Origin of the sequence: Embleya sp. NPDC050493, from assembly GCF_044458105.1 — a bacterium.
Classification (GTDB): Bacteria; Actinomycetota; Actinomycetes; order Streptomycetales; family Streptomycetaceae; genus Embleya.
Map to the genome: position 1 here is coordinate 1,912 of NZ_JBITHP010000004.1, position 57,671 is coordinate 59,582.

General features: G+C 71.4%; 48 protein-coding genes (1 of these 48 running past the window's edge). 34 read left to right on the forward strand and 14 right to left on the reverse strand.

Annotated features, from left to right (window positions below; genetic code table 11):
• Window positions 1-1,225 precede the first annotated feature (1,225 nt).
• Window positions 1,226-2,896 (forward strand): MFS transporter, encoded by a 1,671-nt coding sequence (locus ACIBM5_RS10120; RefSeq protein WP_396006393.1) that lies wholly within the window; start codon window positions 1,226-1,228, stop codon window positions 2,894-2,896.
• A 381-nt stretch (window positions 2,897-3,277) separates the two neighbouring features.
• On the opposite strand, the gene cysC is transcribed toward ACIBM5_RS10120, so the two are convergent.
• On the reverse strand, window positions 3,278-3,868 hold the full coding sequence (cysC, locus tag ACIBM5_RS10125; RefSeq protein ID WP_391584845.1) for an adenylyl-sulfate kinase: 591 nt from the start codon (window positions 3,866-3,868) through the stop codon (window positions 3,278-3,280).
• A gap of 308 nt (window positions 3,869-4,176) precedes the next feature.
• Here cysC and ACIBM5_RS10130 point away from each other — a divergent pair, with 308 nt between their 5' ends.
• Both ACIBM5_RS10130 and ACIBM5_RS10135 read left to right on the forward strand, forming a co-directional pair.
• A complete protein-coding gene (locus tag ACIBM5_RS10130; RefSeq protein WP_396006394.1) occupies window positions 4,177-5,460 on the forward strand; it encodes a sulfotransferase family protein in 1,284 nt (427 codons plus the stop codon).
• 1 nt (window position 5,461) lies between these two features.
• Entirely contained in the window at window positions 5,462-6,748 is a 1,287-nt protein-coding gene (locus ACIBM5_RS10135) for a DUF1214 domain-containing protein (RefSeq protein ID WP_396006395.1), read from the forward strand.
• Between the two features lie 348 nt (window positions 6,749-7,096).
• Here ACIBM5_RS10135 and ACIBM5_RS10140 read toward each other — a convergent pair whose 3' ends face one another.
• The 4 genes from ACIBM5_RS10140 to ACIBM5_RS10155 form a co-directional block, all read right to left on the reverse strand.
• Complete coding sequence (locus ACIBM5_RS10140) at window positions 7,097-8,563, reverse strand: MDR family MFS transporter (RefSeq protein ID WP_396006397.1); 1,467 nt, start codon at window positions 8,561-8,563, stop codon at window positions 7,097-7,099.
• A 362-nt stretch (window positions 8,564-8,925) separates the two neighbouring features.
• Entirely contained in the window at window positions 8,926-9,249 is a 324-nt protein-coding gene (locus ACIBM5_RS10145; protein WP_391584849.1) for a DUF2470 domain-containing protein, read from the reverse strand.
• Between the two features lie 34 nt (window positions 9,250-9,283).
• Complete coding sequence (locus ACIBM5_RS10150) at window positions 9,284-9,901, reverse strand: neocarzinostatin apoprotein domain-containing protein (protein WP_396006398.1); 618 nt, start codon at window positions 9,899-9,901, stop codon at window positions 9,284-9,286.
• Between the two features lie 80 nt (window positions 9,902-9,981).
• The gene (locus ACIBM5_RS10155) at window positions 9,982-10,698 is read right to left on the reverse strand and encodes a neocarzinostatin apoprotein domain-containing protein (RefSeq protein ID WP_396006399.1); all 717 of its coding nucleotides are present in this window, start codon (window positions 10,696-10,698) and stop codon (window positions 9,982-9,984) included.
• Between the two features lie 440 nt (window positions 10,699-11,138).
• Here ACIBM5_RS10155 and ACIBM5_RS10160 point away from each other — a divergent pair, with 440 nt between their 5' ends.
• From ACIBM5_RS10160 to ACIBM5_RS10235, 16 genes are all read left to right on the forward strand, one after another.
• Window positions 11,139-11,828: a heme oxygenase (biliverdin-producing) gene (locus ACIBM5_RS10160; protein WP_396006401.1), complete on the forward strand. Its 690-nt coding sequence runs from the start codon at window positions 11,139-11,141 to the stop codon at window positions 11,826-11,828.
• A 123-nt stretch (window positions 11,829-11,951) separates the two neighbouring features.
• Window positions 11,952-12,935 (forward strand): ABC transporter permease, encoded by a 984-nt coding sequence (locus tag ACIBM5_RS10165; RefSeq protein WP_391584853.1) that lies wholly within the window; start codon window positions 11,952-11,954, stop codon window positions 12,933-12,935.
• Window positions 12,932-13,849, forward strand: coding sequence for an ABC transporter permease (locus ACIBM5_RS10170; protein ID WP_396006402.1), 918 nt, complete (start codon window positions 12,932-12,934; stop codon window positions 13,847-13,849). The genes ACIBM5_RS10165 and ACIBM5_RS10170 overlap by 4 nt, the downstream gene beginning before the upstream one ends.
• Window positions 13,846-15,429 carry an ABC transporter substrate-binding protein gene (locus tag ACIBM5_RS10175; protein WP_396006404.1) on the forward strand — a complete coding sequence of 528 codons (1,584 nt, stop codon included), beginning with the start codon at window positions 13,846-13,848 and terminating at the stop codon, window positions 15,427-15,429. The genes ACIBM5_RS10170 and ACIBM5_RS10175 overlap by 4 nt, the downstream gene beginning before the upstream one ends.
• Window positions 15,429-16,403: an ABC transporter ATP-binding protein gene (locus ACIBM5_RS10180; protein ID WP_396006405.1), complete on the forward strand. Its 975-nt coding sequence runs from the start codon at window positions 15,429-15,431 to the stop codon at window positions 16,401-16,403. The genes ACIBM5_RS10175 and ACIBM5_RS10180 overlap by 1 nt, the downstream gene beginning before the upstream one ends.
• Window positions 16,400-17,380: an oligopeptide/dipeptide ABC transporter ATP-binding protein gene (locus ACIBM5_RS10185; protein ID WP_396006406.1), complete on the forward strand. Its 981-nt coding sequence runs from the start codon at window positions 16,400-16,402 to the stop codon at window positions 17,378-17,380. Before ACIBM5_RS10180 ends, ACIBM5_RS10185 begins: the two co-directional genes overlap by 4 nt.
• Window positions 17,381-17,964: 584 nt before the next feature.
• Window positions 17,965-18,864: a squalene synthase HpnC gene (hpnC, locus tag ACIBM5_RS10190; RefSeq protein ID WP_396006407.1), complete on the forward strand. Its 900-nt coding sequence runs from the start codon at window positions 17,965-17,967 to the stop codon at window positions 18,862-18,864.
• Between the two features lie 10 nt (window positions 18,865-18,874).
• The gene (gene hpnD / locus ACIBM5_RS10195) at window positions 18,875-19,756 is read left to right on the forward strand and encodes a presqualene diphosphate synthase HpnD (RefSeq protein ID WP_391584859.1); all 882 of its coding nucleotides are present in this window, start codon (window positions 18,875-18,877) and stop codon (window positions 19,754-19,756) included.
• A gap of 89 nt (window positions 19,757-19,845) precedes the next feature.
• Window positions 19,846-21,219, forward strand: coding sequence for a hydroxysqualene dehydroxylase HpnE (gene hpnE / locus ACIBM5_RS10200; RefSeq protein ID WP_391584860.1), 1,374 nt, complete (start codon window positions 19,846-19,848; stop codon window positions 21,217-21,219).
• The gene (locus ACIBM5_RS10205; protein WP_391584861.1) at window positions 21,216-22,244 is read left to right on the forward strand and encodes a polyprenyl synthetase family protein; all 1,029 of its coding nucleotides are present in this window, start codon (window positions 21,216-21,218) and stop codon (window positions 22,242-22,244) included. Before hpnE ends, ACIBM5_RS10205 begins: the two co-directional genes overlap by 4 nt.
• Before the next feature lie 4 nt (window positions 22,245-22,248).
• Window positions 22,249-24,192, forward strand: a complete 1,944-nt coding sequence (gene shc, locus ACIBM5_RS10210) for a squalene--hopene cyclase (RefSeq protein WP_396006408.1) — start codon at window positions 22,249-22,251, stop codon at window positions 24,190-24,192.
• 12 nt (window positions 24,193-24,204) lie between these two features.
• The gene (locus ACIBM5_RS10215) at window positions 24,205-24,834 is read left to right on the forward strand and encodes a 1-hydroxy-2-methyl-2-butenyl 4-diphosphate reductase (RefSeq protein ID WP_396006409.1); all 630 of its coding nucleotides are present in this window, start codon (window positions 24,205-24,207) and stop codon (window positions 24,832-24,834) included.
• Window positions 24,815-26,194, forward strand: coding sequence for an aspartate aminotransferase family protein (locus tag ACIBM5_RS10220; RefSeq protein WP_396006410.1), 1,380 nt, complete (start codon window positions 24,815-24,817; stop codon window positions 26,192-26,194). The genes ACIBM5_RS10215 and ACIBM5_RS10220 overlap by 20 nt, the downstream gene beginning before the upstream one ends.
• A 130-nt stretch (window positions 26,195-26,324) precedes the next feature.
• Window positions 26,325-27,203, forward strand: a complete 879-nt coding sequence (locus tag ACIBM5_RS10225; protein WP_396006411.1) for an amidohydrolase family protein — start codon at window positions 26,325-26,327, stop codon at window positions 27,201-27,203.
• Between the two features lie 5 nt (window positions 27,204-27,208).
• Window positions 27,209-28,402, forward strand: a complete 1,194-nt coding sequence (locus tag ACIBM5_RS10230; protein ID WP_396006412.1) for an amidohydrolase family protein — start codon at window positions 27,209-27,211, stop codon at window positions 28,400-28,402.
• Between the two features lie 450 nt (window positions 28,403-28,852).
• Window positions 28,853-29,338: a nitroreductase/quinone reductase family protein gene (locus ACIBM5_RS10235; RefSeq protein WP_396006413.1), complete on the forward strand. Its 486-nt coding sequence runs from the start codon at window positions 28,853-28,855 to the stop codon at window positions 29,336-29,338.
• Between the two features lie 100 nt (window positions 29,339-29,438).
• On the opposite strand, the gene ACIBM5_RS10240 is transcribed toward ACIBM5_RS10235, so the two are convergent.
• Window positions 29,439-30,836 (reverse strand): acyl-CoA synthetase, encoded by a 1,398-nt coding sequence (locus tag ACIBM5_RS10240; RefSeq protein WP_396006414.1) that lies wholly within the window; start codon window positions 30,834-30,836, stop codon window positions 29,439-29,441.
• Between the two features lie 293 nt (window positions 30,837-31,129).
• On the opposite strand from ACIBM5_RS10240, the gene ACIBM5_RS10245 reads away from it, so the two are divergent.
• A complete protein-coding gene (locus ACIBM5_RS10245) occupies window positions 31,130-31,972 on the forward strand; it encodes a hypothetical protein (RefSeq protein ID WP_396006415.1) in 843 nt (280 codons plus the stop codon).
• A gap of 157 nt (window positions 31,973-32,129) precedes the next feature.
• A complete protein-coding gene (locus ACIBM5_RS10250) occupies window positions 32,130-32,714 on the forward strand; it encodes a TerD family protein (protein ID WP_396006417.1) in 585 nt (194 codons plus the stop codon).
• A 120-nt stretch (window positions 32,715-32,834) separates the two neighbouring features.
• Here the strand turns inward: ACIBM5_RS10250 and ACIBM5_RS10255 are convergent, their stop codons facing one another.
• Window positions 32,835-33,419: a sigma-70 family RNA polymerase sigma factor gene (locus ACIBM5_RS10255; protein WP_391584872.1), complete on the reverse strand. Its 585-nt coding sequence runs from the start codon at window positions 33,417-33,419 to the stop codon at window positions 32,835-32,837.
• Window positions 33,420-33,703: 284 nt separating this feature from the next.
• Entirely contained in the window at window positions 33,704-34,264 is a 561-nt protein-coding gene (locus tag ACIBM5_RS10260) for a DUF3558 family protein (protein WP_396006418.1), read from the reverse strand.
• Between the two features lie 388 nt (window positions 34,265-34,652).
• Between ACIBM5_RS10260 and ACIBM5_RS10265 the strand changes: the two genes are divergently transcribed.
• Together ACIBM5_RS10265 and ACIBM5_RS10270 are read left to right on the forward strand one after the other, a co-directional pair.
• Entirely contained in the window at window positions 34,653-38,027 is a 3,375-nt protein-coding gene (locus ACIBM5_RS10265; RefSeq protein WP_396006419.1) for a pyruvate carboxylase, read from the forward strand.
• Window positions 38,028-38,391: 364 nt separating this feature from the next.
• Window positions 38,392-39,276: an RNA polymerase sigma factor SigF gene (locus ACIBM5_RS10270; protein WP_396006420.1), complete on the forward strand. Its 885-nt coding sequence runs from the start codon at window positions 38,392-38,394 to the stop codon at window positions 39,274-39,276.
• 159 nt (window positions 39,277-39,435) lie between these two features.
• On the opposite strand, the gene ACIBM5_RS10275 is transcribed toward ACIBM5_RS10270, so the two are convergent.
• The gene (locus ACIBM5_RS10275; protein ID WP_396006421.1) at window positions 39,436-40,227 is read right to left on the reverse strand and encodes a PIG-L deacetylase family protein; all 792 of its coding nucleotides are present in this window, start codon (window positions 40,225-40,227) and stop codon (window positions 39,436-39,438) included.
• 132 nt (window positions 40,228-40,359) lie between these two features.
• Entirely contained in the window at window positions 40,360-41,799 is a 1,440-nt protein-coding gene (locus ACIBM5_RS10280; protein ID WP_396006761.1) for an MFS transporter, read from the reverse strand.
• Window positions 41,800-42,030: 231 nt separating this feature from the next.
• On the opposite strand from ACIBM5_RS10280, the gene ACIBM5_RS10285 reads away from it, so the two are divergent.
• Window positions 42,031-42,495: a MarR family winged helix-turn-helix transcriptional regulator gene (locus ACIBM5_RS10285; RefSeq protein WP_396006763.1), complete on the forward strand. Its 465-nt coding sequence runs from the start codon at window positions 42,031-42,033 to the stop codon at window positions 42,493-42,495.
• Window positions 42,496-42,804: 309 nt separating this feature from the next.
• On the opposite strand, the gene ACIBM5_RS10290 is transcribed toward ACIBM5_RS10285, so the two are convergent.
• Window positions 42,805-43,608, reverse strand: a complete 804-nt coding sequence (locus ACIBM5_RS10290) for a hypothetical protein (RefSeq protein ID WP_396006422.1) — start codon at window positions 43,606-43,608, stop codon at window positions 42,805-42,807.
• A 152-nt stretch (window positions 43,609-43,760) separates the two neighbouring features.
• Here ACIBM5_RS10290 and ACIBM5_RS10295 point away from each other — a divergent pair, with 152 nt between their 5' ends.
• The 5 genes from ACIBM5_RS10295 (at window position 43,761) to ACIBM5_RS10315 (ending at window position 48,204) form a co-directional block, all read left to right on the forward strand.
• Window positions 43,761-44,774, forward strand: a complete 1,014-nt coding sequence (locus tag ACIBM5_RS10295; protein ID WP_396006423.1) for a WD40 repeat domain-containing protein — start codon at window positions 43,761-43,763, stop codon at window positions 44,772-44,774.
• 115 nt (window positions 44,775-44,889) lie between these two features.
• On the forward strand, window positions 44,890-45,756 hold the full coding sequence (locus ACIBM5_RS10300; protein ID WP_396006424.1) for an ABC transporter ATP-binding protein: 867 nt from the start codon (window positions 44,890-44,892) through the stop codon (window positions 45,754-45,756).
• An 85-nt stretch (window positions 45,757-45,841) separates the two neighbouring features.
• A complete protein-coding gene (locus ACIBM5_RS10305; RefSeq protein WP_391584879.1) occupies window positions 45,842-46,399 on the forward strand; it encodes a DoxX family protein in 558 nt (185 codons plus the stop codon).
• A gap of 219 nt (window positions 46,400-46,618) precedes the next feature.
• Window positions 46,619-47,296 carry a uracil-DNA glycosylase gene (locus ACIBM5_RS10310; RefSeq protein ID WP_391584880.1) on the forward strand — a complete coding sequence of 226 codons (678 nt, stop codon included), beginning with the start codon at window positions 46,619-46,621 and terminating at the stop codon, window positions 47,294-47,296.
• Between the two features lie 254 nt (window positions 47,297-47,550).
• Window positions 47,551-48,204 carry a hemerythrin domain-containing protein gene (locus ACIBM5_RS10315; RefSeq protein WP_396006425.1) on the forward strand — a complete coding sequence of 218 codons (654 nt, stop codon included), beginning with the start codon at window positions 47,551-47,553 and terminating at the stop codon, window positions 48,202-48,204.
• A gap of 24 nt (window positions 48,205-48,228) precedes the next feature.
• On the opposite strand, the gene ACIBM5_RS10320 is transcribed toward ACIBM5_RS10315, so the two are convergent.
• From ACIBM5_RS10320 to ACIBM5_RS10330, 3 genes are all read right to left on the reverse strand, one after another.
• On the reverse strand, window positions 48,229-49,122 hold the full coding sequence (locus tag ACIBM5_RS10320; protein ID WP_396006426.1) for a TIR domain-containing protein: 894 nt from the start codon (window positions 49,120-49,122) through the stop codon (window positions 48,229-48,231).
• Between the two features lie 70 nt (window positions 49,123-49,192).
• The gene (locus tag ACIBM5_RS10325) at window positions 49,193-50,158 is read right to left on the reverse strand and encodes a hypothetical protein (protein WP_391584883.1); all 966 of its coding nucleotides are present in this window, start codon (window positions 50,156-50,158) and stop codon (window positions 49,193-49,195) included.
• 122 nt (window positions 50,159-50,280) lie between these two features.
• The gene (locus tag ACIBM5_RS10330; RefSeq protein WP_396006427.1) at window positions 50,281-51,360 is read right to left on the reverse strand and encodes a TIR domain-containing protein; all 1,080 of its coding nucleotides are present in this window, start codon (window positions 51,358-51,360) and stop codon (window positions 50,281-50,283) included.
• Window positions 51,361-51,659: 299 nt separating this feature from the next.
• On the opposite strand from ACIBM5_RS10330, the gene fxsA reads away from it, so the two are divergent.
• The 5 genes from fxsA to fxsT form a co-directional block, all read left to right on the forward strand.
• Window positions 51,660-51,902, forward strand: a complete 243-nt coding sequence (gene fxsA, locus ACIBM5_RS10335; RefSeq protein WP_391584885.1) for an FxSxx-COOH cyclophane-containing RiPP peptide — start codon at window positions 51,660-51,662, stop codon at window positions 51,900-51,902.
• Between the two features lie 14 nt (window positions 51,903-51,916).
• Window positions 51,917-53,071: an FxsB family cyclophane-forming radical SAM/SPASM peptide maturase gene (locus ACIBM5_RS10340; protein WP_396006429.1), complete on the forward strand. Its 1,155-nt coding sequence runs from the start codon at window positions 51,917-51,919 to the stop codon at window positions 53,069-53,071.
• The gene (locus ACIBM5_RS10345; protein WP_396006430.1) at window positions 53,068-54,438 is read left to right on the forward strand and encodes an HEXXH motif domain-containing protein; all 1,371 of its coding nucleotides are present in this window, start codon (window positions 53,068-53,070) and stop codon (window positions 54,436-54,438) included. Before ACIBM5_RS10340 ends, ACIBM5_RS10345 begins: the two co-directional genes overlap by 4 nt.
• Window positions 54,439-54,552: 114 nt before the next feature.
• Window positions 54,553-55,305, forward strand: a complete 753-nt coding sequence (locus ACIBM5_RS10350) for a hypothetical protein (RefSeq protein WP_396006431.1) — start codon at window positions 54,553-54,555, stop codon at window positions 55,303-55,305.
• 4 nt (window positions 55,306-55,309) lie between these two features.
• Window positions 55,310-57,671 carry the 5' portion of an FxSxx-COOH system tetratricopeptide repeat protein gene (gene fxsT, locus ACIBM5_RS10355; protein ID WP_396006432.1) on the forward strand. The gene runs 1,520 nt beyond the window's last position, so the window shows 2,362 of its 3,882 coding nt (coding positions 1-2,362); its start codon is at window positions 55,310-55,312; its stop codon lies beyond the right edge, outside the window.

Here is a 57,671-nt window from a genome sequence, read left to right on the forward strand (position 1 = left end):
GATCTCCGCCGGTCCACGCCGACCGGTTAGCACAAGGCCACCCGCGCCCTACCCGACCCGAATGCACCGCACGCCGAAACGGCCCGGCCCACTCGGGGAGGTTCCCCGGCGGACCTTGCCGGGCTGCCCTCCCGCTCCGCCGTTGCCAGCGCTTTTCCCGCAGGCAACACCCGTGTCTCGCCGGGGGACCCAGGGCTCCTGACCGCCGGTGACATTGGGACCGGGTCGATCTCCGCCGGTCCACGCCGACCGGTTAGCACAAGGCCACCCGCGCCCTACCCGACCCGAATGCACCGCACGCCGAAACGGCCCGGCCCACTCGGGAAGGCTCCCCGGCGAACCTCACCGGGCCGCCCTCCCGCTCCGCCGTTGCCAGCGCCTTTCCCGCAGGCAACACCCGTGTCTCGCCGGGGGACCCAGGGCTCCTGACCGCCGGTGACCCTGGGACCGGGCTGATCTCCGCCAGGCCACGCCGACCGGTGAGCACAAAGCCACCCGCGCCCTACCCGACCAAGACGCAACATGCACCGTCGGACACGGGCTCCGCCGGCAGCCGACCCACCCGGGAAGGCGTGTCGCCCCCAGGCAACCCCGCGAGGCCACGGCCCGGGTCCGGCCCCGCGCGGCCCCGCCACCCTCCAACCGAAGCCACCTGCGTTCGCCCCTCCCGCCCCCCAACGCGCAGAAGCCACCCATCCTCGCCCGTCCCGCCCCACCAACGCGCAGCCGGCCATTCGCACCCGCGCCCCACCAAAACGCAGCAGCGGCCCCCCGACCCCGGCACCCCGCTCCAGCACCCCACCCCACTCCCGCACCCTGCCCCACTCCCGCACCCTGCCCCAACCCCACCTCCAACCCAACCCAACCCAACCCAACCCACCCCATCCCATCCCACCGAGCCCAGCCCAACCCTCAGCGGACCCAACCCAACCCCACCCCAACCGCGACAGTTAGCTGACGGGTCGTCAGGGAATTTTGCCGCATATCGGGATCAAACGGCCCATGACTCGGCTGTTGCTCTTCCCCGCACCTCCCCGCCGTGCTAAACACTGTCAACCAGTTCGGCTGGAGTGCACCGATCCGGTTGGCAGCGTCCACGAGATGCGTGCCCGCCCCATCGAGGCCGAGCGGCGCTTTGCCCCCAAAGATTCCGTACAAAACCGGACGTGTCGCAGTGGTGACACGTGTCCGGCGCGCGCCCCTGCACAGAACGGAAAGTACCGGTATGTCTGCGACCGTTGAAGTATCCGCGAAGCCGCCGGAGCCCGAATCCGACCCGTCCTCGGTCGACACCGGTCGACTGGAGGGCGTGTCCAAGGGCCGAGTCCTGGCCGTCCTGGCCGTCGTGGTCATGTTCTCCGAGGTCGTGCCGCTCCAGTACGCGATGATCTCCTCGGCCGTGCCGGAAATCGCCCCGTCGTTCCGGTCCGTCGGCGAGAGCATCACGTGGATGGTGGTGATCCTGGGCCTGGTCGGCGGCGCGGTCAGCCCGCTGATCGGCAAGCTCTCGGACGTCTACGGCAAGAAGCGGCTGCTGCTCGCGACCAGCGTCTCGTTCCTGCTCGGCTCGCTGATCTGTGCGCTCACCAGCTCGTGGCCGCTGTTCCTGCTCGGCCGCGCGCTCCAGGCGGTCGCGTTCGGCATGACCGCCGTCGTGTACGGGCTCATCCGCGACCTGATGCCGCGCAAGTTCATCCCGGTCGCGATTGGCGTCTCGGCCACCGGCCTCGGGCTTTCCGCCGCGCTGGCGCCGGTCGTCGGCGGCGTGCTCACCGAGCACTACTCCTGGCGCTCGCTGTTCTGGTTCCTGGTCGTCTACATGCTCGTGCTGATCCCGCTGCTACTGGTCGTGGTGCCGGAGTCCAAGCTGCGCGTTCCGCAGAAGGTGGACTACGTCGGCGGCGTCATCCTCGGTGTCGGGCTCGCGCTGATCCTGCTCTACATCAGCCAGGGTCAGGCCTGGGGCTGGGGCAAGCCGTCCGCGTTCGGATACGCGGTCCTCGGCGTCGTGGTGATCGGTCTGTGGGTGTTGTGGGAGAAGCGGGTGGAGAACCCGATCATCGACCTCAAGCTGCTGACCGCCCCGCGCGTGGCGCTCGTGCTCGGGATCGCGTTCCTGGCGAACATGATCATCGGCATCCAGAACTACCTCACCAGCTACATGGGCCTGACCCCGGACAACGTCAAGCAGAGCACTCTGGACAAGTACGGCGAAGGCGCCGTCCAGGGCGCCAAGGCGATGGGCGCACCCGAGGCGATGTGGGCGGGAATCGCCGACCAGGTCAAGGCGGCCGTCTCGTTCAACGACTCGCTCGACTACGCACTCGGCTTCACCCTGCTCGGACTCGCCCTGCACGTACTGATCTGGCAGTCCATGTCCAGCATGATCGCCGGCCCGCTGGCCGGGCTGTGGGGGCAGCGTCGGGGGCTGCGGATGCCGATGATCGTCGGTGTCGCCACGCTGACCGTCGCGGGCTTCATGTACCTGTTCCTGCACGACTCGTGGCAGCTCATGCTGATCTGCGGCGTGGTCTACGGCATCGGCTTCGGGATGTACTACGCCGCCGCGCCGAACCTGATCATCGAGGCCGTACCGCAGGAGCAGCAGGGCATCTCGTCCAGCATGCTGGTGGTCGCCCAGTCGTTCGGCGCCTCGGTCGGCGTCGCGCTGCTGTCGCCGATCTTCACCAACAACCGCCTACAGATCACCGGTCCCTCGCCGACCGGCCAGGGCATGGCCACCGTCGACGCATGCGACCCGCGTGGCTGTACCTACACCACGGACGCCTTCACCACCGGCTTCTGGATCCTGATCGGGTGCGGCGTGCTGGCGCTCGTGATCGCGCTGCTGATGAAGCACGGCCGCAAGCCCGCCACGGGCGGCCTGCTGCACTGAGCGGCCGGCCGCAACCAAGCGGGTCGGTAACCGTCGAAGCGGTCGGCCGTTCGTATCGGCCGTTCGTATCGGCCGCTCGGCGCGAGCGACCCGACACAGCGTCAGGGCCCGGATATCCGAGGGGGATACCCGGGCCCTGACGGCACGTCACCTACCACGCGTCCCGCCGACCGACTACTGCCGACCACCTACCACCTACCACCTACCGCCGACTGCCGCGCTCGGCCACCCGATCCGCCGACCACCACTCTCAGCCACCCGATCCGCGGACCGCCGCTCCCAGCCACCCGATCCGCGGACCGCCGCTCCCAGCCATCCGATCCGCCGACCACCGACCCCGCCGCCCCCCGCTGCCCCCGCTGCCCCGCCACCCCCCTCCCCCTACCCCCAGACCACCGTCTCCAGCAGCGCCAGCAGCCGCTCCGCCTGCTGTTCCGGGTCGCCGTCCGTCGGGGTGAGTCGCAACTCCGGCTTCTCCGGGGCTTCGTACGGGGCCGAGATGCCGGTGAAGTCGCCGATCTCGCCGCGCCGGGCCTTGGCGTACAGGCCCTTCGGGTCGCGGCGTTCGCATTCCTCGATCGGGGTGTCCACGAACACCTCCAGGAACGGCAGGCCGTCCCGGGCGTGCAGGGCGCGGACCCGGTCGCGGTCGGCGCGGTACGGGCTGATCACCGGGACGATCGCGATCACGCCCGCGTCGGCGAACAGGCGGGCCACCTCGCCGACCCGGCGGATGTTCTCGGTGCGATCCTCGGCGCCGAAACCCAGGTCGCCGTTCAGACCGAGTCGGACGTTGTCGCCGTCCAGCCGGTACGCGGTGATCCCGCGCTCGACCAGGAGCCGCTCGGCGATCACCGCGACCGTCGACTTGCCCGAGCCCGACAGGCCGGTGAACCAGATCGTCGCTCCGGGCGCCGGACGCTGCTCGCGCGTCACTCCGCCCTCGTGCCAGACCACGTTGCGCTCGCTCACGACTCTCCATCCACATTGGTATCGAGGATTCGTACGGTACGGGGCGCCACGTCGCGCCCCGGATCCGGCCCGACGCGCGACAACCGGCAGGCGGGCCGCCTCCCCGGCCCACCGCTCGGCCCGACGCCCGGCCCACCGCCCAGGTCGCTACCCGGCCCACCACCCCGCCCACTCCTCGCCCTTGCGACGACCCGCGGACAAGTATCTGACGGCTCTTCAGATTTACCTTCACAAAGAGCTAATCTGCGGCGAGGCCACGCCGGCTCGGCGTTCGGCCGCGAACCCGAACGCGAGGGAGACGCCCAGTCATGCCCTGGACACCACCGCAGCGTGCCGCCTGGACCGAGACCCTTGCCGTCGGCGACATCCCGCCGCTCACCGACGACCTCGACCGGCGGTTCGACGCCGACACGCTGCTCGGCGAGGCGCGGGCCAGGACCGGACTGAGCGACCCGGGCGAGGACGGTCCGGGCCAGGACGGCCTGGGCGAGCACGACCCGGGCTTCCGCGAGGGCCTGGACCGGCTGCTGTACGCGCTGGAGCACGAGGCCGACCTCGACCGGGTCGGCCGCTGGTGGGCGCATACCTGGGTGGCCCGGCTGCTGGAGGTGCGGCTCCAGATCGCCCGCTACGTACGGGACGACCCCGGCGTGCTCGACGAGCGGATCGACCGGCCGATCTTCGTCACCGGCGGCCCGCGGACCGGTACCTCGATCCTGCACGCGCTGCTGGCCCGGGACCCGGCGAACCGGGTCCCCACCACCTGGGAGTTCCTGCGGCCCGTGCCGCCGCCCGAGCCCGCGACCCGGGACGCCGACCCGCGGATCGGGCTTGCCGAGCGCGAGATCCGGTTCATCACCGCCGCGGTGCCGGCCATGGACGCGATCCACGAGAAGAGCGGCACGCTGCCCAAGGAGTGCATCAGCGCGCACGCGCTCGCGTTCCGATCCGAGGACTTCACCGGGCAGTTCGCGATTCCGTCCTACGCCGCGTGGCTGGCCGAATGCGACATGCGGCCCGCGTACGCCTACCACCGGCTCGTCCTGCAGATCCTCCAGCGCCGTACCCCGGGGCGGACCCGGTGGGTGCTCAAGTCGCCGGCGCACCTGCTCACCCTGGACGCACTGGTCGACGTCTACCCGGACGCGCGTCTGGCGGTGACCCACCGCGACCCGCTCACCGTGCTCGCGTCGCTGAGCAGCCTGATCGCCACGATCCACCACGCGTACGGCAACGCGTCCGACATCCGCGACGTCGCCCGCACCCAGAGCGATCTGTGGTGCACCGCCTACGACCGGCTCACCGCGTTTCGCGACGCGGGCCGGATCGCCGAGTCCGACTGGCACGATTCGGCCTACGCCGACTTCATGCGCGATCCGATCGCGGTGGTGCGCGAGTTGTACGCCACGTTCGGCCTCGACCTCACCGCCGAGGCCGAGGACGCGATGCGCGCGCACCTGGCCGATCGTCCGCAGGGCAGGCACGGGCGGCACAACTACTCGTTCGAGGACCTCGGATTGGACCGGGAGGACGTACGATCTCGGCTGACGGACTATCAGAAGCGGTTCCTGGTCCCGACGGAAGAGATCTGACGTGCACCCGAGCCTGCGGCACACGAACGACCCGCACCGCAACGACCCCCACCGCACGCACCCGCAGGGCAACGACCCACAGCGCAACGATCCGCAGTGCAACGACGCATCCGCGCACGAGGTCGTCAACGGCACCGCGTGGCGCGCCTATTGCGAGCGCATGGCCGCGCTGGGCGATCGCATCCTGGAGGCCGACTTCCCCGGTGCGACCGACACCGATCGGGCCGAGGGGATCCGACACCTGGCCAATCAGGTCGCCTGCTGGCTGACCTACCAACTCGCCGCGACCGATCCGCAGAACCCGGCGTTCTTCACCCACAACGACCTCGCGTATCGCTGGGGCGGGCCGAACGTGGACCAGAACGCGCGCCGTGCGCCGATCGCCGGGGACGGTGTGTACCGGCTCACCGTGACGATGAACGCGTGCGAGAAGTTCGTCCTCCAGGTCAAGCCGGGGGACATGCACTCCGGGCGGACCGACATCGTCGCGGAGACCTCCTCGACCGCCCTGGGCGTCGGGCCCGGCGACACCGTCGAGATCATCCTCAGTGCCACCGAGCAACCCGGGAACTGGGTCCGCCTGACGCCGGATGCCCGGGTCCTGCACGTACGCGACTACTACTTCGACTGGAAGCCGGAACAACCGGCCATGCTGGCCCTGGAACGCCTGGACACCCAGGGGCAACCGGCCGCCCGGGTCACCCCGGAGCGGGTCGCGGGGATGCTCGACGGCGCCGCGACGTCGGTGGAGAACTCGATCGAGGTCTGGAACGACTGGGTGCGTACCACCGGCGATCGGCAGCCGGTGAACACGTTCAGCACACCGTCCACGGTGGCCGGTGGGGTCAAGGAGGTGGTGTACGGCTTCGCCCGGGTGCGGCTGGCGGATGATCAGGTGCTGATCGTGGAGACCGATCCGCGCGTCTCGGCGCAGTGGGACCTCCAGCTGTACAGCCCGGGCTGGTTCGAGTCGCTCGACTTCGCCAACCGGCAGACCTCGCTCAACCACGTGCAGGCGGAGGCCGATCCGGACGGTCTGATCCGGGTCGTGATCGGCGCACTGGATCCGGGTGTGCCGAACTGGCTGGACACCGAGGGGCGTACGGAGGTCTTCGCCACGCACCGCTGGCTCGATCCGCGCGAACAGCCCACCGTCCGGGCGCGGGTGGCCCTGCGGCACGAGGTGCGGGATCACCTCGCGGTGGGCACGCGGTCGGTGACCGACCCGGAGCGACGCGAGACGATGCGGCGGCGCTCGGCGCACGTGGCCTGGCGCTTTCGGGCCTAGTGCCGCCGCCGGGACGCCTTGTCCTCAAACGCCGGACGGGCTGCGGGAGTTGGCCCGGACGGGTCTTGGGCTGCGGTTGGTGGTGTCCGCAAACGCCGGACGGGCTGATCGAGTTGGCCCGGACGGGTTTTGAGGCCCGGCGTGGGTGGTGTCCTCGAACGCCGGACGGCTCGACGGGGTTGCTGCACGGGCCGAGAAGGTTGCCCGAACGGGCCGAGGAGGTTGCCCGGCCGGCGTGATGGCGTTGCCCGAACGGGCCGAGGGACTTGCCCGGGCGGGCCTACGGGCCGGCCTGCCCGGGGCGGGTGCGTGCGGGGCGTGCATGCGAGCGTGGTGGGGCGGGGTCGCTCAGACCGTTGCGTTTTCCGTCGCGGGCTTGGGGGCCGGGACGACCTCGGTCTTCTTGCGGAGCGTCGAGGCCGCGTCCGCGTCGCGGATGGTCAGGGCCGCGATCGCGCCGAGGACCGCCAGGCCGGCGGCGACCAGGAAGGCCACGTGGTACGCGTGCAGGTTCGGGCTCGGGGCGCCGCCGGAGTGGGTCGTCATCGTGCCGATTCCCGCGAGCACGCTCGCCAGGAGCGCGACGCCCAGGGCCGAGCCGAGTTGGCGCTGCACGTTGAAGATGGTCGAGGCACGGCCGTTGTCGGCCGGCGCGGTCCGCGCGAACGCGGCCGCCTGCATCGGGATCATCACGTGCGCCATCGAGGCGCCGGTGCAGAACATCAGCACCACGATCAGCGCGGGCGCGGTGTCGCCGTCGACCAGGGCCAGCAGCGCCGCGCACGCGCCGATGCCGAGCAGGCCACCCGCCATCAGCCGGCGCGGTCCGACCACCGGGTACAGGCGCGAGACCCACTGGGTGGCGATCACCACGCCGAACGCCTCCGGGAAGGTGAGCAGACCGGTCTCCAGGGCCGACTTGCCGAACGCCTGCTGCTGCATCAGCGGGAAGACGTACAGCACGCCCAGGAAGGCGGCGGAGTTGACCATCGACACCATGTTGGTGCTGACGAACAACCGGTCGCGGAGCAGCCGCAGGTGCAGCATCGGCTCCTTGACCCGCAGCTCGACGAAGATCATCGCGATGCACAGGATCAGGCCGGCGATCCCGGTGGACAGGATGATCGGTGAGCCCCAGCCCTTGGTCGCGCCCTCGCTCAGTGCGTACATCAACAGCGCGAAGCCGGCCCCGGACAGGACGAACCCGGGCAGATCGAAGCGACCCGCCTTGGGGTTCTTGTACTCCTCCAGGAAGACCAGGCCGAACACGAACGCGGCCACACCCACCGGCAGGTTGATGTAGAAGACCCAGTGCCAGGACGCCTTGTCCACGAGCAGGCCGCCGAGCACCGGGCCCAGCGCGGGGGCCAGTGCGGTGGGGACCATCAGGATGCGGGACGCGCGCACCCGCTCCTCGGGCGGGAAGACCCGGAACATCATCGCCATGCCGACCGGCGTCAGCATGCCGCCGCCCGCGCCCTGGAGGATCCGGAAGAGCACCAGTTGATCGATGCTCTGCGCCAGTCCGCACAGTGCGGAGGCGCCGGTGAACAGGGCCAGTGCGATCAGGAAGATCCGCTTGGTGCCGAAGCGGTCGCCGAGCCAGCCGGACGCGGGGATGAACACCGCGAGGCTGACCAGATAGCCGACCGCGACCGTGGCCAGGCTCGCCTGGGACGCGCCCAGGTCCTTGCCGATCGCGGGGAGCGCGACGTTGATGATGGTGACGTCGAGGATGTTGACGAACATCGCGGCGACGAAGACGGCGCCGACCACGACCTTCTGACTGAGGCGGGACGCGGATATGGGCGGCATACGGCAGACGGCCTTCGTATTGTCGGGGGAGCGGGGCGGAGCCTGGGACCGAACCGAGCCTGGGACCGAACCGAGTCGGGGACCGACCCGAGTGGGGGATCGAGCGGAGTCCGGCACACTGGGTGGAGCCTGATACTGAGCGAAGCTCACTATATCTTTTTGTACACGTGCAGCCGACAGGTTATTTTTCCCGGCACCCGCATGGCCGCACACACATCGGATGAACAACGCCGACGGCCCGGAAGGAAGTCCTCCCGGGCCGTCGGCGTGATGCTTGTTACAGAGGGTCGGGTCCGTCGAACGGTCGGCCCGTCAGGTGGTCGGCTCGGCCCGCCCGTCGGTTCCCCACCCGTCGCCCCGGCTCAGTGCTCGCCCTCGCCGCGGGCCGGCAGGCCCAGTGCCTTGCAGGCCTCGTTGTACTGCGTGACGACCTCGATCCGCACGTCCCGACGTTCGGTGATCGAGCGGCTCCACGGCACCCGCACCGCGATCGGCTCCCCGGCCACGATCGCCGAGTAGTACGCCGCGTCGCCGTCCAGGCCGGTCATGGTGGCCGAGGTGGCGTCCGGCTGCCCGCCCAGACCACGCGAGATCAGCAGGCAGTCCTCGGGGTGGTCGTCGTTCATGTGCTTGCAGACGGCGGTGATCGCGTCCGCTCCGAACGGGTTGACGGTCGCCTCGCTCATGCGGGTCGCCTCCGGCGGTAGGGGGTGGAGGTGGTCAGGCGCGCGCGGAGTCGCGGCGCCGCCGGGACGCGGCGACCGCGCCCACGCCGACCACCAGCATGCCCGCACCCACGTAGGCGAGCTGCGTGCTCGACGAGCCGGTCTTGGGCAGCTTCGGCTCGCCGGCCTCGGTGCCGGCACCGGTCTGCGGCGTGGTGGCGGCCGGCGCGGCGGCACCGAAGCTCACCGGGACCCACACGTCCTGGTCGCGGTTGGCGAGGTCGGTGTGGTCGTTGAAGGTCGCCACGAAGCACGCGGTGGTGGCGCAGTCGACCTTCTTCTTGTCCTTGCCCTCGAAGCTCTGCGCGGGCTTGATCTTGACCGAGAAGGTGCCGTCCGGGCCGACCTGCGGGACGTACCCGGCGTTGCCGTACTGGGTCGGCACGCCGCCGGCCGGCTTGGCCACGGTCTGCGCGATGTACACGCCCTTGCCGGGCTTGAAGTTCTTGCCGGTGACGGTGATCTCCTCGCCGCCCGCGGCGAGGCCGCTCGCCTTGGACAGGCTGATCGTCGGTGCGTCGGCCGCCGAGGCGGGAGCGCTCGCGAGGGCGGTGAGGCCGAGACCGGCGATCGCGGTGGCGGCGACGGCGGCGGCGGTACGGGATGTGCGCATGTGCGGACTCCGGGGACTGGGGACGAGCCTGCCGACTCGGTGGCTCGTCGGATGGGGGAGTGACGGATGGAGGGCCGCGGTCAGGCGGTCGGGCGACGGCGCTTGACCAGTACGCCGACGACCACCAGGGCCACCACCACGACGGCGGCGATCAGTCCGAGGATCAGGCCGCCGTTGCCGTCGTCGTCCTTGTCTTCGGTCGCGACGACCGTGCCGTCGGTGTTCGGGGCCGTGGTGGCCTGCGCGCCGGTGGCCGGTGCCGCCGACGTCTTCGGCGCGCCCGCACCCGGCGCCCCGGCCTGCGGCGCGGCGGTGGCCGGCGGCGGGCTCGCGGGCAGGCCCGGGTCCTCGCCCTGGAAGCCGATCGGCAGGTAGACCTCCTGCGTGCGGTCCTTGCCGTTGGCCGAGTTCGAGGTGGCGATCGCGCAGCGGGTCTTGAGACAGTCGACCGCACCGAACTTGGCCATGACCTTGACGTCGGTGCTGAACGAGCCGGTCGCGTCCGCCTCGGTGGGGCCGGAGAACGAGCCCATGTCGCACGCGCGGCCCGCGCCCTGGGCGGGGTCGCACGGCAGGATGAACAGCCGCACGCCCGGCGTGAAGCCCTTGCCGACCAGCTTGACCACGTCGCCCGCCGGGTCGAGCCCGGTGGTCTTCGCCGCGGTCAGGGTGGCTTTGCCCGCTGCCGGGGTACCGGCCGCGTGTGCGGGACTCGCCGGGCCGCCGAGCGACCAGGCGAGAAGGAGCGTCGCGACGGCGGCGACGGCGCCGAGGCGTCCGGTGCGGGCTGGGCTCACGTTGTTTCCTCTGGGCCGACCGTACGATCGCGTACGGAATGATTGGAGGTGAGGCTATCCTAAGACCGGGTCGATCCGACGGGACTGCCGGGGTGGGCCCCGGAGACGGCCGCGATCGAGCGTTCGGCCGGCTCCGTGCGGCCGGCTCGTGCCCCCCTGGAGTGGGCCCTCGTGCCGGTCGGCCGCGCCGACTCCGGCGGATGGAGACCCTGCCGACAACGTGCCGACAAGTTGTCGGTAACTTATTGACGGCACCGCATCGCGCCACACAGACTGCGAGGGCCGGCGGAAACGGGCGGCGACCCGAATCGCTGCCGGCACTGCGCCCTGGGCGAAGTGTCGAATCCGCACGGGCGAAGCCGCCCGACCCATCACAGTTCGCACCGTCCGCACCATCTTGTGCGTGTTCGGTAGATCTTGTCGCACCTAGGGGAAACCTCATGACCACGACCGAGACCGCCGAAACCGCCGGTGCAACCCCGACCTTCGCCGAGTCGCTGCGCAAGCGCTCGTGGGCTTTCCACCAGGAGGCCGAGGGTTCGGGCTTCCTCGAAGCGCTGATGAAGGGCGAACTGACCCGGGACGCGTACACCGCGATGGTGGCCCAGCACTACTGGGCCTACGTCGTGCTCGACGACGCCGCGGACACCATGCGCAACGACCCGATCGGCGCCCCGTTCGCCGATGCGCGCCTGGACCGCCGAGCCGTGCTCGAAGCCGACATGCTCTTCCTGGCCGGCGAGAACTGGAAGCAGGAGTGGCCCGCGAACGAGGCCACCCGGCGCTACGCGGACCGGATGCGGGAGAAGTGCTACGACTGGGCCGGCGGCTTCGTGGCCCACCACTACACCCGCTACCTCGGCGACATGTCCGGCGGCCAGTTCATCGCCAAGCAGATGCGCAAGCACTACGACCTGCCCGGCACCCGAGGCAGCGACTTCTACGTGTTCGACGGGCTCGGCGACCTGACCGTGTGGAAGGACGCCTACCGCGCGGCGATGAACAACGCGCCGTGGGACGCCGAGGAGCAGGAACTGGTGATCCAGGAGGTGCTGTTCGCGTACGACATCAACAGTGCCGTGCTGCGCGAGCTGGGCAAGGACCTGGAGCGGTTCCGCAAGACCGCCTGATCGATCGCGGCACCACCCGATCGACCGCGGAACCGTGCGTTCCGCCACCACCGCACGCCCCGGGGGCCCACCGTCCGATGCGCCGTCCGACAATGGATGGCGCATCGGATCGGCGGGAGAGTGATGACGAACTACCTGGTGCGGCGCGTCCTGGGCGTCGTCGTGGTGATGTTTGCCGTCGTGACCGGCCTGTTCCTGCTGCTGCACGCATCGCCGGTGAGCCCGGTCAACCAGCTCGCGCCGCAGGTCGCGGCCGATCCGGTGGCCCGCGCCGCGGTCGAGCACCGGATGGGTCTGGACCGGCCGCTGGTGACCCAATACCTCGACTACGTCGGCGACGCGCTGCGCGGCGACTTCGGCACCTCGCTCTACGACGGCTCCTCGGTCGCCGACCAGATCGGCCGCGCGCTGCCGATCTCACTCGAACTCGGGCTGCTCGCAGCCGTGTTCGCAGTGATCCCGGCCACTTTGCTCGGCGCGTGGTCGGTGCTGCGCCGCGGCGGCGTGGTCGACCACGGCACGCGGGTGCTGAGCGTGCTGGCGATGTCCCTGCCGGGCTACTGGCTGGCCGTGCTCGCGCTCGTGCTGGTCGGCGACAGCCATCCGGACCTGCTGCCGAACGCGGGCGGCTTCGTCACCTTCACCGAGGACCCCGCGACCAACCTCAAGGTGCTCGTGTTGCCCGCGATCGTGCTCGCACTGGCCACGTTCGCCATGCTCACCCGCTCGCTGCGCGGCGGGCTCGCCGACGCGATGGCCTCCGACCATGTGCTGTTCGCGCGGGCGATGGGCGGTTCACGGCTGCTCACGCTGCGCCGGGTGGCGCTGCGCGGGGCGCTCGTGCCGACGCTGACCGTGGCCGGTGTACTGATCGGTGGGTTGTTGTCGGGCACCGTGCTGATCGAGAACGTGTTCCAGATTCCGGGGATCGGCCAACTGATGGTCACCGCCTTCCAGCGGCAGGACTACCCGCTCGCGCTCGGCGCCTGCGTGGCCACCTCGGCGATCTTCCTGCTGTTGAACCTGGTGGTCGACCTGCTCTACCCGCTCGTGGATCCGCGCACCGCGGCCGGCGTCACCCGGGACAAGCTCGGACGGGCCGGGTGAGGCCCCGCCCGCGCCTGGGCGTGGCCGGTTGGATCGGCCTGGCCTGCGTCGTGCTCTACCTCCTGGTCGCCACCGTCGGCCGGCTGCACGGCGATCCCGTCGCGCTGGTCACCCCCGGCCCGGAGGCCCCCTCGCTCGCGCACCCCTTCGGCACCGACCACCTGGGCCGCGACCTGCTGGCCCGAACCGCCGAGGGCGCGTGGACCTCGTTGTGGATCTGCCTGACCTCGATCGGCTTCGCGGTGGCGGTCGGCATGCCGCTGGGCGTACTCGCCGGATACCGGCACGGCGGTCGCCTCGACGGTGTGCTGATGCGCTCGGTGGAGACCCTCCAGGCGCTGCCGCAGTTCGTCTTCGTGATGTTCCTGATCGGCCTGATGGGCACCGCGGACATGCACTTCGGTCCGGTCACCGTCGGCAACGGGCCGCGGGTCGCATTCGCCATCGGGCTGGGCTTCGTGCCCTACTTCGCCCGGGTCGCCCGCGGCGCCACGGTGGTGGAGATGCGCGAGGACTACGTCACCAACCTGCGCGGCCTGGGTGTGCCCACCCGGGAGATCCTCTTCCGCGAGGTGCTGGTCAACGTCTGGCCGCCGGTGCTCGGCCAGGCCCTCCTGGCGATGGCCATCGCGGTCTTCGCCGAAGGCGGCCTGAGTTTCCTCGGCCTGGGCGTGGCGCCGCCGCAGGCCACCCTGGGCAACCTGATCGCCGACGCCGGCGGACAGATCATCGGCGGCGACTGGTGGTACGCGACGCTGCCCGGCACGGTCCTGGTGCTCGGCATCCTGGGCTTCAACCTGCTCGGCGAGACGGCCGGCGGCGGCCGACCGCGCGTCGTCGGCACCGGTCCGGTCCGCCGGCGCGCGCCCGAGCAGACCCCCAAGCAGACCCCGACCCACAAGGAGACCCAGTGACCCCGGTGCGCACAGTCGGCCTGAACCGCCGAGGCTTCCTCGGCCTCGCGGCGCTCGCGGCCGCCGGCGGCACGGGCGTGCTCACCGCGTGTTCGAGCTCCTCCGGGAGCAAGCGGGTGGCCGATCGACACCGGGACGGCATCCTGCGGATCGGCGTGGCGTCCGCGCCCAGCAGCCTGAACCCGCTCGACTCCGGCTCGGAGATCACCCGATGGATCGCCGAGCCGATCATGGAGAGCCTGTACGGCTACGACGCGAAGCTCGCCTCGGTGCCGCTGCTCGCCGACGGCGAACCGCAGATCGCCGACGACGGCCTGGCCTGGACGATCCGCCTGCGTCAGGGCGTGCTGTGGCACGACGGCAGCCCGTTCACCGCGGACGACGTGGTGGCCACGCTGGCGCACATGCTCGACCTCGCGGCCGGCAGCGAGTGGATCACCTACATGCTCGGCTACCTCTCCCGCTTCGAGAAGGTCGACGAGCACACCGTGCGGATCGTGCTGAGCAAGCCGTACGGCCTGCTGCGCTCGCACCTGACCAACCTGCCGATCACCCACCGCGACTTCGTGGCCCGCAAGGACACGATGATGGGCACCGGGCCGTACCGGTTGGACAGGTTCGTGGCCGGCCAGAGCTTCACCCTCTCCCGCTTCGACCGCTACCACGGCGGCCAATACCCCGGCGGCGCCAAGCCCGCGTTCGCCGGCATGGAGTACACCGTCTTCGCGGACGCGAACACGCGGGTGCTGAGCCTGCGGCAGGGCAAGGTCGACCTGATCACCGCGCCGTCCTTCGCCACCTTCGACACGATCCGCCGGGACAAGTCGCTCGCGCTCGTGCTCACCGAGGCGCCACTGGACGTGCTCAGCTACGTGATGATGAAGAAGGAGCCGTTCTCCGACCCCGACTTCCGCAAGGCGGTCGCGCTGTCGATGGACCGCCAGGGTGTGCTGCAACGGGTGTACGGCGGCGAGGGCACCATCGGTCAGGGTCCGATCGGGCCCGCCGAACTCGGTTGGGACGCGACGCTGAAGACGTTCCCGCCCGCACCCGACGTGGCCCAGGCCCGCGCGTTGTTGGCCCGGGCGAAGACGACCAAGCGCTCGTTCACCGTGACCATCGGCACCAACCAGGGCATCCGCGACATCGCCCAGGTGCTGGTGGCGGGCTGGAAGCAGATCGGCCTCGATGTCACCATCGAGCAACTCGCGGGCGGGCCGTGGTCCAACAAGTGGCTGTCGCGCGACTACGACATGCTGATGAACACGTTCTCGTCCGGCTTCACCTCGGGCCCGGCGAACTACCTGACGCTCGCCCCGGCCGGCTCCGCCAACGTGCTCTCCTGCGGCTACGCCAACCCCGAGGTGGACCGGCTGATCGACACCGTCTGGCAGACCTCGGACCCCGCCGCACGGGAGGCCGCGCTCGGCCGGGTGAACCGGCTGCTCGCCGAGGACGCGGTGATCACCCCGCCGGTGTACCCGAAGCTCGCACTGGCCCAGCGCGCCGAACTGTCCCCGCTCGACCCGACGATGTTGCGGATCAGCCGACTCGACCCACAACACCTGCGGTTCGTGTGATGGCGCGGGCGCATGCGACCGAGGCGCCACTGCTGCGGGTGCGCGACCTCGACGTCGGCTATCGCGGGCCGTTCGGGCCGGTGCCCGCGGTGCGCGGGGTCTCCTTCGACGTGGCGCCCGGCGAGATCCTGGGCCTGGTCGGCGAATCCGGCAGCGGCAAGAGCAGCGTGTGCACCGCACTGATGGGTCTGCTGCCGGACGGCGCGACGCGTGCGGGCGGCATCGAGTTCCAGGGCGAGGACCTGGCCGCGATGCGCGAACGGGACCTGCGCCGAGTGCGCGGGCGCAGGCTGGCGCTGGTGCCGCAACAGCCGATGACCTCGCTGGCGCCGACCACGCCCGTGCTTCGCCAACTGCGCTGGTACCTGGGCGATCGCCTCGACGACGTCGAGGTGCGCGAGACGCTGACCGGAATCGGCCTGGGCCCCATCCTGGACCGGCCGCGCGACCTGCCCGGCACCTTCTCCGGCGGTCAGCTCCAGCGGGTGGTGATCGCGATCGCCGCGCTTGCCCACGAGCCCGCGCTGCTGCTCGCCGACGAGCCGACCACGACCCTGGACGCGACCGTGCAGGCGCAGGTGTTGCGCCTGTTGTTGACCCTGCGGGACAAGCTCGGGCTCGCCATGGTCTACGTCTCGCACGACCTCGCGGTGATATCGACGATCTGCGACCGGGTCGGGGTGATGTACGGCGGGCGGCTGGTGGAGACCGCGCCGGTGCGCGAACTCTTCGCCGCGCCGCGGCATCCGTACACCCGGGCGCTGATCGCCGCGATGCCCGCGACCACGCCGGCGGACCGGCCGCTGCGGGCGGTCGAGGGCAGCGCGGAGGGGGCGAACCTGCTGTCCGGCTGCCCGTTCGCGCCGCGTTGCCCGCATGTCCTGGACGTGTGCCGCGAACGAATGCCCGCCGCGGCCCGGCACGGCGCGAGCGACGTGCGCTGCCACTGGGTGGATCGGGAGGCCGGCCGGTGAGCGAGTTGTTGACGGTGGACGCACTGACCCGCCGGTTCACCCTGCCCGGCTCGTTCGGCCGGCGCCGGACCGAGCCGCGGGTCGTGCCCGCCGCCGAGGACGTCTCGTTCACGGTCGCGGCCGGCGAGGTGCTTGCGGTCGTCGGCGAGTCGGGCTCCGGCAAGACCACGATCGCGCGGGTGCTCGCGGGTCTGGACACCGCGACGTCGGGCACCGTCGCGGTGGCCGGCCGGGTGTTGTCCGGCGACCGTACCCCCGCCGATCAGCGGCTGATCCAGCTCGTCACGCAGAATCCGCGTGCCGCCTTCAACCGGCGGCGCACCTTGCGGCACGCGCTGCACCAGCCGCTGCGCGTGCACGGGCTGGGTGCGGATCGGGCGGAGCGGGACGAACTGGTGCTCGCGATGGTCGAACGGGTCGGGTTGAGCGCGGATCACCTGGACCGGCTGCCCGCCGAGGTCAGCGGTGGCGAACTGGCCCGATCGGTGCTCGCGCGCGCCCTGTTGGTGCGTCCGCGGGTGCTGGTCCTGGACGAGCCGACCGCGAGCCTGGACGCGAGCGTCAAGGCGACGGTGGTCAACCTGCTGTTGCGGCTGCGCACCGAGCTGGACCTGGCGATCGTGGTGATCACCCACGAGATCGACATTGCCCGGCGGCTCGCCGATCGTGCGGCGGTGATGTACCTGGGCCGGATCGTCGAGCTGGGCCCGGCCGAGCGGGTGTTGTCCCACCCGCGGCACCCCTATCCGCGGATGTTGCTCGCGAGCGTGCCGGTGCCCGACCCGCGGCGGACCGGCCGGGCGAGCGCGGCGGCGCTCGGCGCGGGCATCGTCGGCGAGGTGCCCTCGGCCGCGGCGCCGCCGCCCGGTTGTGCGTACCACCCGCGCTGCCCGTTCGCGACCGAGGTGTGCGCCGAGCACCGGCCGCCGATCGAGTCGCTCGGCGAGATCGACGTGGCCTGCCACCACCCCCGGTGAACCTCGCGCACACCCGGTCGTCGCGCGGGCGCGCGGCTGCGCGCGGCCGGCGCGAGCGGGGGTCGAAGTCGCGGATCGTGGACCGTCGGGGGACCGGGGTCGACCCGGTCTGCGCATTCGGGTATCGATTCGGTGTACGGCGGCGTGTCGGCGCGCACCACTATCCTCCGGGTATTCCGCAAATCCGGAAAGTTGATCAACATTTCGCCGGCCACTCGCTTTATCGACCCCACTTGGTCCATTGCGCACGGATAATCGCCGTACTCCTCATGCGGAAGGCGGAACTCCGCACTACTCCGCAAGGAGGGGATCGGGAGACGAAACCTCCTCAGGTGCCCGGAAACCACCCGGGCACGCCGGACGTCCTGAGTGGTACGGGGATCGGCAACGGTGTGCGAGAGGTTCGCGGTGATAACAAAAGTGTTTCGCGAAGGAAAAGTCCGGGTGAGCTATGACACGCGTGTTCTCGGTGCTTGATCGATCCGACTTCGATCGGGCAAGCTGAACCGTCAGACCGACCGGGACGGCACGAATTCCTGGCCAACTGTAATGTTGGGAATGTTTTCGGGGGCCCAGGGAGAGTTATGGGGAGTGATTCCCGCGGTCTCGAGCGCGCGCCCGGCGCGAGCGGCGACGACACGGCGGGCATCGACGCCGCGGTCATCGACCCGGACGTGGTCATGCGTCAGGCCGGCCACGAGAACTTTCCCGTGGCGATGGGGATCCTGCGCCCCGACCACCGGCGCCACCTGCTCGCCGTCTACGGCTTCGCTCGCCTGGTGGACGACATCGGCGACGAGGCCGAGGGGGACCGGGTCGCCCAGCTCGACGCCTTCGAAGGCGACCTGCGTCGCGTGTTCACCGGCACCCCCGAGCTGGAGGTGCTGCGCCGGCTGCAACCGAGCGTGCGCGAACTCGACCTGCCGATCGAACCGTTCCTGGGCCTGATCGAGGCCAACCGACAGGACCAGGTGGTGCGCCGCTACGCGACGTACGCGGACCTCGCCGCCTACTGCGCGCTGTCCGCGAACCCGGTCGGTCGGCTGGTGCTGCACGTGTTCGGGCGCGCCGACGAGGAACGCATCGCGCGCTCCGACGAGATCTGCACCGCACTCCAGATCGTCGAGCACCTCCAGGACGTGGCCGAGGACCTCGAACGCGACCGGATCTACCTCCCCAAGGAGGACCTGGACCGGTTCGGCGTCACCGAGGCGGATCTGGCCGCGCCCGCCGCCGCACCCGCGGTGCGGCGACTGATCGCCTACGAGACACACCGCGCGACGCAGTTGCTGCGCCTCGGCGCACCGCTCGCGCGGACACTGCGAGGGCGCGAGCGCCTCGCGATCGCCGGGTTCGTGGCCGGTGGACGAGCGGCCGTGGCCGCGATCAAGGACGCCGGTTTCGACGTCCTGGCTCATCGGGCGAAGCCCGGCAAGGCCACCCTGCTGCGCGAGCTGTCCGGCGTACTGGTACGAAAGAGGTAAAAGGGGAACCATGGACGTCGACGCTTCGTATGCGTATTGCGAGCGCCTGACCCGCAATCAGGCACGCAACTTCTACTACGGCATCAGGCTGCTGCCCGAGCCCAAGCGCCTCGCGCTCAGCGCCGTGTACGCCTTCGCGCGAGAGATCGACGACATCGGCGACGGCGACCTGCCGGCGGATCGCAAGATCGCGGAGCTGGCCAGGATGCGCAAGCAGCTCAAGGACCTCAGCGCGGATCGCGATCCCGTCGCGGTCGCGCTCGCCGACGCCGCGACCCGGTTCCCGATCCCGCTGGCCGCGCTCGACGAGCTGATCGACGGCGTCGAGATGGACGTGCGCGAGACCGAGTACGAGACCTTCGACGAACTGCGGGTCTACTGCCGCTGCGTCGCGGGTACCGTCGGCCGGCTCTCGCTGGGCATCTTCGGCTCGCGCGACTCGCTGCACGCGCCCGACCTGGCGGACACCCTCGGCATCGCGCTGCAGATCACCAACATCCTCCGCGACATCAAGGAGGACAAGGACAACGGCCGGGTCTACCTGCCGCGGGAGGACCTGGCCAAGTTCGGCCTGGAGGACGCGTGGCACAAGGACGGGCGGTTCACCCGGAGCGCCGCGTTCGAGGACCTGGTCCGGTTCGAGGGCGCGCGTGCCGAGCAACTCTTCGAACGGGGACTGACCCTGCTCCCGCTGCTCGACCGGCGCAGCGCGGCCAGCACCGGCGCGATGGCCGGCATCTACCGCCGACTGCTGACCAGGATCGTGGAGGAGCCCGGCCAGGTGCTGATAGGTCGGCTCTCCCTCCCGAACTGGGAGAAGGCCGAGATCGCCACGCGGGCACTCGCCGGGCTGCCGGTCGGTGCGCACTCGCTGCTCGCGCGCAGGCGGTGAACGTCGTTCGATGACCGGCCCGAGGCCGGAGCGGCAGGCCGGCCGCAGGGGTCGGTACAGGGATTGATCACGTGGGTACGGAGCAAGGCATGAGCGCACGCATGGTGGTGATCGGGGGCGGCCTGGCGGGCATCACCGCCGCGCTGGCCGCCGCCGACACCGGCGTCGAGGTCACCCTCCTGGAGGGCCGGCCCAGGCTGGGTGGTGCGACGTTCTCGCTGCGCCGCGACGACATGTGGCTCGACAACGGGCAACACGTCTTCCTGCGCTGCTGCACCGAGTACATCTCCTTTCTGGAGCGGATCGGCAGCGCCGACAAGGTCTACCTCCAACCCCGGATGGACGTCCCGGTGCGCACCCCCTGGGGCACCCGCACCCGACTGCGCCGATCCGCCCTGCCCGCCCCGCTGCACCTGTCCTCCGCGCTGGCCCGGTACCCGCTGTTGACCATGGCCGGCCGGGCCCGGGTCGGCCTGGCCGCGCTCGCGCTGCGCCGGCTGGACCCGGCCGACCCGGCCCTGGACGACCTCACCTTCGCCGCCTGGCTGGACCGCTTCGGCGTCACCGCCCGCGAGCGCGAGGCGATGTGGGACCTGATCGGGATCGCCACGCTCAACCTGCCCGCGACCGAGGCCTCGCTCGGGATGGCGGTCAAGGTCTTCCGCACCGGCGTGCTCGACCGCAACGACGGCGCCGACATCGGCTGGAGCCTGGTTCCGCTCCAGGAACTGCACGGCGACGCCGCGACCCGCGCGCTGGAGCGGGCGGGTGTGCGGGTGCACCTGCGCACCCGGGTGGACACGCTCGACCTCGGCGCGGGCGTCTTCTCGATACTCGCCGGGGGCGAACGGATCGAGGCGGATGCGGTGGTGCTGGCCGTGCCGCACTACGACGCGGCCAGGTTGTTGCCCGCGGGCGCCCTGCTCCTGGGCGACATGCCGGCCGATCCGAACCTGCTGGCCGGGCTCGGCACCTCGCCGATCGTGAACCTGCACGTGGTCTACGACCGCCCGGTGCTGGACGTCCCGCTCGCCGCGGGCATCGGCGGCCCGGTCCAGTGGATGTTCGACCGCAGCGCCGGTCACGGTCTGGCCGCCGGTCGCTACGTGGCCGTGTCGTTGTCCGCGGCGGGTCGGGAAATCGACCTGACGAGTGCGCAGCTGCGGGATAGGTTCGTCCCGGAGCTGGCCCGCGTACTGCCCTCGGCCCGGGATGCCCGGGTCGAGCGGTTCGTGGTGACCAAGGAACGTGCCGCGACCTTTCGTCCCGCCCCCGGTTCGGGCCGGCTTCGTCCCGGCCCTCGGACCGCGCTCCCCGGTCTCGCCCTGGCCGGGGCGTGGACCGCCACCGGATGGCCCGCGACGATGGAGGGTGCCGTTCGCAGCGGTCTCTCCGCCGCCCGTGAGGCCCTCCCGCATCTCGGCCGCACCCGTGCCATTCCGGAGAGGACGACGCCGCTATGACGCTCGCCGACGCATCGATCGCCCCCGCCGTGCTCGATCGCGCGCGCGAGGCGAGCCGCCCCGCGCTGCGGGTCGCGACGGCCCGACTCGAACCGCCGCTGGCCCGCGTGGCCGCGTACCACATGGGGTGGGCCGACGAGGCCGGTCGCGAGCTGCCCGGCAACGGCGGCAAGGCACTGCGCCCCGCGCTCGCGCTGCTGTCCGCCGAGGCGGTCGGCGCGCCCACCCACGTGGGTGTGCCCGGCGCCGTCGCGGTCGAACTCGTGCACAACTTCTCGCTGATCCACGACGACCTCATGGACGGCGACGAGGAACGCCGGCATCGGCCCACCGCGTGGAAGGTCTTCGGTCCGGGACTTGCCGTCCTGGCCGGCGACGGTCTGCTCGTGCTGGCCGAACAGGTCCTGATGGACGCCGACGACGCGGACGGCGATCGCGCCGCCCGTCTGCTCACCGAGGCCACCGCCCGGTTGATCGACGGACAGTCCCAGGACCTGTCCTTCGAGGCCCGACTCGACGTCACCGTCGACGAGTGCCTGACCATGGCGGGCAACAAGACCGGGGCCCTGCTGGCCTGCGCGTCGGCGATCGGGGCGGCCCTCGCGGGCGCCGACGAGCGCACCGTGCAGGCGCTGTACGGCTTCGGGCATCACCTCGGCGTCGCCTTCCAGGCGGTGGACGACCTGCTGGGTATCTGGGGGCGACCCGAGGTGACCGGCAAACCCGCCTGGAACGACCTGCGCCGGCGCAAGAAGTCCGTCCCGGTCGTCGCCGCCCTCTCGAGCGACACGACCGCCGGACGCGAGCTGGCGCGCATCTACACGGACGAAGGACCGCGCAACGAGGAGGGACTCGCCCTGGCCGCCCGCCTGGTCGAGGAGGCGGGCGGACGTGCCCGTACCGAGACCGAGGCGGCACGGCGCCTGGAGCAGGCCATGGCCTGCCTGGATTCCCTGGACGTCCCGCAAGGTACCTATACGGACCTGACCTCACTCGCGGCCTTCACCACCACTCGGGAGTTGTGAAGAGATGACAGTGACCGTCCAGCCGGAAATCGGCGACGTCGACGACGACAGGGTCAAGGGAGCGCTCGACAGGGCCGTCGCCCACCTGATGGAGCTTCAGGACGATGCGGGCTGGTGGAAGGGGGAGCTGGAGACCAACGTCACGATGGACGCGGAGGATCTGCTCTTCCGCGAGTTCCTGGGCATCCGCACCGAGGAGCAGACCCTGGCGAGCGCCCGCTGGATCCGCGCGAACCAGCGCTCGGACGGCACCTGGGCGACCTTCTTCGGCGGTCCCGCCGACCTGTCGGTGACGGTCGAGGCCTATGTCGCGCTCAAGCTGGCCGGTGACGACGTGGACGCCAAGCACATGGCCGCCGCGGCGGCCTTCATCCGGGAGGGCGGCGGCATCGCCAACACCCGGGTGTTCACCCGGTTCTGGCTGGCCTTCTTCGGCTGGTGGTCCTGGGACGACCTGCCGGTGCTCCCGCCGGAGATCATCCACCTGCCCAAGTGGTTCCCGCTCAACGTCTACGACTTCGCCTGTTGGGCCCGCCAGACCATCGTGCCGCTGACCATCGTCAGCTCGATGCGCCCGGTGCGGCCCGCGCCGTTCGACCTCGCCGAACTGCGTCCGACCGGCGTGGTCAAGGGCCGGCCGACGGCCGACGACCCGTGGTCCAAGGTGTTCCGCGCGCTCGACGCGGTGCTGCACCAGTACCACAAGGCGCCGTTCAAGCCGTTTCGGCAGGCCGCCCGGCGCAAGGCCGCGCAGTGGATCGTGCAGCGTCAGGAGGCGGACGGCGGCTGGGGCGGGATCCAACCGCCGTGGGTCTACTCGCTGATCGCGCTGCGGCTGATGGGCTATCCGCTCAACCACCCGGTGATGGCCCAGGGCATCAAGGGCCTGGACGGGTTCACCATCGTGGACACCGACGAGGACGGCGAGCTGCGCCGCCGGTTCGAGGCGTGCCAGTCGCCGGTGTGGGACACCGGGTTGACGCTGGTCGCCTTGCGGGACGCGGGAGTTCCGGCGTCCGACCCGCGCGTGGTCAAGGCCGCCGGGTGGCTGATGGACGAGGAGATCCGCGAGGTCGGCGACTGGGCGGTGCAGCGGCCGGACCTGGAACCGGGCGGCTGGGCCTTCGAGTTCGCCAACGACTACTACCCGGACACCGACGACACCGCCGAGATCGTGATGGCCCTGCGCTACACCGACCACCCGGACGGCGCGCGCAAGGACGCGGTGCTGGACCGGGCCGAGCGGTGGACGGCCGGAATGCGCAGCAAGGACGGCGGTTGGGGGGCGTTCGACGCGGACAACGTCAGCATCCTGCCGCTCAAGCTGCCGTTCTGCGACTTCGGCGCGGTCACCGACCCGCCCTCGGCCGACGTCACCGCGCACATCGTGGAAATGCTCGCCGACGGCGGTGCCCGCTACAGCTCGTATGTCGTGGACGGCGTCAAGTGGCTGATGGATCATCAGGAGAGCGACGGCTCCTGGTTCGGCCGCTGGGGCGCGAACTACATCTACGGCACCGGCGCGGTGGTGCCGGCGCTGGTTACTGCCGGTGTCGATCCGCGGCATGCCGCGATCCGGCGCGCGGTGCGCTGGCTGGAGACCCGGCAGAACCCGGACGGCGGCTGGGGCGAGGATCTGCGCAGCTACGACCAGCCCCGGACCTGGTCCGGGCGCGGCGAGTCCACCGCGTCGCAGACCGCGTGGGCGCTGCTGGCCCTGCACGCGGCCGGTGAGTTCGGCGCGGTCGCGCAGCGCGGGATCGACTGGCTGACCGACCACCAGAACGCGCTGGGCGGGTGGGACGAGCCGCAGTTCACCGGTACCGGCTTCCCCGGCGACTTCTACATCAAGTACCACATGTACCGGCTCGTCTTCCCCGTGATGGCGCTGGGTCGGTATGCCAAGACGACGGTTGCCGAAACGACGGCCGCCAGGACGACAGGCTGAACGATGCCCCTGATGGTGGTCACCCCGCTGCGGATCGAGATGCGCGCGGTCGAGGCGGGGCTGATGGGCGCGTTCGACGTGCGCGTGGTGCGCGCGGGGATGGGACCGGACAAGGCTCGCGCTCGGGCGCGGGCCTTGTCCGCGCTCCCGGAAGAGGAGTACGGCGCGCTCGCGGTCGCGGGTTTCGCCGCGGGTGTGGGCGCGGGGGTGGGTGTGGGCGACGTGGTGGTCGCCTCCGAGGTGCGCGGTGGAGACGGCACGGTGGTCGAACTACCCACCTCCGAGCTGCTGTTGGAGTGGATGCACCGGGTCTCGCCCAAGCTGAGGCTGCACCACGGTCCGATCGAGACCGTGGACGGGCTCGTCAAGGGCCGGGGTCGGCAGGCGCTGCGCGAGCGCGGTGTGCTGGCGGCCGACATGGAGTCGGCGTACCTGCTCGCGGCGGCGGGTGGTCGGCCGGCCGGAGTGGTCCGGGTGATCACCGACACCCCGGAGCGGGAACTGCTGCGCCCCCGCCTGCTGGTGGACGGCTTCAAGGCGTTCCGCACATTGCGCCACGCGACCCCGGCCCTGCTTGACTGGGCCAACGACGAGCGAACCAAGTCAGGAGGTAGGGCGGGCGATGACGTTCGACCTGGGTGAGACGTACGAGGCGTACGCGGACCGCGGCTTCGAGCTGCACGCGAAGCACCTCAACCCGCAACTCCCGCGCGTGCTGCGGACCATCGGCATGGACCGCAACTACGTCCGGGCCGAGGGTCCGTACCTGTACGACGACAAGGGCGATCGGTACCTGGACTTCCTGTCCGGGTTCGGCACCTACGGTGTGGGCCGGCACCACCCGGTGGTGCGCAAGGCGATGCAGGACGTGATCGCGCTCGATCTGCCGGACATCGTGCACTTCCACACGCCGCCGTTGGCCGCCGCGCTGGCGGACCGGCTGCTCGCCCGGGCACCCGGGATGGACCGGGTGTACTTCTGCAACAGCGGCACCGAGGCGGTCGAGGCCGCGCTGAAGTTCGCCCGCTTCGCCACCGGGCGGCGCCGGATCGTCTACATCGACCACGCCTTCCACGGGCTGACCACCGGTGCGCTCTCGGTCAACGGCGCGGCCGAGTTCCGCAAGGGCTTCGAGCCGCTGCTGCCGGACGTGGGCATCGCGCTGGGCGATCTGGACGCGCTGGCCCGGGAGTTGAAGCGCGGTGATGTCGCGGCGCTGATCATCGAGCCGATCCTGGGCAAGGGCGTGCTCGCGCCGCCGCCGGGCTGGCTGGCCGCCGCGCAGAAGTTGCTGCGCGAGCACGGCGCGTTGTTGATCGCCGACGAGGTGCAGACCGGGATGGGCCGCACCGGGAAGTTCTTCGCGTACCAGTGGGAGGACGGCGTCGAGCCGGACATCGTCACGGTCGCCAAGGCGCTGTCCGGCGGATACGTGCCGATCGGCGCGACGCTGACCCGGGACTGGGTGTTCAAGAAGGTCTATTCGACGATGGACCGCGTGCTCGTGCACGACTGCACGTTCGGCGGCAACAACCAGGCGATGGCGGCGGGTCTGGCCACCCTGGCGGTGCTCGACGACGAGGACCTGATCGGCAACAGCGCGCGGATGGGCGATGCGTTCGTGGCCGGGCTGGCCCCGCTGATCGACAAGTACGAGCTGTTCGCCGAGGTGCGTGGGCGGGGCCTGATGATCGGCCTGGAGTTCGGCAAGCCGCGCTCGCTCAAGCTGCGCGCCGGATGGACGGCGTTGCAGGCGGCCCGCCACGGGCTGTTCGCGCAGATGGTCGTGGTGCCGATGTTCCAGCGGCATCGGGTGCTGACCCAGGTCGCGGGCGACCACATGGACGTGATCAAGCTGCTGCCGCCGTATGTGGTCGGGCCACAGGACGTGGAGCACTTCGTCGCGGGCTTCGTGGACGTGATGGAGGACGCGCACAAGGGCACCGGGCTGATGTGGGACTTCGGGCGGACGCTGATCAAGCAGGCGATGACCAACCGCTGACGCGCCGATCCGCCGTGCGGGCCGCCGTTCGGCGGCCTCGGTGCCGGTGTGCCGCCTTGACTATGGCTCGTTCCCCCTGCGGCTGTTAAGTTGATGGAGTCAATCAACTTGATGGTCCAGGGGGTTTGCCATGTCCGCTGTCGGGTCCACGGCCGGGCCGGGGGCGATCGATGTGATGATCGGCTTCCCGAGCGCACAGGCCAAGAGCCACTACGACTTCCTGAAGCCGCAACTGCGCGACGCGGAGAGCGGCGAGATGGAGTTCCCCGCCGAGTACATGTTCAAGGGCGTGCCGAATCGGTTGGACGAGGGTGTCGATCCGGTCCGGGTGACCCTGGGCCAGATGGACGCGTGCGGCGTCGAGATCGGCCTGGTCGGTCTGAGCGAGACCGCGCTGCGAGCGATCGCCGAGCATCCGAAGCGCTTTCGGCCGACGCTGGAGGTGGACCCGAACGACATCACCAGGACGGTCCGGCGCATCCGGCAGGCGTACGAGGAACACCACATCGTCGCGGTGACCACCTTCCCGGCCGGCTGCAATCCGCAGGTGCCGGTGGACGATCGGCGCTACTACCCGATCTACCAGACCTGCATCGACCTGGACCTGCCGATCGTCTCCAACGCCGGCATCGCCGGACCGCGCGTGCCGTCCGCGTGTCAGGACGTCATGCACTTCGACCAAGTCTGTTACGACTTCCCGGAGTTGCGGATCGTGATGCGGCACGGCGCGGAGCCGTGGGAGGACCTCGCGGTCAAGCTGATGCTCAAGTGGCCGGGGCTGTACTACATGACCTCGGCGTTCGCGCCGAAGTACTACCCGAAGGCGATCGTCGACTACGCGAACACGCGGGGTGCGGACAAGGTGATGTACGCGGGCTACTACCCGATGGGCCTGTCCCTGGAGCGGATCTTCCGCGAGCTGCCGGACGTGCCGTTCAAGCCCGAGGTGCGGGCGAAGTTCCTGCGCGAGAACGCGATGCGGGTGTTCAAGCTGGGTGGGGAGGAGTGAAGGCCGTGTCGGATCGCCACACGATCATCTCGGCGGACGGGCACGCCGGTGCCGGGATGGACACCTATCGCGAGTTCCTGGACCCGTCCTGGCGCGCGGAGTTCGACGACTGGCGGGAGCGCTACCGCAATCCGTTCCGGGACCTCCAGGGCGACGGGCGCACCCGCAACTGGGACGACGACCGACGGGTCGCCGAGTTGGCCGCGGACGGGATCGTCGCGGAGGTGGTGTTCCCCAACACCGTGCCGCCGTTCTTCCCGACCGGGCAACTGCTCGCCCGGCCGCCGTCGGCGCACTCCTATGCCCGTCGGCTGGCCGGGATCCGGGCGCACAACCGCTGGCTGGCCCAGTGGTGCGGCGGGCCGAACGCGGTGCGGCGGGCCGGGCTGGCCCAGGTGTTCCTGAACAACGTCGAGGACGCGGTCGCGGAGGCGGTGTGGGCCGGGGAGCACGGCCTCGCGGGCATCCTCATCCCCACCACACCGCCGGATGTGAGCGGCATCCTGCCGCTGTACGCACCGGAGTGGGACCGGCTCTGGGAGGTGTGCCAGGACCTGGAGTTGGCGGTGGTCAACCACGGCGGATCGGGCAGCCCGGACTACGGTGCCTACCCGGCGTCGACCTTCCTGTGGATCGCCGAGGCGACGCTGTTCTCCCGCCGACCGCTGACCCACATGTTGTTGTCCGGGGCGTTCGCGCGTTTCCCCCGGCTCAAGTTCGCGATCACCGAGCAGGGCGCGGCCTGGATTCCGCCGGTGCTCCGGCAGTTGGACGCATACCACGCGCAGATGGCGACCGGCCGGATCGGTGAACTCAAGTACACCGAGGCCGATCGGCTGCCGGAGCCGCCGAGCGCGTACTTCGCCCGGAACTGCTGGGTGGGCGCCAGCTTCCCGTCGCCCACCGAGGCCGCCGCGCGACACGAGCTGGGGGTGGACCGGTACATGTGGGGCGCGGACTACCCGCACGACGAGGGGACCTACCCGTACACGCGCGAGGCGCTGCGCCGCTCGTTCCACGACGCCTCGCCGGCCGAACTGCGGGCGATCCTGGCCGGGAACGCGGCGACGTTGTACGGCTTCGACCTGGCCGCACTGGACGCGCTGGCGGCGGAGGTCGGACCGACGCATGCGGAAATCGCGGAGCCGCTGGCGGCCGTGCCGACGGACAGCAACAGCCCTGCGTTCACTCGGCCCTGAGGGGCTGTGGCCGCGCACCCGTTCCCGACGGGTGTGCGGCTCGGGCCGGCCGGGGCGCATCCGGATGGGGACGGGGGCTGCCGGCTCCACCGACCACCACGAAACGCCGTGCACTCATGGCTGGTTGTCGCCTCCCCGGGTGTCTGTCGTCGCCGACCCGGCGTGATCCCACGAGGGGGATCGGCGCGGGCTCGGCCCGCGACGATGTGATTACGGGTACGTGTGCGACCGTCACCGACCGACACGGTGTGTCCTGAAGTCCCTCCACCCGTGGGCGGCGCTGGAGGAGATGCCGAGTGCGGATTCGGAGCGGGCCGTGGCCGCCTGTCCGTGGGTTGCCGCGCCGTGACGCGGCCCACGTCCGGATCGGCGGACGGCCATTGATGGTTTTAGGGGGCCGGACTAGAGTCGCGCAACCGACCTGCCGCACGTGCTCCCTGGAGATCGAACATGGTGGAACAGAAGAACGACGAGTTCATCGAGCCCTCGCCCGAGGAGATCGTTCTCTTCACCAAAGAGCACGTTTCGCAGATGGAGCAGTCGGACGGCGACGACGTCTGGCTCCTGGCGGGCATGAACCACGTGCTGGTCCACACCGTCGGCCGCAAGAGCGGCAAGCTGCACAAGGTCGCGCTTCCGTTCTGGGCGGACGAGAACGGCCACCGCGTCGTGGTCGGCTCCTTCGCGGGCGCGGCGAAGCACCCGTCCTGGTTCGTGAACCTGTCCGACCGTACGGCCAACCCGCAGCTGCTGGTGCGGGTCCAGCACGCCACGTACTGGAGCACCGCCGAGATCCTCGACGGCGACGAGTACACCAAGACCTGGGCCGCACTCACCGCCGACCGCGAGTACTACAAGAACTACCAGACCCGCACCGACCGCCGGATCCCCCTGGTCCGCCTCCCGGAAACCAGCCTGATCGCGCGCCGCGACTGACCGTCCCGAACACCGGCGGCCGGTGGACCGCCCGAACCCGGGCCGCCGCGGCCCCCGTTCGCGTCGGTCGACCGGCGCGCCGCCGGTGTCGTGCGTCGACTCAGTCCGTCAGCAGCTTCTTCTGGACCTTGCCCATCGCGTTGCGGGGCAGGTCGGCGACGAAGAGCACGCGCCTGGGTCGTTTGTGCGCGGACAGGCCGGTCGCGACGTGGTCGATGAGTTGATGCTCCGTCACGTCGCCGGCCGGCACCACGAAGGCGACGATCTCCTGGCCCAGGTCGGGGTGCGCCACGCCGATCACCGCCGCCTCGCGCACCGCCGGGTGCGCCAGCAGGGCACTCTCGACCTCGCCCGCGCCGACCCGGTAGCCGCCGGTCTTGATCAGATCGGTGCTCGCCCGGCCCACGATCCGGTGCCGGCCGTCGGCGTCGATCACCGCGACGTCGCCGGTGCGGAACCAGCCGTCCGGGGTCAGCGTCTCGGCGGTGGCGTCGGGACGGTTCAGGTAGCCCTGGAACAGGGTCGGCGAATCGATCTGCAACTCGCCCACCGTTTCGCCGTCGTGCGCACACGCCGACCCGTCCTCGCCGACCAGTCGGGTGCGTACGCCCGCGATCGGCAGCCCGACGAAGCCGGGTCGGCGCTCGCCGTCCGCGCGGGTGCTGACCGTGATCAGCGTCTCGGTCATGCCGTACCGCTCGATCGGCCGGTGTCCGGTGAGTTCCGCCAACCGCTCGAACACCGGGACGGGCAGCGGCGCGCTCCCGGACACCAGCAACCGCGCGCCGGACAGCGCCTGCGCCGACTCCGGGTCGTGGGCGATCCGCGACCACACCGTGGGCACGCCGAAGTACAGGCTGCCGCCGGCCTGCGCGTACGCCGCCGGCTTGGGCCGGCCGGTGTGCACCACGCGCGAGCCGACCCGCAGCGCGCCGAGTACGCCCAGCACGAGGCCGTGCACGTGGAACAGCGGCAGGCCGTGCACCAGGACGTCGTCCGGCGTCCACGCCCAGGCCTCGGCGACGCCGTCCAGCCCCGCCGCGATCGCCGCGTGCGGCATCAGCACGCCCTTCGGCGCACCCGTGGTGCCGCTCGTGTACAGGATCAGCGCGGTCGTGTCCGGGGCCGGCTCGGGGTGGGTGCTCGTCGAGCGCGCGGTGAGGTCGATCGGCATGGTGGGCAGCCCGGCGTCCGTCCACGGCCCCGGCGCGAGCAGCAGCGCGGCGCCCGAGTCGGACAGGATGTGCGCCCGCTCCAGTGGACCCGAATCCGGCGGGACCGGGACCACCGGGACGCCCGCTACCAGGCCGGCCAGTGTGGCCACCACGGTGCCCAGGCTCGCGTCCGCCCGCAGCGCGACGGCCGGCGCACCCGCGATGCGATCCGCCAACGCGGTCGCCGCCCCGAACAACGCCTCGCGCGACATCGCCTCCCCGGCCACCGTGACCGCATCGGGCCGATCCGACACCGGACCGTCAAGCGAGACGAGAGCAGACACGAACCGACCTCCAGCCACGACAACCGACCCACCGATGCTATTGCGCCCCACACCCCACCCGGGCACCATGCCGCGCCCTTCGCCTCCCCGCCACTCGGGCCGCCTGCCGGATCACGTTCGCGAGTACGGGAGACCCTCGTGCCACGGATCGGCGGTGATTGCCGGGGGGCTTCGCCTCAGGGCGGGCTTGTGTGTGGGCCAGCGGGCCCCCGGCGCCATAGCGTTGGGTGGGGAACCGGGCGGTGGGGTGGGCCGTCACAGGGGCAGGACAGTCGGGCGAGCGAGGAGTGGTTGTGCGTCGAAATCCGGTGCTGGGGAGCAGGGTCGCGGCCGTGGTGGCGGTGTGTGTTTCGCTCGGTGTGCTGACCGCGTGTGGCGACGAGCAGAGTCCGCTGTCCACCATCGAGAAGTCGTCGCCCACCGCGTCGGCGACCTCGAGCGCGGGGTCCGGGTTGGACGAGAACGTCCGCAACGAGGATCTCGACGTCGGCGAACTGGCGCGCCGGGCCAAGCAGTCCGCCGCCCGGATCAAGACCGTGCACGTGGTGGCGGACATCGTCTCCGCCGGCAAGGCGGTCAAGCTCGACCTGCGGGTGGACCGGGGCAGCGAGGACTTCCAGGGCATCATCGAGCAGAACGGCGTCAAGCTGGAGGTGCGCCGGGTGCAGTCCGCGATGTACGTCCGGGGCGACGAGCAGGCGTACCGCTCGCTGGTCGGCACGGTGGACGGCGACATGGCCGCCAAGCTGCTCGCCGGGAAGTGGCTCAAGGGCGACGCGAACAGCGAGAAGTTGCGCGGCGTACGCAACATCACCACCGTCGCCGACCCGGGCGCGGCGCTGAAGAACTTCCCCGAGGACGGCGTCAAGCTGCCCACCGAGACGATCAACGGCCGCAGGATGATCCCGCTCACCGGCCCGCCCGGGGACGACGACGGCAAGATCTACATCGAGGCCCAGGGCGGCAAGCCCTACCCGGTCCTGATCGTGTCGAAGTCCACCGCCAACAGCGGCTCGGTCAGCTACGGCGACTTCGACGTCCCGGTCAAGGTGAACGCGCCACCGGCCGCCGAGGTGATCGACATCCCCGATCGCTCGACGGCATCGGGCACGCCCCGCCCGGGCAGCACCGCATGACGCCCGCGGTCACCCGATGAAGTGGGTGATGTGCGGCGGGTGATGGCGAAGTGGTCGATCTCCCGCAGTGATCCGCTCGCTCTAGGATGCTCTCCATCCACGCGCCGCGTCCGTCGACGGGGCGCGCAATCGGGGAACACCGCGGAGGGGAGTTGCGATGACGGTCGTTCTCGCACAGGGGGAGCGCGTCACCATCGGCAAGGGCACGGCCGGTTCGGCCGCCCGGGTACGGATGGGACTGGGCTGGGACCCGATCAAGCACGAGGGGCTGCGCCCGGGTCTGCAGGCGCTCACCGGCGTCGACCTGGACGCGTCGTGTCTGCTGTTCGACGCCGATCACCGCCTCGTGGACACCGTGTGGCCCAGGCAGTTGGTGTCCAAGGACGGCGCGGTCACGCACACCGGGGACAACACCACCGGTGCCGGCGAGGGTGACGACGAGTCGATCATCGTGGACCTCGCCGCGCTGCCGCTGCGCATCACGGTCCTGGTCTTCACGGTCAGCGCGTTCACCAGCGACGACTTCTCCCGGGTCGCCAACGCGTTCTGCCGGCTGGTGGACGAGAGCGACGGGAGCGAAATCCTGCGCTACGACCTCTCCACCGCCGACTCGCAGGACAACGCGCAGATCATGGTCAAGCTGGCCCGCGGCGCCGACGGCTGGGTGCTCACCGCGATCGGCCAACCGGCCAAGGGCAACACGGTCAACGACCTGCTGCCCGCGGTCCAGAAGTACCTGTAGCGGGTAGCCGGCTACCGGCGGCGGCCACCCGCAGCCGATCCGGCCACACGCCGCCGCGCCCCGGCCGACACCCATCCGGCGCCGGGCGCGGCGGCCCCACCGAGATCCGCCGCACCCGGCTCAGGCCGCGGCCACGAACCCGCGCTCGTGCGCGTACTCCGCCAGTGCCTCGCGCAGCCGCCGCCGGCCCCGATGCAGCCGCGACATCACCGTGCCGAGCGGCACGTCCATGAACGCGGCGATGTCCTTGTACGGATAGCCCTCCACGTCCGCCAGATACACCGCGATCCGGAACTCCTCGGGCAGCGCGCGCAACGCGGCCACCACCTGCGAGTCCGGCAGGTGCTCCAGCGCCTCGGTCTCCGCCGACCGCAGCCCGGTCGACTCGTGCGACCCGGCCCGGTACAGCTGCCAGTCCTCGATCTCCTGCACACCCGACGCCACCGGCTGCCGCTGTTTCCTGCGGTAGGAGGTGATGAAGGTGTTGGTGAGGATCCGGTACAGCCAGGCCTTCAGATTCGTGCCGTCCCGGAACTGGTGGAAGGACGCGTACGCCTTCGTGAACGTCTCCTGGACCAGATCCTCCGCGTCCGAGGCGTTGCGGGTCATCCGCAGCGCGGCGGGGTAGAGCGGGTCCAGAAACGGCACGGCATCGCGCTCGAAACGGTCTTGCCGCAGCCCCGGGGTGGTCAGGAGATCACTCAAGTCGTCGCTCCCGTTGCGCGAGGTACGGACCCGCCGGCGCCTGTCCGTCCCCACCGCGCCGGGGGTGTGTGTAACTCCCCTGCCCATCATGTGCCCGCCGACGCGGGAAACAGCCGGGCCATTGGTCCTTCGTTGTCGGGAATGCCGATCGCGCGCCCACTCCGCACCGCCGGCGCCCGATTCGGGCAGCCGGCGGTGACCGTGCGTCAAGTTCCGTTCACCCTACGGCGATCGCCGGTGTTCCCGGAGCCGACCCGGCGTCCTATCCTCGGGCCATGTCCGGGTCACAGCTTCGCCACCGCCAGCTTGGCCAACGCGACGAGCTGATCCTTGCTCGGCGGCGGATCGCCGCCGCCCGCGTTGAGCGAGAACACCGCCGTCTCCTCGCCTCGACGGGCCGCCACCACCAGGACGCCCCCGATCGTGTCGGGCTGGACGTACACCGCGGCATCGCCCACACCCGGGACCTTCTCGGTACGGGTGTCTCCCAGGGTGCCCAGATAGGCCTCCAGCGCCTTGTCCACGCCGCCCGACGTCTTCGACCGGGTCGCGATCGTGCTGATCACCGGGGCTCCGTCGGCCGCCGCGTAATCGCAGCCCAGCGGGTTCTGCGCGGCCCGCAGGCCGGGCATCGCCAGCGCCTGCGAAACCTGGTCGGCGGTGAGTACCGCGCACGCGTCCACCGCGCGCAGATCGCCGCCCGCCCCGCCGCCGGCGCCGCTCGCGGTCGGGCTCGGGCCCTTGTCGCCGTCCGCCTTCGTACTCCCGCCGTCGCCGTCGTCGCATCCGGCCAGCGGCAGCACGACGGCCGCGACCGCGACCACCACGCCCATCCGAACCCTCACGGTCGCCCCCAATTCCCGGTTCCGCTCCGGGACGTTCCCCGGCTCCCGGCATGATCCGACATTTCCCGGCCCGCGGTGCGGCCCTGCCCAGATCGTCGCGGCTCGCGACCCGCTCGACAATGCCGCCGCGTCTCGCGATGCGGGCTGCGATCAAGCTCACACCACCCCCGGTGAACCCGGAATTCGCAGGTGAGGCCCACATTCGCAGTCGCCCCGATGTGCCCGGCATGTGGACCGGCCCTGCGGGGCACCTGCACACGTGTCCTAAAGTCACGCAGGTTCGACCCCGATGCCGCCGCCCCACCACAGGCACGGCACTCTGTCGTCCCGAGGCACCCGTCCGATTTCCCCCGCACCCGGACACCCCGGGCAAGGAGGTACGTAGCTCGTGATCCGTAAGCTGTTGGTGGCCAACCGAGGCGAAATCGCCGTGCGCGCCCTGCGCGCCGCCACCGAGCTCGACATCACCACGGTCGCCGTCTACGCGTACGAGGACCGGCACTCCCTGCATCGCCAAAAAGCGGACGAGAGCTACGAGATCGGCGAGCGGGGCCATCCGCTGCGCGCCTACCTCGACGTGGACACGATCGTCGGCGCGGCGATCGCGTGTGGTGCCGACGCGATCTACCCCGGCTACGGCTTCCTGTCCGAGAACCCGCTGCTCGCCGAGGCGTGCGAGGCGAACGGGATCACCTTCGTCGGCCCCTCGGCCGACGTGCTCTCGCTCGCGGGCAACAAGGTGCGCGCGCTGGAGGCCGCGAAGAGCGCCGGGTTGCCCACCCTGCAGACCGCGCCGCCGCAGGACGACGTGGACGCACTGGTGGCCGCCGCGGACGCGATCGGCTTCCCGATCTTCGTCAAGGCCGCCGCCGGCGGCGGCGGTCGCGGGTTGCGCAAGGTGGACCGGCGCGAGGACCTGCGCTCCTCGATCGAGACCGCGATGCGCGAGGCGCAGACCGCCTTCGGCGACCCGACGGTCTTCCTGGAGGAGGCGGTGATCCGCCCGCGCCACATCGAGGTGCAGATCCTCGCCGGCGCCGACGGCGGCGTGGTGCACCTGTACGAGCGGGACTGCTCGATGCAGCGGCGGCACCAGAAGGTCGTCGAGATCGCCCCCGCGCCCAACCTGGACCCCGAGCTGCGGGACCGGATCTGCGCGGACGCGGTGCGCTTCGCCGAGGCGGTGGGCTATCGCAACGCGGGCACCGTGGAGTTCCTGCTCGACGAGCGTGGCCGGTACGTGTTCATCGAGATGAACCCGCGCATCCAGGTCGAGCACACGGTCACCGAGGAGATCACCGGCGTCGACCTGGTCCAGGCCCAGCTGCGGGTCGCCGCCGGCGCGAACCTGGCCGACCTGGGCCTGGTGCAGAGCGAGATCCGCATCCAGGGCGCGGCCCTGCAGTGCCGGATCACCACCGAGGACCCCGCGGCCGACTTCCGCCCGGACACCGGCACGGTGTCCGCGTACCGCTCACCGGGCGGCGCGGGCGTGCGCCTGGACGGCGGCACCTACACCGGCGCGGAGGTGCTGCCCTACTTCGACTCCATGCTGGTCAAGCTGACCTGCCGGGGCCGGACCTTCGCCGACGCGGTCAGCCGGGCCCGGCGCGCGGTGGCCGAGTTCCGCATCCGCGGCGTCGCGACAAACATCCCCTTCCTCCAGGCCGTGCTCGACGACCCGGCCTTCCGCGAGGGCCGGATCACCACGTCGTTCATCGACGAGCACCCCGAACTGGTGCGCTCGCGCCCCGGCGCCGACCGCGGCACGCGCCTGCTCGCCTACCTGGCCGACGTCACGGTCAACCGTCCGTACGGCCCGACCCCGAGCATCGCCGTCCCGCGCACCAAGCTGCCCGAACTGCCCACCGGCGACCTGCCCGCGGGCAGCCGGGACCGGCTGCTCGAACTGGGCGCGACCGGCTTCGCCCGGGCGCTGCGCGAGCAGAGCGCGCTGGCGATCACCGACACCACGTTCCGCGACGCGCACCAGTCGCTGCTGGCGACCCGGGTACGCACGTACGACCTCGCCGCGGCGGCGCCCTACGTGGCGCGGATGACGCCCGAACTGCTCAGTGTCGAGGCATGGGGCGGCGCGACCTACGACGTCGCGCTGCGCTTCCTCAAGGAGGACCCGTGGCACCGCCTGGCGGCGCTGCGCGAGGGCATGCCCAACCTCAACATCCAGATGTTGCTGCGCGGTCGCAACACGGTCGGGTACACGCCGTACCCGGACAAGGTGTGCGTGAAGTTCGTCGAGGAGGCCGCCCGCACCGGCATCGACGTGTTCCGGATCTTCGACGCGCTCAACGACATCGAGGCGATGCGTCCGGCGATCGAGGCCACCCTGGGCACGCACGCGATCGCCGAGGGCACGCTGTGCTACACCGGCGACCTGTCCAACCCGGCCGAGAAGTTGTACACGCTGGACTACTACCTGCGGCTCGCCGAGCAGCTGGTCGAGGCCGGCGTGCACGTGTTGTGCGTCAAGGACATGGCCGGGCTGCTCCGGGCGCCCGCCGCCCGCACGCTGGTCGGCGCGCTGCGCGAGCGCTTCGACCTCCCGGTGCACCTGCACACCCACGACACCGCGGGTGGCCAGCTGGCCACCTACCTCGCCGCCATCGAGGCGGGCGTGGACGCGATCGACGGCGCCTCGGCCGCGCTGGCGGGCACCACGAGCCAGCCGCCGCTGTCCGCGATCGTGGCCGCGACCGACTACACCGAGCGTGCCACCGGCCTGTCCCTGGACGCGCTGTGCGCCCTGGAGCCCTACTGGGCGGCGGTGCGCGAGGCGTACGCGCCGTTCGAGTCCGGCCTGCCCGCGCCCACCGGCCGGGTCTACCGGCACGAGATCCCCGGCGGCCAGCTGTCCAACCTGCGCCAGCAGGCGATCGCGCTGGGCCTGGGCCACAAGTTCGAGGACATCGAGGACGCCTACGCGGCCTCGAACCGGATCCTGGGCAACATCGTCAAGGTCACCCCCTCCAGCAAGGTGGTCGGCGACCTGGCCCTGCACCTGAGCGCGGTGGGCGCCGACCCGGCCAAGTTCGAGGCCGACCCGGGCGCGTTCGACGTGCCGGACTCGGTGATCGGCTTCCTCCAGGGCGAGTTGGGCACGCCGCCCGGTGGCTGGCCCGAGCCGTTCCGCACCCGGGCGCTCGCGGGTCGCACCGCGAGCTCGACCCGCACCGTGGAACTGACCGCGGAGCAGGATGCCGCGCTGGACGGCGACGAACTGCGCGACACGCTCAACCGGCTGCTGTTCCCCGGCCCGGCCAAGGACTACGACGAGGCCGAGCGGCTGTACGGCGACGTCTCCGCGGTGCCGACCGTGCCGTTCCTGTACGGCCTGGTCCAGGGCGAGGAACTGGCCATCAAGTTGTCCACGGGGGTCTCGCTCTACCTCGCGGTCGAGGCGGTCGGCGACGCGGACGAGCGCGGTTTCCGCACCGTGTACTGCCGGATGAACGGCCAGCCGCGGGTGCTCTCGGTGCGCGACCGCTCGGTCAAGCCGGCCCGTCCGGAGAGCGAGCGGGCCAACCCGGACAACCCGAAGCACGTGGCCGCGCCGTTCAGCGGGGTGGTCACCCTCCAGGTGGCCGTGGGCGACGAGGTCGAGGCCGGCGGCACGGTGGCGACCATCGAGGCGATGAAGATGGAGGCGTCGATCACGGCGCAGAGCGCGGGCACCGTGGCCCGGCTGGCGATCGGCTCGGTGTCCTCGGTCGAGGCCGGCGACCTGCTGCTCGAACTGGGCTGACCGGTCCGATCCGGGCGTCCGGGATCGAAGTCGATCGATTCCGGCGCCAACTCGATCGTTTTCTCGATCGGCCTGCGCCACACGAACCACCACCCGAGCATTCGGGTGGTGGTTCGTGGCGTTTTCCGGACACGTTTGGCAGACGTTTGATTACCCGATGCCTGGTTTCGTTGCGCCGTATGGGCTGCTTTCGTTCGTTTTTTCCGTTTCGTCGGTCCGTCGTTTCCCGAGGTGGGACCGCATGTCGCGATCCTGACGTCAGGACGTACCCCCGGAGGGCTCTTGATCTTCCTGTGCTCCAGGTCACAGACTCGATGTCGCTCGGGGTTATCGGTGTCCATCCATCCGGATTGGGAGACCCTGCATGGCCGTGCGCCTGAGCACCCTCGACACGACCGCGGAACCCCGCGCCGCCGCCCCCCCGCCGCCGACCGTCGATCTCGACGACCTGCTGGCGCACCCGCATCTGGTCACCCGGCTGCCCACGCCGATGGCCCGGGCGGCGGGCGATCTGATGCTCGCCCGGCTCGCCACGCTGGAACCGGGCACCGTGGACCACTCGTACCTGCGCGGGCTGCTGGTCGAGTTGAACCTGCCGATGGTCCGGCACGCCGCCGGGCGCTACCGGCGGCGCGGTGAACCGGTCGAGGACATCGTCCAGGTCGGCACGATCGGCCTGATCAAGGCGATCGACCGCTACGAGGCCGATCGCGGCAGCAGCTTCATGGCGTACGCCATGCCGACCATCATCGGCGAGATCAAGCGCTTCTTCCGGGACACCTCGTGGTCCGTGCGGGTGCCCCGCCGGCTGCGCGAACTGCGCACCGAACTGCTGCGCGCCACCGACGAACTGACCGCGCTGCACGGACGCACGCCCACGCCGCGCGAGTTGGCCGAGCGCCTGTGCATCACCGAGGAGGAGGTGCTCGAAGGTCTGGACGCCTGCACGGTGTACACCGCGACCTCGCTGGACGAGACCGCCTACGGCGACGCGGACGGCCAGGAGACGGTCGGCGACCGGCTCGGCTCCGAGGACCACGCGCTCGACCTGGTCGAGTACCGCGAGGCGCTGCGCCCGCTGCTGGCCGAACTGCCGCAGCGCGAGCGCGCCATCCTGGTCATGCGGTTCTACGGAAATCTCACCCAGGCGCAGATCGGTGAGCGGATCGGCATCTCGCAGATGCACGTGTCCCGCCTTCTCGCCCGCACTCTGGCGTCGCTGCGCGAGCGGCTGATGATCCCGGGCTGACCACCCGCGCACGCCGTCGATGCGACCGCGCGCGTTCCCCAGCTCCCGAGCGGCGCGACGGTCGCCGAGCATTGATCGCCGGCCGGTCGAAGCCGCCGGGCTCACGCCCGCATCGGGAAGGGGAACGCGCATCCGCGTTCGGCGCGAGGCCCCGTCGGGTCAGCGGAAGAGCACCTCGAAGGGGCGCCGGAAGTACGCGAGCTTTTCCGGCGGGAGCGGCACCCGGTCGTCCCGGCCCGGCACCAGCGGCGCGATCTGGGAGGCCAGGCACGACAGCGCCCGCTCCTTGCGGGCCTGTTGCACCTCGGTCAGGTCGACCCGCAGCGCCCGGCTCCACGGCACCCGACCGTCGTCCGGCCGGGCCCACTGCCACATGCGCAACGGGAACTCCAGCAGACCCACACCGGTCTCCCGGCACGCCACGTCGGCCGCGCGGCCGGTGCTCTCGTGATCGGCGAAGCCGTCCTCGCGCCAATTGCTCACACACAGCGTGAAGCCCGAGACGAGCGGGATCAGCCGGTCCACCACGTCCCGTTCGTGAGTGCTGACCGTGCGGTCCGGGACGCGCAGCCGGATCACTTCGACCGGGGCCACTCCGCCGGGATTGCCGACGATCGTGGCGAACGCCCGGTCGGACTCGCGGACCCGCCGTGCGGCCAGCACCGAACCCGGTAACCGGCTGCCCGGGTGCGACGCGTCGCCGTCGGTGACGCTGACCACCCGCACCGGCGAGCCGGCGGCGACCGCGCGGGAGATGAGTCCGCCCACGCCCAGCAGCGCGTCCTCCGGGTGCGCCGCGACCACCACCAGTCCGCCGGCCAGGCCCGGCCAGTCCTCCGGCAGGGCGACCGGCAACGCCTGGCGCTGCCACTCGGCCTCGGTGGTCCAGGTCGGCCCGGGAGCCGGGTCGGGTGCGGGTGAACGCGATCCACGGAAGGTGGGAAGGCTCATGGTGTCTCCCTGTCGAAGGGTGGGATGGGGGTGGCGATCTCCCAATCGTGAGGTCGGCGCCGGGGTAAGACTTACGAGCATCGGCTACCCGGGTTGGTTTTGGCCATGTGCGACGCGGGAATTGATGCGCCGTCAGGTGGCCGTACGGACCGCCGGGGAGCCCTCCTTTCGGTTTTGCGTCGGGATCTGCGCGGCTTCGACCGGTTTGCGCCCGGGGATGAACAGCGCGACCAGCAGGCCCAGGACGGCCGCTCCGCAGCCCAACCACAGCGCGGTCACGAAGGCGTCGTGGGAGGGGAACTCCCGGCCGCCCGTGTGCATCGTCATGTTCGCGAGCACGACGCCGATCACCGCGCTGGAGGTCGAGGTGCCGATCGAGCGCATCAGCGTGTTCAGACCGGTCGCCGAACCGGTCTCGCCGATCGGCACGGCCTGCATGATCAGCGACGGCATCGCGGCGTACGCCAACGCGACGCCGACCGCCGAGAGGACCGCCATCGCGACGATCTTCCAGACCGCGTCGAGCATGAACACCGAGAGCGCGTAGCCGATCGCGATCACCAGGGTGCCCACCAGCAGCGAGACCTTCGGGCCGCGGGCCGCGGACAGGCGCGCGGACAGCGGCGAGACCAGCATCATCACGATGCCGGACGGCGCCATGCACAGGCCCGCGACGACCATGCTCTTGCCCAGCCCGTAGCCGGTGTTCTCCGGGTTCATCAGCACCTGCGGGAACACCAGCGACTGGGCGAACATCGCGAAGCCGACCACCACCGAGGCGAGGTTGGTGAACAACACCTGCGGCTTCACCGAGATGCGCAGGTCCACGAGTGGTTGTGCGGTGCGCAGTTCGAGCCATCCCCAGCCGGCCAGGACGACCGCCGCGACGGCGAGCAGGACCAGGGTGACCGTGCTGCCCCAGCCCCAGTCCGCGCCCTTGGTGATCACGAGCAGGAGGGCGACCAATCCGACGGACAGCCCGCCCGCACCGGCGAAGTCGAAGCGGCCGGGCAGGCGGACCGGCGACTCGGGCACCAGGAGCAGGACGAGCACGACGTCGAGCGCGCCGATCGCGCCCGCGGCCCAGAACATCATGTGCCAGTCGGCGTTCTGCGCGATCAGCGCGGCCACCGGCAGCCCGATCGCGCCGCCGATGCCCAGCGTCGCGCTCATCAGCGCGATCGAGGAACCCAGCTTCGCGGGCGGGAGTTCGTCCCGCATGATGCTGATGCCCAACGGGATCACGCCGAACGACGCGCCCTGGAGGAAACGGCCGAGCACCATCGGGAGCAGTGTGTCGGAGAGCGCGCACAACACCGAGCCCGCGACCATCAGGCCGAGGCTGACGATCAGGATCCGGCGTTTGCCGAACATGTCGCCGAGTCGGCCCATCACGGGAGTGCAGACCGCGCCGGAGAGGAGGGTGGCGGTGACCACCCAGGAGGCGTTGGCGGGCGAGGTGTCGAGCAGCTTGGGCAGGTTGGGCAGCAGCGGGACGACCAGGGTCTGCATGAGCGCCACGACCACGCCGCAGAACGCCAGTACCGCCACCACCGACCCGGCCCGGTCCACGGGCTCGGGCGGATGAGCGGGAGCGCCCGCCGGGCTCGGCTCGGGTATGCCGCTCGGACCGGTCACGGACTGCCTCCAGAGGATCGCCGGGTGGTTGCTGCGGTCAACCAATGTGCACGATACACATGGTGTGTATCGTGCACATTGCCTGGGCATGGCGCCAGGTTTCCGGGCAGGCGCATTGGTGTGAAGGCGGGAGCGGACGTGTTGGAAGGCATCGAGCGAGAGTTGATGTTGATCGCTCGGCACCACGTCATGGGCAAGCGGCACGGTGACGGCATGGAGCGGTCGGCCTACCTGCTGCTGACCCGACTCGAGGTCGAGGGGCCGATGTCGATCGGGCAACTCGCGGAGGCGTTTCGGCTCGACACCTCGACCGTGAACCGGCAGGTGGCCGCGCTGCTGCGGGCCGGCGACGCGGAACGGATCGCGGACCCGGACGGCGGCCTCGCCCGCAAGCTACGGATCACCGCGGGCGGCGCGGAACGGCTCGCGGGGGAGCGCGCCACCCACTGCCACGGCCTGGAACGCGTCCTGGCCTCCTGGGACGAGGGCGAACGCCGCGAACTGTTCGAGGTACTGACGCGGTTCAACCGATCGGTCGAGAGCGTCGAGGGCCGCGAATGGCCCCGGAACGAACTGGGCGTCGAGCACACGGGCGACGTTGCGCACACGGGCGGCGTTGCGCGCGGGTGAACGTGGGTCGGGTGGGGCGCTCGGGCGGCGTTGCGCGGGTGGGTGCGGGCCGGGTGGTGTGTTCGGCGGTGTTGCGCGTGGTTGGCGCGGGCCGAGTGGTGCGCAGGAGCGGCGTGGTGGGCGGGGGTGGCTCCCCTGGGGCGTTGTGCGCGGGGTGACCAAGGCTGCCGGAGGGCGTTGGTGCCGGGCGCCGGGCGCCGGGTGCCGGGCGCCGGGCGCCCGGCACCGGGTGCCGGGTGCCGGAACCGGGGCGGTGGGCGGGGCGTTGCCGGGCCGGGTCGGTTGTCGGGGTGGTGAGGTGACGAAGGGTCAGGCGCCGTTGGGCGGGCCGGGTTCCGGCTCGGGATCGGCCGCCGGATCGGGTTCGGCCTTCGTGGCGGAAGCGGGCGCCGACGCGGGAGTGGTGGCGGGGGTGGTCTCGGGCTCGGCCGCCTGCCGCACGGCGGACTTCGGTTCGGCGCCGGACTCGGCTGTCGGTTCGGGAGCGGACTTCGGCTCGGGGTCGGCGTCATCCTTGGGCGTTGGTGCGGGGTCGGGCACCGGCTCCGATACGGGCTCGGTCACGGGCGCGGGGTCGGGCTCCGGCTTTCGGTCGGCCTTCGAGCGGGGCTCGGGCGCGGAATCCACTTCCGGCTCCGGCTCCGGCTTCGAAGTGGCCGCCCCCGGTGGGTGGTTCGCACCGGGTGCACCGGCTGCACCGGCGGGTTCGGGCGGCGTGGCCGCCGAGTTCGCGACGGTCGTCGGTTCCGCGGCCGGCTCGGTCGGCTTCGATGCGGCCGGTTCCGTTGCGGTGGGGCGCGACGCGGTCGGTGTCGCGGCGGGGGTGTCCGCGGGGCGTCGTGCCGTCGACGTGCTCGCCGATTCCGGTGCCGGCGCGGGCAGTTGGGCCGAGTTGCCGCCCGGAACGGGCGTCGGCGCCGCGGCCGGTGTGGGGTCGGCGACGTCCTCGTCGTACTCCCCGTCCGGGTCGTCCGCGAAGCGCCGTCGGCCCGCGAGTGCGAGCAGGGCGCCGGCGGCGACCAGGATAAGGCCCGCGACGAAGATCGTGGGTTCGTTCCCGCTCGCGCCTGCGATGTCCGCCACGGTCGGCGCCGTACCTTCGAGCGTGCTCAACGGTGTGATCCGATCCATCGGCGAACAAGTGCGATCGTCTTACTAGCAGACTCGTCGAACCCAGGGAAACCGGTCTCGACCTGAGAGTTTTCCTGGTCGAAACACGAAGGCGCAAGGATCGCCCCGCGAACAAGGGGGCCGCGATGACTGTCATGGCGACACGTACGGGGCTGGGCTGGGAGCACGGGATCGACGATGTACCGTCCGCCGTCGCGTTGTCGGGCGGATCGTGCGTGGTCGCGGGGGCCGCCGGCGGGGTTCGGCTGCTGGACGCGGCGACCGGGCGACTGCAGGCCCGGATCGTGTTGCCGGGCGGGGTGGACCGGGCCGGCTTCTCGCCCGACGGCACGGTGGTCGCCCTCGCGGGCCCCACCGGGTACGCGCTGTGGCGGATCACCGACGGCGCACTGCTGATGCGAACGCCGGGCCTGCCCGCGCGATTTGCGTGGTCCGCGGGCAGCCGGTGCGCGGTGTTCTTCGGCGGCGCCGTGCGGGTCTACGCCGGCGACACCGGCACCGAGTCGTGGCGGGCCGTGGACGGACCGGTCCGGGTGGACGACGTGGTCTGGGTCGACTCGGTCGGCGGGCTCGCCGTCGCGCTCGGCGGTGAGGTGCACATGTACGGGCCGCGTGGGCGGACGAACGTGTGGACGTACCCGATCCCGGTGCGGGTGCTCGCCGGTGCGCCGGACGGCGCGTGGTTGTGCGCGGCGGGCGACGTGCCGAGTGTGCACGTACGCGGCGTCGGCGGTACGCACGAGGACCTCGGCGCGGCCGGGACCGAGCCGGTGACCGGGCTCGCGCTCGACGCGGGCGGACGCCGACTGGCCGCGGAGGACCGGGCCGGACTGACCGTGTGGGACCTAGCCGCGCGCGGCGGCCGGGTTCGCCCGCGCCCGCGCCGACTCCCAGCCCAACCGCAGGCGTGCGCGCCGCGTTGGCGGCCGGGCGGCGGCGCACTGATGGCCACGTCGGGCGGCGACGGCATGCTCGTGGTGTGGGACGTGCGCGCCGGCTCGGCCCGCCGGGTGCCGACCCCGTTGGCCCGACGGCACGTCGCGGCGCCGGTGACCGCGCTCGTCTGGCACGGGCGGGACGCGCTGCTGTTCGCGGACCGCACCGGGCGGGTCGGCACGCAGTGGTTCCGCGAGATCGGCACCCGCTGACCGGGTCGACGCCCTGCGGTCGATGCCCTCCGATCGAGGCCGGCGGTGCCGGCGACCCGGCCGCTTAGGTTAGCCTCGCCTTACCTATGCTGTGTACGGCCGGGAGGGTCCGCCCATGGAACTGCTCGTGGAAGATCTGCACGCCGGATATCCGGGGCATCGTGCCGTGTCGGGCGTGGACCTGTCCGTGGCCGCCGGCAGCGTGGTCGCGATCGTCGGCCCCAACGGTTGCGGCAAGTCCACGCTGCTCCGCTCGATCGCGCGCCTGCACAAACCGGATTCGGGTCGGGTCAGCGTCGGCGGCGACGACATCTGGCGACTGAAGCCCCGTCAGGCCGCGCATCGGGTGGGGCTGTTGCCGCAGAACCCGACCGCACCGGAGGCGGTCACCGTGGCCGGACTGGTCCGCTACGGCCGGCATCCGCACCAGGGGTTGTTCCGCCAGTGGTCGCGCGCGGACGAGCGGGTCTGCCGGGACGCGCTGACCGCGACCGGCGTGCTGGACCTGGCCGATCGACGGCTGGACCGGCTCTCCGGCGGGCAGCGGCAGCGCTGCTGGGTCGCGATGGTGATCGCGCAGGAGGCGCCGGTGATGTTGCTCGACGAGCCGACCTCGGCGCTGGACCTCGGCCACGCGGTCGAGGTGCTGGGCCTGGTCCGGCAGGTCGCCGCGGGCGGGCGCACCGTGGTGATGGTGCTGCACGACCTGGCGTCGGCGGCTCGGTACGCGGATGTGCTGGTCGCGATGCGGGCGGGCGAGGTGATCGCGTCCGGGCCGCCGAAGGAGGTCGTCGACGCGGCCCTGGTGCGGGCGCTGTACGACGTGGATGCGGACATCCTCCGGGCGCCGGGGGACGACACCCCCGTCGTGGTGCCCCGAATGGTCGAGGCGGACGCGGCGGCGGAGGCCGGGGCCGATGTCGCCGCGCGGGTGGGCGCCGACCGCGTCGACCACGCCGGGATCGGCCCGTCCGGAGCGTGAGGGCGTCGTCGGCCGGCCGCCCGGTCCCCGCCGGCGTCGCTTGTTCGGGTAGGTTGCCCACAGAAATGTGACGATGCGTCAGTTGATGAGGTGGGCAATGTTCGGCAAGAAGAAGGCCGCGGTGGCGGCCGAAGGCCGCGATGTGGCGGCGCTCGTGCTGCGCGCGACGCTCGGTCCGATGCTCTTCGCGCACGGTTACAACAAGGTCGCCGGCCCCGGCGGCCTCGCCGGCACCACCGGCTGGTTCGAGTCGCTCGGCCTCAAGCCCGCCGAGGTGCACGCGCGCCTGGCGGCCGGCACCGAGATGGCGGCCGGTGTGGGCATCGCGCTCGGCGTGGCCAACCCGCTGCCCGCGGCGGCGACGGTGGGCCTGATGAGCGTCGCGGCGGCGACCGACCACAAGGGCAAGGGCTTCTTCGTCTTCAAGGGCGGCTGGGAGTACACCGCCGTGGTCGGCGGTGCCGCGGTCGCGCTCGCCGCGCTCGGCAACGGCAGGTATTCGGTGGACGCGCTGATCGGGCGCAAGAAGTCGGGCCTGCGCCCGGCGCTGTTCGCGGCCGGCGTCGGCGTCGCGAACGCCGCGCTGCTGATGAAGCTCTGCTACAAGCCCGACCCGAAGCCGGACGAGACGCTCGAGGCGTAGCCCCGGGGGGACGTTCGAGGCGGAGCCGGCCGAGACCCTCGCGGGCGAGCCTGCCGAGGTCCTCGGGGTGCAAGCCGGACGAGACGGTCGAGCCGGAATACTTCGGCCGCCTCGGTCCGCACCGATGCACGCGGTGCGGACCGAGGTGTCCGGGCGAGCCACTACGTTGGATCCCACGTTGATCCATGGGCGTTGCGCCCTCGTGTGGAGGTTCTTGCTGTGCAGACGTTGCCCGAGTCCTGGCAGCCCGTGCTCGCGGAGGAGTTGGCGAAGCCGTACTACGCCGAGCTGACCGCGTACGTGGACGCGGAACGCAAGGAACACCAGATCTTCCCGCCGGAGGACGAGGTGTTCGCGGCCCTGGAGGCGACGCCGTACGACGACGTGCGGGTGTTCGTCGTCGGGCAGGACCCGTACCACGACGACAACCAGGCGCACGGCATGTGCTTCTCGGTGCGGCCCGGAGTCAAGATCCCGCCGTCGCTGCGCAACATCTACAAGGAGATGCACGCGGACATCGGTCTGCCCATCCCCGACAACGGCTACCTGATGCCGTGGGCGCGGCAGGGCGTGCTGCTGATGAACACGGTGCTCACGGTGCGTGCGCACGAGGCCGCGTCGCACAAGGGCCGCGGCTGGGAGAAGTTCACCGACGCGGTGATCAAGGCGGTGAGCGACCGGGACAAGCCGGTGGTGTTCGTGTTGTGGGGCGGCCACGCGAAGAAGAAGGCGGCGTTGATCGACACCGCCAAGCACACCATCGTGCAGGGCGCGCACCCCTCGCCGCTGTCCGCGAAGCTCTTCCACGGCAGCAAGCCGTTCTCGCAGATAGATGCCGCGCTGGCGGCCATGGGGCACGAGCCGATCGACTGGACGATCCCCAACCTCAAGGACTAGCTCGTCGAGGACCGGCGCCGCGAGGACCGACGTCTCCAAGACCGGCACGTCGAGAACCGGCGCCGAACCCGCTCCGGCGCGGGCGCAAGAAAAACGACAACCGGCGTTCCGGTTCGGTATCGGCTCGGCCGGTATCGGACCGGAAACGGGCGCCGATCGGGAATGGCCGAAAATCTCCTTGCATTGGTACGGAGCACCTACGGCAAGCCCTTACGGTGTGAGGCTCCCTCTTTCCATGCCTCCGAGGCGGCCCCGTGTCGACGACCACCGTTTCACCCGTATCCCCCACTCCCAGCCCCACTCTCGATCTCACTCCCGGTTATGTCGCGCACCGAGGTCTGCGCGAGGAACTGGCCCGACTGACCGAGGTGACCCGACACCTCGACCCGGTCGACATCCTGCGCGTGCGCGCGGTCGAGGAGCATCTCGCGCTGGTGTTGCGCTTCCTGCGCGCGCATCACCGCGAGGAACACACCGTGCTGTATCCGTGGGTGCGCGCCGGTTCGCCGCGTGCCGCCCGCACCGTGACCGCGTTCCAGGTGGACCACTCGGCCCTGGAGGACGCGATGCGCCGCGCGGCCGACACGAGTGTGCCGCTGCGTGATCGTTCCCCCGCGATCGGGCGGCTGTACGACCAGGTGGCCCGGCACAGTCTGGCCGAGGAGCACCAGTTGTTCCCGCTGATGCGCCGGCACGTGCGCGGCACGCCCGACGGGCGGATGCCGACCCGCACCGTGCGGGTCTGGGGCCGTGACCTGCCCGCGCTCGTCGCCTTCCACCTGCACCACGCCACCGACGCCGAACGACGGCGGGTGTTGCGCTGGATCCCGCCCGGCACGGCCCTGTTGTGGCGGGCCGGGTGGCGGCGGGCCTACGAGCGGCGTCGGCGGGCCGCATACGGGAGTTGAGCCGGGTTCGGCACTCCGCCCGGCTCAGGACGTGTGGTCGACCGCGTCGGTCGGGCTGGTCAGTGCGGCCAGCAGGGCACGGACGTGTTCGATCTCCGGCCCGGTGGGTTGCACGTCGCCCAGCGCACGCACCAGCGCGTCCAGGGCGCGCGCCGGCTCCGGCTCGGCGAGTGTGGACAGGTCGTGGATCAGCCGCAGCAACATGATCCGCGGCGCGGCGATCTGCTCGCGGGGCAGCGGTCGTTCGAAGTAGTCCTCGGCCAGATCCAGCCACAGGTTCCACAGGTCGGTCCGGGCGATCCGGGGCACCGCCAGGATCGCGTCGGTCAACTCGCGGGTCTGCCCGGCGGTGATGGTGCGGCGTAGCACCGGCGCGGCCGGCAGCGCGGGCGCGGGCGTGGGCGGGGACACGGGCGCCGGCGGCGGCGAGCCGGCGGCCCCGTCCGTGCGCGGGCCCGGGAACGCCGGTGGATCGGCGGGCCGGGACGGACCGTGGATCGCCGCCATCAGTTCGGCGTGCGCGTCCTCCTCGGACTTGCCGTACAGCGTCTTGCGCAGCAACGGCCGCAACACCGACGGGATCTCCTCGCGATCCAACTCGTGCACCACGAGCGGGATCAGGCGGCGACCGCTGCCGCGCAGCGCGTCCGACATCGCGGTCCACTCGACCGTGGTCCAGCGCTCCGGTACGAAGTACGCGGGCGAGAACAGCGCGATCATGTGCCCCGCGCCGTCCAGCGCGCGGCTGACCTTGGTGGTCAGGTTCTCGCCCGTCGCCCAGTCCCACGCGTCGAGTTCGACCTCCAGGCCGGCCAGGACGAGTTGGCCGGCGACCCACTCCGCCCAGGCGGTGTCCGAACCGGCGTGGCTGATGAAGTAGCGCACCGCGTCGCCCCCGTGCTCCCCGTCGTTCGCCATGCGTACCAGCATCGCGCACCGGCCGGCCGGATTCGGCTCCTTCGCCCGATACGGAAGCGGAGCCACCCGTTCAGCCGGGCAGGTTGTCGATCGCCCGGCAGACCTCCTCCACGCCCTGGGTGTTGGGCAGCACGTCGTGCAGCGCGCGACACAGACACTGCAACGAGTGGATCGGTTCCGGGCCGTTGACCAGGGTCCGGATCATGTGCAGCAGCATCGACCGCGCGTCGGTCATGTGCCGGTGCAACAACTGGTGTTCGAGATAGTCCTCGGACAGATCCAGCCAGATCGACCAGGTGTCCGGCGCCCGCAACCCGCGCACGGCCAGGAACAGGTCGGCGAGATAGACGACCTGGTTCTGCGGGATGGTCCGGGACAGCTTGGCCATGTTCCCGAAGCGCAGCAGTTCGAGCGTCACGTCCGGGGTCACCAGGCCGGACGCGAAGAGTTCGGCGATCCGGGCGATCGCCGCGGGCCGGTCGCCGACGAACGCGGCGATCGCCTCGGCCGTGACCATCTCCAGCTCGAATTCGCGATGCGCGTCGAAGAGCATCAGCACCGACGAACCGCGGTCCAGCGGCGGCAGATCGACCGTGCTGCCCAGGTGGCGGGCGAGCGGATCGGTGCTGGTGATCAGCACGTGGCCGGGGCCGGCCGGAATCATCTCACCGATCAGACCCGGCCGGTCGACCTCGTCGAAGACCAGCAACCAGCCCTCCCGCGACTGTAGTTCGTGCTTCGGGCCGACCTGTTGGTCGACCCGATGGCCGAGGTCGGTCAGCTGTTCGAGGATGCGATGCAGGAAGGCCACGCCGCTCTCGGTGGGGCGGGCGGCACAGTCGAACCACCACACCACGTCGTACAGGTGCCGGTGCCGGTAGGCGTACTCCCGAGCCAGGTGGGTGGTGCCCAGGCCGGGCAGGTCGTCCTGCGGGCGCAGCACGACGCGGTGTTCGGCCTGGAGCAGCGTGCGCAGGTCGGCGAGCGTGCCGTCGCGCCCGTAGAAGCGCCCCCTGGTGCCCGGGACGTGCCACACCGGCGGATTGTCCGTGGGCGAGCGCGGCGGGGGCGGAGGCGCCATCCTGGGCGGTTCGGCCGGTCTGGGCGGTTCGGCGGGTCTCGGTGGGCGCGGCGGCGGGGGTATCGGCTCCGACACGGTCAGGCGAACCCCGGATTCCGCGCGGGCAGCGGCGCGAACCGGTGCACCGCGTCGACGAGCAGATCGCGCTGACCGACCGCGTCCGCCTCGGTCAGGTCGACCGGTCGCACGCCGCGGAACATCGACGGCACCTGGGTGCGACCGACCACTATCGGCAACAACCGGCCCCCGGAGTCCGCATCGCCCAGGGCCTCCTCCCATTCGTCCATGGCCAGCCGTCTGGCCTCGAAGTAGTGCTCGGAGAACAGCGCGATCACGTGTTCGCCCAACCCGCGCGCCTGGGCCATGGCCTTGCCGAAGCTCACGCCCGCGCTCCAGTCCCAACGACTCAGCGAGACCCGGTAGTCCTCGAAGGTGAGTACCTCGCTGACCCAGTCGGCCCAGGCGAGGTCGTTGCCCACGTAGCTGATCACCAGGTCGGTGCGGGCCGGTGGGACCGGTTCCAGGATGGGCAACCGGCGTGGTGCCTCGGGCAGCGTGCGGGAGCCGGCCTCGTGGCTGCCGAACAGCGGCTCGATCTCGGCCGCCTCGCCGGGGGTCAGCGGCGCGAGCCGATGGCGCAGCGCCGCGGCCACCCGATCGGCGACCGCGCGCACCGCCCGCACGTACCCCAGGTCGCGGATGCCGCCCAGCCGCAACATGTCGAACACGCTCGGGCCCCCGCTCGGCCCGGCGATCCCGGCGGGCCACTCGATCGCGCCGAGGGCGGCCGGGAGCGGTTGCTCCATCGTGGTCCAGGGCACGGCGATCAGATTCGGCGGCGAGATGCCCACGATCGACTCGTGTCGACGCAATCGGTCGGTGAACACCGCCCAGTCGCGCCCGCACTCCAGGTCCTCGAAGTAGTCGTCCGAGCACAGCGCGACCATCGCCCGCGCCTGTGCGGGCGGGTCGCCGTCCGGCACCTGGATCGGCCCGAAGGTGGGCTGCAACCGGATCGCCGCGCGCACCCCGTCGCCCCCGCGCCGCAGTTCCGCCTCGATGTCGTCGTGAAAGCGGGCCGCCCACTTGGGGTCGCGGTCGGCGACGTGACTCGTGAAGAAGTCGTAGTCCACCAAGCGACCCCCGGGATCGAGCACCGTACAAGGACGGCCGAGCGTCCCACGCGCCGGCGCCGGCGGCGGGTCCGGCAACTGCCGCCCCCGTGCCGACCGTTCGTGTGTACGACTCTGCCCACACAGAGCATCGCGCAGGCCGACCCGGCCCGGCTAGTATAGGAAGGCTTGTGTAATCGTGGCGATACGTTCCGCACTCGAATGTACGGGTTTCACTCGGACGGCACGCGCGAGCGGCACACGCCGGTCGTCCGACGCGGACTCGAACATCGGGGCGACGCGGGAGAACGGGGGACCTGCGGATGCAAGGGGAGTGCGGTGACGTGGAGTCGGCTCTGCCGGACCTCGACGGGCTCTGTCTCGACGACCTGGACGACCTGCCGGCGTCCGTGCTCGGCTCCGCGCTGCGCCGGTTGATCCGCGAGTCCGAGGAGCCCTCGGAGGCGGTGGTGGCCACCTTCGACAGTGCCGTCGAGCCCGCCTTCGCCGAGATCTGGGTGCCGGCCGACTCCGAAGACGGTGCCGACGAACCCCGGTCGGACGGGAGTTCCGGCATCCGGAACTGACCGTGGGAGGGCCGATGAACGAGGCGATACCGTTTCGGCAATTCATCGTCAAGATCGCCGCGCGCTGCAACCTGGCGTGCGATTACTGCTATGTGTACGAACTCCGGGACCAGGGCTGGCGGAACCGGCCCCGCCTGATCGCCGAGGAGACGGTGGTCGCGGTGGGGCGATGGTTGCGCGCGCACGCCGAGCGGGCCGGCCTGCGGACGCTGGACATCGTGCTGCACGGTGGTGAGCCGCTGCTGGTGGGACCCGATCGCCTCGACGCCATCGCGCACGAACTGCGGGCCGCGTTGGCGGGCGTGGCCGAACCGCGCTTCACCCTGCAGACCAACGGGGTGCTCCTGGACGAGCGTTGCGCCGAGGTGTTGCTCGCGCATCGGATCCGGGTCGGCATCTCGCTCGACGGCGACGAACTCGCCCACGACCGGCACCGGCGCGGGCCGGACGGGCGGGGCAGCCACGCCGGGACGGTGCGCGGCATCGCACTGCTGCGCCGGCCCCGCTACCGGCCGCTGTACGGCGGGCTGCTCGCCACGATCGACCTGGCCAACGATCCGGTGGCCACCTACGAGGAACTGCTCGCGCAGGCACCGCCGATGATCGACCTGCTGCTGCCGCACGCCACGTGGGAGTATCCGCCGCCCGGTGCCCGCCCCGACGCAACCGCCCATGCCGACTGGCTGATCGCCGTCTTCGACCGCTGGTACGGCGCGCCCGTGCGGGAGACCCGGGTGCGCATCCTGGAGGACCTGGTCGACCTGACGCTGGGCCGGTCCGTGCACAGCGAGACGCTCGGGCTGAGCCCGGCGGGCTCGGTGGTGATCGAGACGGACGGCACCTTCGAGCGGCAGGACGCGCTCAAGGCCGCCTACGACGGGGCGGCGGCCACCGGGCTGGACGTCTTCCGGCACGACCCGGCGACCGTGCTCGCCGCGACCGCCCACACCGGTCCCGGCGGCGGGACGGCCGAGCCGAGCCCGACCTGCCGGCGCTGTCCGGTACTGCGCACCTGCGGGGGTGGCCTGCGGGCGCATCGCTACCACCCGGCCAACGGATTCGACAATCCCTCGGTGTACTGCGCCGACCTGCGGGCACTGATCGAACACGTGGGGCATCGGGTACGCGCGGACGTGCGGGCGCTGGTGGGCCAGGGGCGGCGGCGGTGATCCGCACACACCGCCTCGACGCCGCGGTGTTCGCCGAACTCGCGGCGGGCTACGGCGGATCCGAGGCCGTGGCCGCGCTCGTCCGGGCCCAGGAGAGCCGCCGACTGCTCCAGGTGTACGCGGTCGTCGCCACCGCCCGTGAACGCCTGCCGAGTGCCCGCACGGCGCACCTGGTCGACGCGTTGGACCTGCTCGCCCGGATCCAGCGCACCGCGCCGCAGGCGGCCCGGACGGTGCTGATGCATCCGTACACCGGCGCCTGGGCGATGCGCTGCCTGCTGTGGCTGCGTCGACCCGAGGCGCTCTCGCCCGCGCCGGACGCGGATCGCCTGCTCGACCACCTCGGCTCGATCGCCACCGCCGCCGCGCTGCGCGCCGGTCCCGAGCACGACCCGGGCGAGATCCCGGTTCGCGCCGTGGAGGGATGGGTGTACCTGCCCACGCTCGGCCGGGTGCGCGCGGCCGAGGGCCCGGGTCGGACCGCGCGGATCGGGCGGCAGTGGCGCCCGGACGATCGGATCGCGCGACACGAGGCCAATCGGGTATGTTCCGCGACGGCCGCAGGGCTGTCCGCCACCGTGGCCATCGAGGACGTGGACCCCTATCGCGACGTACACCGCTGGGAGCCGACGCCCCGGTTGTCCGCGCACCAAGTATCGTTGCTGCAAAGGAACTTCGTGAATGCGTGGGGCCGGCTGGCGGTTGCCCACCGGGCCTACGCGACCGGCCTGGGCCAGGCGTTGTCCACGCTGGTTCCGGTGGTCGCGGAACCGGGGGCCAGCCTCAGTTCGTCGTCTCGATACGCGTTCGGAAGCATCGCGTTGACGCCGGCGATGGGGCCGATCACGCTGGCCGTGACGCTGATCCACGAGTTCCAGCACAACAAGCTCGGCGCGGTACAGGACATCACGAATCTCTCGGAACGCTCGACGCTCCGGTATCGGGCGCCCTGGCGGTTGGACCCCCGACCGGTGGGTGCGCTCTTGCAGGGCGCCTACGCGCACCTGGGGATCGCGGACTTCTGGCGGATTCGGCGGCACAGCGCCGCGGGGGAGGAGCAGGATCGGGCGCAGGCCGAGTTCGCCGTGCACCGTGCGCACGTCGCGGAGGCGATCGGGACGCTGCGCGCGTGCGGCGAACTGACGTCGGACGGTGCGCGGGTCGTGGCGGGCATGGCGGAGACCGTCGAGCCGTGGTGGCGGGAGGACGTGCCCGCCGACGCGGCGCGCCGCGCGGCCGAACGGGTGCGATCGGGCCGGCGGACCTGGGCGGAGCGAAACGGTGCCGGAGCCGGTTCCGGCCCGGGTGGGCCGGTGGTGGGCATGAGTAAAACGATACGAAACGAGAGAGAACATGAGATTACCTGATGTCACGAGGAGTCACTTCGCGTGATGGACTCGGGTAGCCTGGGAACAACGAGTGACGGACGGGGAGGGCAATCCCACGCGCGTCGAAACGAAGCACCGACAGCAGGGGTCGAGATGACACCAGTCTTCTTCACGAGTCGGTCGTGCGGCGACGAGCGTGTCTACGTCGAGCGCTTCCACGCCGACCTCGAACAAGCCGTCTCCGCCCGCGTGCCGGGCCGGGACGGCGCACGGGGCCTGCTGTCGACGTGCGCGGAGCGCGATCCGGGCGACCCACCCGAAACGCTCGCCGCCTGTTCGGTTCCCGCCGCGGTGGTGCTGGCCTCGCCCGACTACCTCGCCGACCCCGCCGCCATGCGCGAATGGGCGGTGATGGCCGAACGGGTACGCGGACACCGCGTCCGCACCGGCGAACGACTCGACGCGATGGCCACCGTGCGCTGGCGCGCCGCCGACGCCCGCCCCGGCGAGCAGCCCACCCCGGACGTGGGCGCCGACGGCGACTACGGTCCGATCTACGCCCGCCAGGGCCTGTTCGACCTGATGCGCCTGGAGGGCCACTCCGCCGACTACCGGCGGCTGATCGCCGACCTGGCGCGCGTGGTGGTCGAGGTCAACCGCGTTCCGTTGCGCCCGCTGCCGCCCGCCGAGGCGCGCGAACTCCTCGGCGCGCGCACCGTCGCCGGCCCCGCCCCCGCCCGACTGCCGTACGCGGGCTCCGCGCCGGTCGCGACCGCTGCCCGGCTCCTGCCCCTGCACGCGCGCACCGGGCCGGACCTGCCCACCCGACCCCGCTGGATCACGGCCCGACACAACCCCCGCCGCCCGTTGCTGTGGGGACCCGGTGGCGATGTTGAGGAGCACTGAAACGATGAGCGACAACCCGCCGGGAACCGTCGTCACGTTCTACTCGTACAAGGGTGGCACTGGCCGCACGATGGCCCTGGCCAACGTCGCCTGGATCCTGGCCTCCCGAGGCAAGCGCGTGCTCGTCGTGGACTGGGACCTCGAATCACCGGGCCTGCACCGCTACTTCCACCCGTACCTGATCGACAAGCGGCTGGAGGACACCCGCGGAGTGCTCGACATGATCCGCGCGTTCGCCAAGGTGGTCGGCTCCCCGACCAGCACGGACGCGATGATCGAGGCGAGCCGCGTCGCGGAGAGCCGGGTGGACGGCTGCGCGGTCAAGGTCGACCGGGACTTCGCCGACGGCGGCCTGATCCGCTTCCTCGGTCCGGGCCGGCAGAACCACGAGTACGCGGCCACGCTGGCCGGCTTCAACTGGGCCGACTTCTGCGAGAGCCCGCACGGCATCGGCTTCCTGGACGCGCTGCGCGAGGACATGCGCGCGTCCTACGACTACGCGCTGATCGACAGCCGCACCGGGCTCAACGACATCGCCGGCATCTGCACCACCCTGTTGCCGGACATCGTGGTGGACGGCTTCACGCTCAACGAACAGGCCATCGACGGCGGCGTCAACGTGGCCCGCTCGATCGCCCGCCAGGCCGATCGGCCGCTGCGCATCCTGCCCGTGCCGATGCGCGTGGAGGACGACGAGAAGGACAAGCTCGAAGCCGGCCGCGACCACGCCCGCGAGCGCTTCGCCGAGTTCCTCGCGGATCGCTCCGAAGCCGAGCGGAGCCGGTACTGGGGCGAGGTCGAGATCCCGTACAAGGCGTTCTACGCCTACGAGGAGACGCTCGCCACGGTCGGCGACCGGCCGCTCCAGGAGGGCAGCCTGCTCAGCGCGTACGAGCGGCTGACCGGCGTGCTCACCGACGGCGCGATCAGCCGGCTCGACCCGATCGACGAGGTGGACCGCCGGCGTGAGCTGCGCCGCTTCGAGCGCATCCGCTACACCGCCCCGACCACCGTGCGCATCCTCTACAGCGCGCGCGACCGGATGTGGGTGGACTGGGTGCGTGCCCAACTGACCGCCTCGGGCGCCCAGGTGGTCGGCACCGGCGGCTGCGACACCCCCGTCGAGGACCTGCAGAACGTCGAGAGCGTCGTGGTCGTCTCCTCCTCGCACTCGCTGCCCAGCCGCTCCTGGACCGCGATGCGCACGGCGCTGCGCCGACTCGCCGCGGTCGACCAGGCGAGCGTGGTGACCCTGCGGGTGGACGACCCGATCGACAACGACCCGGGTGTGGGCGAAACGGTCACCTTGACCGGGCTGTCCGAGGAACAGTGCCGCACCGTGCTCCTGACCGCATTCGGTCGCACGCCCACCGAACCCGCGCCCGCGGACGGCCCCAGGTTCCCCGGGACCAAGCCCAGGGTCTCCCAACTGCTGCCGCGCCACCCGGCGTTCACCGGCCGCGACGACATCCTGGAGCAGCTGCGCGACCAGCTCGCCAAGGGCGCCACCGCCGTACTGCCGCAGGCGTTGCACGGACTCGGCGGCGTCGGCAAGACCCAGGTCGCGCTCGAATACGCGCACCGCTTCGCCGCCGACTACGACGTCATCTGGTGGGTGTCGGCGGAGCAGGCCCAGGGCGTCGCCGCCCAGCTCGCCCGGCTCGGCGACCGGCTCGACCTCCCCGCCGGGGAGAACGTCACGGACGCGGCGGCCACCGTGTTGCAGACCCTGCAACAGGGCGAGCCCTACGACCGCTGGCTGGTGATCTACGACAACGCGGACGAACCGGCCTCGGTGGCCCACCTGATGCCCCAGGGCAGCGTCAACGGCCACGTCCTGGTCACCTCCCGCAACGACCTCTGGGCACGCAGCGCCCGCCCGCTGGAGGTCCCGGTGTTCCGCCGGGACGAGAGCGTCGCACTGCTCCAGCGCCGGGTGCCGTCGCTGACCGAGGCGGACGCCCAGAAGGTGGCCACCGCGCTGGGCGACCTGCCGTTGGCGGTGGAACAGGCCGGTGCCTGGCTCGCCGAGTCCGCGATGCAGGTCGAGGAATACCTGGAACGGGTCAACACGCGCGTCAGCGCGATCCTGGACGAGGGCCAGCCGCCGGACTACCCCACCACCGCCGCCGCGACCTGGACCGTCTCGCTCGACGAGCTCAAGGAGCGGCAGCCGGCCGCGGTGCGGCTGCTGGAACTGTGTGCGTACCTGTCGCCGGACTCGATCTCGATGCGGCTGCTGCGCTCGCGCGAGGTGCTCCAGGAGCTGGTGCGGGTGGACAGCTCGCTCGGCGACACGCTCCTGCTGTCCCGGATCTTCCAGCAGCTCGGCCGGTACGCGCTGGCCCGGGTGGACCGCGGCGAGG

Coding starts and splice junctions, on each gene's coding strand:
- hpnC (WP_396006407.1), top strand. CDS start 17,965: ATGGGGAGTGATTCCCGCGGTCTCGAGCGCGCGCCCGGCGCGAGCGGC.
- shc (WP_396006408.1), top strand. CDS start 22,249: ATGACAGTGACCGTCCAGCCGGAAATCGGCGACGTCGACGACGACAGG.
- ACIBM5_RS10320 (WP_396006426.1), bottom strand. CDS start 49,122: ATGGCGAACGACGGGGAGCACGGGGGCGACGCGGTGCGCTACTTCATC.
- ACIBM5_RS10300 (WP_396006424.1), top strand. CDS start 44,890: ATGGAACTGCTCGTGGAAGATCTGCACGCCGGATATCCGGGGCATCGT.
- ACIBM5_RS10145 (WP_391584849.1), bottom strand. CDS start 9,249: ATGAGCGAGGCGACCGTCAACCCGTTCGGAGCGGACGCGATCACCGCC.
- ACIBM5_RS10150 (WP_396006398.1), bottom strand. CDS start 9,901: ATGCGCACATCCCGTACCGCCGCCGCCGTCGCCGCCACCGCGATCGCC.
- ACIBM5_RS10275 (WP_396006421.1), bottom strand. CDS start 40,227: ATGAGCCTTCCCACCTTCCGTGGATCGCGTTCACCCGCACCCGACCCG.
- ACIBM5_RS10165 (WP_391584853.1), top strand. CDS start 11,952: ATGACGAACTACCTGGTGCGGCGCGTCCTGGGCGTCGTCGTGGTGATG.
- ACIBM5_RS10205 (WP_391584861.1), top strand. CDS start 21,216: ATGACGCTCGCCGACGCATCGATCGCCCCCGCCGTGCTCGATCGCGCG.
- ACIBM5_RS10220 (WP_396006410.1), top strand. CDS start 24,815: ATGACGTTCGACCTGGGTGAGACGTACGAGGCGTACGCGGACCGCGGC.
- ACIBM5_RS10215 (WP_396006409.1), top strand. CDS start 24,205: ATGGTGGTCACCCCGCTGCGGATCGAGATGCGCGCGGTCGAGGCGGGG.
- ACIBM5_RS10235 (WP_396006413.1), top strand. CDS start 28,853: ATGGTGGAACAGAAGAACGACGAGTTCATCGAGCCCTCGCCCGAGGAG.
- ACIBM5_RS10225 (WP_396006411.1), top strand. CDS start 26,325: ATGTCCGCTGTCGGGTCCACGGCCGGGCCGGGGGCGATCGATGTGATG.
- ACIBM5_RS10120 (WP_396006393.1), top strand. CDS start 1,226: ATGTCTGCGACCGTTGAAGTATCCGCGAAGCCGCCGGAGCCCGAATCC.
- ACIBM5_RS10295 (WP_396006423.1), top strand. CDS start 43,761: ATGGCGACACGTACGGGGCTGGGCTGGGAGCACGGGATCGACGATGTA.
- ACIBM5_RS10140 (WP_396006397.1), bottom strand. CDS start 8,563: ATGCCGCCCATATCCGCGTCCCGCCTCAGTCAGAAGGTCGTGGTCGGC.
- ACIBM5_RS10285 (WP_396006763.1), top strand. CDS start 42,031: ATGTTGATCGCTCGGCACCACGTCATGGGCAAGCGGCACGGTGACGGC.
- ACIBM5_RS10270 (WP_396006420.1), top strand. CDS start 38,392: ATGGCCGTGCGCCTGAGCACCCTCGACACGACCGCGGAACCCCGCGCC.
- ACIBM5_RS10250 (WP_396006417.1), top strand. CDS start 32,130: ATGACGGTCGTTCTCGCACAGGGGGAGCGCGTCACCATCGGCAAGGGC.
- hpnE (WP_391584860.1), top strand. CDS start 19,846: ATGAGCGCACGCATGGTGGTGATCGGGGGCGGCCTGGCGGGCATCACC.
- ACIBM5_RS10350 (WP_396006431.1), top strand. CDS start 54,553: ATGACACCAGTCTTCTTCACGAGTCGGTCGTGCGGCGACGAGCGTGTC.
- ACIBM5_RS10160 (WP_396006401.1), top strand. CDS start 11,139: ATGACCACGACCGAGACCGCCGAAACCGCCGGTGCAACCCCGACCTTC.
- ACIBM5_RS10180 (WP_396006405.1), top strand. CDS start 15,429: ATGGCGCGGGCGCATGCGACCGAGGCGCCACTGCTGCGGGTGCGCGAC.
- ACIBM5_RS10340 (WP_396006429.1), top strand. CDS start 51,917: ATGAACGAGGCGATACCGTTTCGGCAATTCATCGTCAAGATCGCCGCG.
- ACIBM5_RS10305 (WP_391584879.1), top strand. CDS start 45,842: ATGAGGTGGGCAATGTTCGGCAAGAAGAAGGCCGCGGTGGCGGCCGAA.
- ACIBM5_RS10130 (WP_396006394.1), top strand. CDS start 4,177: ATGCCCTGGACACCACCGCAGCGTGCCGCCTGGACCGAGACCCTTGCC.
- hpnD (WP_391584859.1), top strand. CDS start 18,875: ATGGACGTCGACGCTTCGTATGCGTATTGCGAGCGCCTGACCCGCAAT.